This window comes from Brevundimonas basaltis (assembly GCF_014202075.1).
Classification (GTDB): Bacteria; Pseudomonadota; Alphaproteobacteria; order Caulobacterales; family Caulobacteraceae; genus Brevundimonas; species Brevundimonas basaltis.
Genome location: NZ_JACHFZ010000006.1, coordinates 1 through 55,580 on the forward strand (window position 1 = coordinate 1; position 55,580 = coordinate 55,580).

Genomic DNA, 55,580 nt, shown 5'->3' on the forward strand with positions numbered 1-55,580 from the left:
CCGCGTCGAAGTCAGCAATGGCGGCGGCGGTGATCCGGCAAGGCTCGAATGACAGGGCCGCCAGCCGGAGGGCGCGTGGATAACGACCGCGCGGGGCAGTCTGTCTCGTCGAAACGGTACTCAAACCTCAACCGGGCGAGGCCCGGCTGTCCCGCGCCCTCCCCAGCCATTCTGCGGCTCGACGCCTTCTTCCAATGCACTTTACAATGCAAAGTGCTTGATGCATATTGGGGACGAGTTTGAACCGCGGCCGTTCGTCGGCCGCCGAGGGAAGGGATACCGCCATGATGACCGAGAAGATCGAAGACCCCGCCGGCGACATCGCCTGGATGCGCCGCGTCGCCGAGGAAGGCCGCCAGGGCCCCATGCAGGGAGCCTCAATCCTGTTCGGCGCCGGCGTCATCTACGGACTGGCCAGCCTCGGCCACTGGGCCGTGGCCACCGGCGTCGCCGAGTTCGGCATGGAGACGGTCAACGTCATCTGGCTGGGCGCGACCGCCCTGTTCTTTCTCCTCCTGATCGCCACCCTGACCCGGCTGAAGCGCAATCGCGGCGTCGTCACCTCCGCCAACCTCGCTTCGGGCACGGCCTGGGCCTCGGTCGGCTGGGGCATCTTCGCCCTCGCCGCCTCGATGGCGGTCCTATCCTGGCGGCTGGGCGGGGAGGCGGCCATGGTCGTGCTCGCCCTGATGCCTTCGATGATCATGGTCTTCTACGGCAGCGGCTGGGCGGTCACCGCCGCCATGCAGCGCTCGAAGCCGCTGTGGATACTGGCCATCGCCTCCTTCGCCGCCGCACCCCTGCTCGCCCTGCTCGTCGGCCAGGCGGAACAGTATCTCGCCTACGCCGCCGCCTTGTTCCTGCTCATGGGTCTGCCCGGCTTCCTGCTGATGCGGGCGGCGAGGGGCTGAACGTGGCGGACGATTTCGACATCAACCGCCTCGATGAGGTCATCCACGGCCGGGTCCGGCTCGGCATCATGGCCGTGCTGTCCGGGGTCGAGAGCGCCGACTTCAACACGCTCAAGGCCCGGCTCCAGACCACCGACGGCAATCTGTCGGTGCATCTGAGAAAGCTCGAGGACGCCGGCTTCGTCGCGGTCGTCAAACGGTTCGAGGGGCGCAAGCCTCTGACCGAGGCCTCGATGACCCCGGCGGGCCGCAAGGCCTTCGTCGCCTACCTCGACGCCATGCAGGGCCTCGTCGGTCAGGGCGGCGCCGGGGCCTGACCGGGACGGTGGGAAGCGTCGCGGACGTGAGCTACAGAGGCGGCATGACCGGCCGCATCCATCGCTTCGACGCCCTCGACAATTTCCGCGACTATGGCGACTACGCCTCGGCCGCCGGCCGCCGCATCGCCGGCGGCCGGCTGTTCCGTTCGGCCCACCACGCCCGCGCCTCCGACGCCGATCTGGCCCGCCTCGGCGACCTCGGGCTTGCCGCCGTCGTCGACCTGCGCCGCCCCGGCGAACGCCGCGACCAGCCCTCGCGCCGCCCGCCCGGCTTCGCCGCCCGCGTCATCGAAAGTGATCACGACGACGGCCGCGAGGCCCCGCACATCACCTTCCTCAAGACCGCCGACCTGACCGTCGACGCCGGCCGGCGCTTCATGACCGGGACCTATCGCGCCCTGCCGTTCGAGCCCGCCCACCTCGACCTCTTCGCCCGCTATTTCGCCGCCCTGGCCGAGGCCGACGGCCCGGTGCTGATCCACTGCGCGGCGGGCAAGGACCGCACCGGCCTGCTCGCGGCCCTGACCCACCACCTTCTCGGCGTCCATCCGGACGACATGGTCGAGGACTACCTGCTGACCAACACCGCGGTCGACCTCGCCGGCCGCGCCCCGGGCATCGCCCGCCAGCTCGAGACGATGACCGGCCGCCCCGCCGCTCACGACGCCGTGGTCGCCTTCCTCGGCGTCGAGCCGGTCTATCTCGAGACGGCGCTGGCGGCGGCGGCCGCCCGCCACGGCACGATCGACGGCTACCTCGAACAGGCGCTGGGCGTCGACGCGGCCCTGCGCGACCGCATCGGCGAGCGGCTGGCGGCGTGATCCCGCCGCTCGAAAGCGTCGAGACCCGCGTCCATCCGTGGCGCGATCCTCTCGCCGTCGCAGCCGGACTGGACCGCCGCGACGGCGCCCTGGCCCTGCTGTCGGACGGCGGGCCCCTCGGTCGCCGCTCCTTCGTCGCCGCCGACCCCGACTGGATCGGCGGCGAGGGCGGCCTCGACCAGCTGCGCGACCCGGCCCTGTCCGCCGGCGTGATCGGGCTCTACGCCTACGACGCCGGGGCCCGCCCCGCGACCGGCCCCCGTCCCGCGATCTGGCCCGACCTGATGCTGGCCCGCTATCCCGCGATGCTGACCTTCGACCATCAGGCGCGAACCGTCTCGGTCACCGGTCGGGGCGTCGACGCCGCCGCCGCCGCCCAGGCCGCCGACCGGGCCGAGGCCTGGCTGACCCAGGCCGCCGATCTCGTCCCGCCGCCGCCGCCCGCCGCCGCGATGGCGCCCGAAGCCCCCCCGCAAGCCTACCTCGACGCCGTCGCCGACGTCGTCGCCCGCATCGCCGCCGGCGAGCTGTTCCAGGCCAATATCGCCCGCGCCTGGTCCGGCGGCCTCCACCCCGGCGCCGACCCCTTCGACGTCATGCTCCGTCTCGCCGGCCGGGCCGCCGCCTACGGCGCCTTCTGGCGGCTGGGCGACCGGGCGCTGGTCTCCAACTCGCCTGAGCTGTTCCTGACCTTCGATCCCGTCGATCGCCGCATCGAGACCCGCCCCATCAAGGGCACCCGCCCGCGCCATCCCGACCCCGCCCGCGACGCCGCCCTCGCCGCGGAACTCCGGGCCAGCGCCAAGGACCGGGCCGAGAACCTGATGATCGTCGACCTGATGCGCAACGACCTGTCCCGCGTAGCCGAACCCGGCACGGTCGCCGCCGAACGGCTGTTCGAGATCGAAAGCCACCCGACCGTCCACCATCTCGTCTCGACCGTGACCGCAGCCGCGCGGGCGCAGACCGGCGTCGCCGACCTGTTGGCCGCGACCTTCCCGCCCGGTTCGATCACCGGCGCGCCCAAGCACCAGGCCATGAAGGTCATCGCCGCCCATGAGCCGCCGCGCGGCCCGTGGTGCGGCAGCCTGTTCCACATCGCCGACAACGGCGGTCTGACCGCCTCGGTGCTGATCCGCACCGCCTCGTTCGAGCGCGTGGAGGGTCGGTGGCGCTTCCGCACCCTGGCGGGCGCCGGCATCGTCGCCGATAGCGATCCGGCCTCCGAACTGGCCGAAACGGAGGTCAAGATCCTCGCTCTTCGCGAGGCCCTGATCGGCGCCTAGCAGGCCGCGCAGGTCGTCTTGTCGACGGTCCGCGGCCGCAGATAATAGGTGTGCGAGAACCGCGTCAGCCCGGGCATCAGATAGTCCGCGGCCGAGTCGTAATCGTAGGTGACCTCGGCCACGATCACGCTCTGACCGTCCTCGATCAGATCGGCCGGCAGGGTGATCGTCGAGCCCTTGCCTCGCGCCGTCATCCCGTCGCCCCGGCTCCAGTCGATCCGGGCCGCGCCCGAGGTCCGGCTGACGCTCGACACCCGCTGGTTCAGGGTCGCGGTCGGGAAGGGCTTCATGATCAGCCCGCCGATGTCGAAGATGTCGTCGATCGCCGATGGCGTCACCATCTCTTCCTGGGCGACCAGATCGGCGACCATGGCCGAGACGTGGCCCATCCGCTTCTGCGCCATGAAGCCCTGACAGAACTCGGTCATGCCCATGTAGAAAAGGATCAGGACCGGCGCGAGCATGGCGAACTCGATCGCCGACACACCGCTTTCGTCGCAAGTCCAGCGTCTGATCAGGCCCCGGCGCATCATCCGGCCGGCTCGTTGCGGAAAGCGGTGGTGGCGGTCAGCATGGCGGTGCGATCACCCACCTGGGACAGAGCCTGTGACAGGAAGGTGGTCAGCAGCGGGTGCTGGTACCAGACGCGCACCAGGATCAGGTCACCGGGATTGCCGTTGGCGTAGGTCAGGCCGCTCGGATCGAAGCCGTCGCCCGCCAGCGGGTCGGGCGGCGTCGTGTCGAATTGCGGGATCACCCGCACGTCGATCGTCGCCCTGGTCTCGCAGTCGCCGGAAAAGACGCTCATCCGGTTACACAGCTGGGTCTTGAACTGGGCCGCCGTCATGCCCTGGGCGCTGGCCTGCCCGGTGCGCACCAGTCGGCCTGTCGAGATCGCGGCGTTCTCGAGCACGGAATCCAGCGTGAAAATCAGCGCCACTTCGAGGATGGCGAAGACCATGATGCAGAAAGGAAGGACCACGAGGCCGAACTCGACGGCCGCCGATCCGTCGCGGTTGCGCAGCAGGGCGCCGAGCCAGCGGCGGCCTCCGGACCCTCCACGGCGACGGCGGACGATCATGTCGGCTTACTGCTGGGCGGTGGCGGGGCCGCTGGTTCCCCGCACGGAGGGCGAGCACGAGCTGGCGCAGGCCATCTCGGTCGACTGGGCGCCGCGCCACATCCGCACGCGTCCGGCGCCGTCGCCGGCGGTGACGACCACCTGGCTCTGAAACACGGTGCGGCCGATCGGATCGACGGCGACGACCTCGGTCACGCCATAGCCCTTGCCGGTGATGTACAGAGTATTGGCGTCAACCACCGTGACGTCAGCGATTTCCGGATTGCCTACGATGACAGAGCCGGCCGGGCCGCGCAGCTGGACGCGCTGGGCCTGATCGATCTCGACGTTGATGCGGCCGGACTGGGCGAGGGCGACCCCGGGCCCGGCCAGCAGGGCGGTCGCGCCGAGGGCGAGAAGAAGGCGATGAGTGCGGGTCATGGCGACGGTGTCCATAGAGCGAGCGCGCGCGTAAGCGTGATGGCGAACCTGCCCCTCAAATTCTCAACAAAGGCTGAAGGTCCGACACTTGGAATACCCCCCGGGTACAGTCAGGGCCTGTACTGGAGGGTATTCCGCCGGTCGTTTCAAAAGATTCTACAGTAAATACTTCGGTAACCAAGCCCGGCGACCTGCCCTTAACCGATATGGGCGATAACGACGGTGCGTTTTGGGGGTCAAGCGGGCTACCGGCTCCCCCCGTCGTTCAGTAGCTCGCATCCTCGTCTCTAAGGGAACAAAGACCATGAAGAAGTTCATTTCGAAGTTCATGTCCGATGAGTCGGGCGCCACGGCCATCGAATATGGCCTGATCGCCGCCCTCATCGCCGTCGTGATCATCGCGGCCGTCACCGCCCTGGGCACCAACATCTCGACCCAGTTCGGCAAGGTCGCCACCGCCATCGGCGCCTCCTAAGCGTCGTAAGCGTCTTGAACCAAGGCGGGGGCCGGAGCGGAAACGCTCCGGCCCCTTGCTTTTGGGCGTCGGCGGAAACGCCGCCTTAAAAGATCGTCGGGCAGGCTGGCGCCATGGAAGTCCCTCAACTGATCCTTCTCGCCATCCTGCCCGCCCTGGTCATCGTCGCCGGGCTGAAGGATCTGACGTCGATGAAGATCCCGAACTGGATCTCCGGCCTCCTGATCCTCGGCTTCTTCCCCGCGGCCCTTCTGCTCGGCCTCCAGCCGGCGGCGATCGGAATCCATGTCGCCGTCGCGGTCGCGGCCCTAGTGATCGGCATGGGTCTGTTCGCGCTCAATCTGCTGGGCGGCGGCGACGTCAAGCTGATGGCGGCCGCCTGCCTCTGGCTGGGCCTGTCCGGTTCCGGGGTCTTCGTGCTCGCCACGGCCGTGATCGGCGGCATCTTCTCCCTGGCCCTGCTCGTCAGTCGGGCCTGGCTTCAGCCCTACGTCGGCGCCGGACCGGGCTGGCTGGTGCAGCTGATGGAGCCGAAGGGACACATCCCCTACGGCGTCGCCATCGCCTTCGGCGCGCTGGTCGCCTGGCCGGCCTCGCCACTGATGATCGCCTTTCTCGGCTGACAGCCAGCGATCGAGCCTGATCCGTACGTTAGCATTTAGGCCCGCGTTAACCCGCGCCCCTCATGGTCGTTAACGGTAGGGAGCCGAAGGACCGACTCACGGGTCCGGCCGGCCCTGCCGGAGACAGTCGATGAAGCCCGCCCGAATCATCGTGATCTGCGTCGCCGCCGTGGCAGCCATCGGGCTGGCCCTGGTCGTGCGCGCCATGGGATCGCCATCGAACGAACCGACCGCCGTCGCCGCCGCCGCGCCGGTCGACGCCCGTCCGATGGCCAAGGTATTGGTCGCCGCCAAGGATCTGCAGCCGGGCAAGCGGCTCGAAGGCTCCGATCTCGACTGGAAGGACTGGCCGGTCGACGAGGTCAATCCGGCCTTCATCACCGACGGCACGAGACCGGTCGCGGCCCCGGAGCAGTCGAAGCCCGAGGGTGCTGTCGCCGCCGTGACTAGGGCCGCAACCGACCTCGCTACCGGCGGGGCCAAGGAAGACTACGTCGGCTCGGTGGTGCGCGAGCCCATTCTCGCGGGCGAGCCTATCGTCCTGCGCAAGATCGTGCGCGCCGGGGACAGCGGCTACATGGCCGCCTACCTGGAGCCGGGCATGCGCGCCATGGCCATCCGCGTTACGGTCGAGACCGCCGCTGGCGGTTTCATCCTCCCGGGAGACCGGGTCGACGTCGTGCTGACCCGCGAGACGACGCTCGGCAATATCGGCGCGACCGAGGGTGATCGCTCCAAATTCACCTCGGCCACGGTGATGCAGAACATCAAGGTCCTTGCCATCGACCAGTCGACCCGGGCCGGCGACGACGAACAGACCGTGATCGGCGCCACGGCCACGCTCGAAGTCGGGCCGCGCGACGCCGAGGCCCTCGCCCTGGCCAAGTCGGAGGGCGAGCTCAGCTTGATCCTGCGCTCCTACGCGGACACCGGCGGTCCTTCCGGCCGGGTCTCCGCCGGCCCGCGTCAATCAGCGGCTGTCCGCGTCTATCGCGGCGGCGCTCCTGAAGTGGTGGTGGTCCAATGAAGCGCCCGCTGATGCGTCTGGCCTCCGTCGCTCTCGCCGGCCTGCTGGTCGTCGCCCTGCCGTCGCTCTCGGAGGTGCAGGCCCAGACCCGCGCCGCCGTCTCGATGGGTGCGCAGTCCCAGTTGATCAGCCTGCCGCGCGGCTCGTCGATGGCGGTCGATCTGCCGGCCGACGCCCGCGACGTGATCGTGCCGAATCCGCTGGTCGCCGAAGCCATGCTGCACTCGCCGCGCCGCATCACCATCATCGGCCTCGCGCCGGGTGAGACCGACGCGGTCGTGCTCGATAACGCGGGCCGAACCATCCTGTCGCTGCGCATCCGGGTCGACGCCGGCGTGTCCGCGCTGCAGGACACCCTCGGCCGGGTTATGCCCGGAGCGAACGTCCACGCCGAGGCCGTCAACGACAGCGTTATCCTGACGGGCACGGTCTTCAGCCCCGGCGAGGCCGACCGGGCCAGCCAGGTCGCCCGCGCCTTCGTCTCCGGGCCCGAGAAGGTCATCAACATGATGACCATTCAAGGCTCCGACCAGATCACCGTCCGGGCCCGGATCGTCGAGGTCCAACGCACTGCCGTGAAACAACTGGGTCTGGACGCCAGCGCCGTCCTCGCCAGCGTCGGTAACGGCCTGACCCTGACCCAGGCCGCGACCTTCGCCGTCTCCGGCAGCCAGCTGGGCGGGGGCATCCTGAACTACCAGGACTCGGCCGGCGACGGCAGCACTCTGAATACATCGCTGCGGGCCTTCGAGCGCGCCGGTCTGGTCCGCATTCTGGCCGAGCCGAACATCACCACGGCCAACGGCGAGGCCGCCGAATTCCTTGCCGGTGGCGAGTTCCCGGTTCCCGTCGGTCAGGAAGTCGACGGCAACGGCACCAAGGTGACCATCGAGTTCAAGCCGTATGGGGTGCGGCTGGCGGTCCGGCCGATTGTGCTTTCGCCCGGTCGGATATCCCTGCAGCTGTCGACCGAAGTGTCCGAGCTGACGTCGCTCGGCGCCTTTACCCTGGGCGGGACGACGGGGTCGTCCCTTGTTATCCCCGGCCTTGCCGTTCGCCGAGCGTCCAACACCGTCGAACTGCCGTCGGGCGGCTCGCTGATGATCGCGGGGCTGCTGCGGGAAGACACTCGCCAGAACATCGACCAGTTGCCCGGATTGGGTGATCTGCCGGTGCTCGGCGCCCTGTTCCGCTCGCGCGACTATCTGTCCGGCGAAACCGAACTGGTGATCATCGTCGAGGCCTACATCGTCTCGCCGACCTCGCCGGGCCGGATGCAAACGCCCGCCGACGGCCTGCGCATCGCCAATGACGCCCAGACCATCCTGTTCGGACAGCTGAACCAGCACTACGGCCGGGCCGGCGCCGCGGACGCCGCCGACGCAGGCTGGAGCGGCCCTGTGGGCTATGTGATCGAATGAGGACCCCGATGATGCGCGCCCTCTTCCTGACCGTCGCCGCGACCGCCGTCCTCGGGGCCTGCGCCACGACCGGCGGTTCGAGCATGGAGCCGATTACGCCCCTGTCCCGCTATTCGCTGCGGGTTGAGCCGGGTCTCGACCGGATCGCACTCGCCGTTCACGAGGACGGACTGTCGTACAGGCAACAGGCCGCGCTCAACGATCTGGCCGGGCGCTATTTCGCCTCAGGCGTCGGCGCCGTGCGGATCGAGGGGCCCTCGGGCGACGACCCGGCGGCGGCGCGGCAGACCTGGGCCGTTCGCTCGGCGCTGGAGTCCGCCGGATTGCCGGCCGACCGCATCGTCGTCGCCTCCTACGCCGCGCCCGATCCCAGGGCTCCGGTCCTCGCTGGCTTCGAGACGGTTCGCGCGGCGATTCCCAACTGCGCCGCGGAACCGCGAGCGATGGAAGGTCGGTTCTCGAACAACAGTTCCATGGGCCTGGGCTGCGCCATCAACGCCAACCTCGCCGCCCAGATCGCCGATCCGCGCGACATCGTGGGCCCTCGTCCGATCAGCCCGGCGGACTCCGGCCGCGCAGCGGTGGTGTTCGACAACTATCGCCGGGGCGAGGTCACCTCGGCACCGCAGGAAACCCTGGTCGAGGGCCGTATCGCCCGGGCCGTGGAATAGTCGCACCATGACCAACGCCTTCCCCCGACCGGTCGAGGATTTCGAGGACGAGTTCGACCTCGATATGGGCTATGTCGCCTCGGGCCCGGGCGGCGCGCCCCGGCTCGAGGACGATTTCGGCGGGATGACGCCGAGCCAGCGGGACGCTGCGGTTATGGAGGATGCGGCGCGCCCGCCGTTGCAGTTCACGCCGCCGGCTGTGCCGGCCGCTCAATCAGCGGCGGGACCCGAGAACCAGATGCCGGCCGTCGCCGGCTTCAATCCGGTCGGCGATCTGGTCGCCGGCGCCTCCGCGGCGTTCTCGCCGCCGGCGCTGGGCGGAGGCGGGCCTGAAGTTTCAGTGCCGCGCATCGCCATCCATGTCTTCGCCGAGCGTCAGGACACTCTCGCCGCCGCCGAGCGCGCCGGTCAGGATCGCCGCCTGTCGCGCGCCACCACCCAGATCCGGGTCGGCGGCGTCGCGGCCGCCGTGGAGGCCTATCAGCACGAGCCGACGCCCCCGCTGATCATCGTCGAGTGCCTCAAGGATCCGCAGACGCTGCTGTGGGAAGTCGATCAGCTGGCCGAGGTCTGCGACGCCGGCACCAAGGTGGTCGTCATCGGCGCCACCAACGACATCCTGCTGTTCCGCGAACTGATGCGGCGAGGCGTCAGCGAATATCTGGTCGCGCCGTTGCAGCCGCTGCAGCTTATCGCGGCCATCGGCGGACTGTTCTCCGATCCGGCCCAACCCTTCGTCGGACGCTCGATCGCCTTCGTCGGGGCTCGCGGCGGCGCCGGGGCCAGTTCGGTCGCCCACAACACCGCCTATGCGATGAGTGAGCGGATCGGGGCCAATACCGTCATCGTCGACTACGACCTGCCTTTCGGCACCGCCGGCCTCGACTTCAACCAGGACCCCCTCAACGGGGTTGCGGACGCCCTCACCCAGCCCGACCGCCTCGATCCCGTCCTGCTCGACCGGATGATGGTCCGCTGCACCGACAAGCTCAGCCTGTTCGCGGCCCCGGCCACCCTCGATACGGATTGGGACATCTCTCCCGAAGCGTTCGAGGAGGTCACCACCCAGATCCGTTCGACCGCGCCATTCGTGGTGCTCGACCTGCCGCACCTGTGGTCGGGTTGGATGCGCCGCACCCTGATCGCCGCCGATGAGGTGGTGGTGGTGGCTACGCCGGACCTCGCCAGCCTGCGCAACGCCAAGAACATGATCGACCTGATCCGTCAGGGTCGACCCAACGACGCGCCGCCGCGTCTGGTGCTGAACCAGGTCGGCGTTCCGGGTCGTCCGGAGATTCCTGCGAAGGAATTCGGGGCGGCCCTCGGGGTTCATCCCAGCCTGGTCATCCCGTTCGATCCCAAGGTGTTCGGTGCGGCCGCCAACAACGGGCAGATGATCCTCGACTCCGGCGCCAAGTCCAAGGCCGCCGACGCCTTCCAGATGCTGGCCCAGATCGTCTCCTGCCGCGAACTGCCGATGCTGCCCGGAGCCAGGAGCAAAGGCGAAGGGAAGTCGCTGTTCGCCGGCCTCTTCAGAAAGAAGACCTGACGGGTGTTCGGGAAGCGCACAGGTCAGCCTGGAGCACCAGCCGCGGCGCTTCGTCCGGCGCCGGCGGCTGCGCCGCCGCCCGTGCCCCAACCCGAGGCCGGCGTTCAGACCCAAGCCTTCGCGTTCGGCGGGGAGGTCGCCGAACTGGGGCGGGAAGAGCGCGCGGCCGAATCCTATACCGCCAAGCCCGCCTCCGAGGCCGCCGACCGTCTTGATGCCCTGGCCTCGCGCGCCAAACCCGCCGAGGCGCCGCCGTCGCCCAAGAATGCGCCGGGACCCAAGGCCACGCCGGGCTTCGAACAGCTGAAGAAGGCCCAGGCGGTCGCCGAGATCGTCCGCGAGCAGTCGGACTACTATCACGCCACCAAGACGACGATCTTCAACGCCCTGATGAACACCATCGACCTGGCCCAGTTGGCGGGTCTGGATCCAAAGGCGGCGGCCGAGGAAATCCGCGACATCGTCGCCGAGCTGGTGGCGATCAAGAACGTCTCCATGTCGGTGGCCGAGCAGGAGCACCTGGTCCAGGACATCGTCAATGACGTGCTGGGCTATGGCCCGCTGGAGCCGCTGCTGGCCCGTGACGACATCGCCGACATCATGGTCAACGGCGCCGGTCGGGTGTTCATCGAGGTCGGCGGCAAGGTCCAGCTGACCAACGTCCGCTTCCGCGACAATACCCAGCTGATGAACATCTGCCAGCGGATCGTGTCGCAGGTCGGCCGCCGCGTCGACGAGAGCTCCCCGATCTGCGACGCCCGCCTGCCCGACGGCAGCCGCGTCAACGTCATCGCCCCGCCGCTGGCCATCGACGGCGCCACCCTGACGATCCGGAAGTTCAAAAAAGACAAGTTGACGATGAAGAATCTGGTGGAGTTCGCCTCCATCAGTCCCGAGGGCGCCCGGGTCCTCGGCGTCATCGGCGCCTCGCGCTGCAACCTGGTGATTTCGGGAGGGACCGGCTCGGGCAAGACCACCTTGCTGAACACCCTGACCGCCTTCATCGATCCGACCGAGCGGGTCATCACCTGCGAGGACGCGGCGGAACTCCAGCTGCAGCAGCCGCATGTGGTGCGTCTGGAGACCCGGCCGCCCAACCTTGAGGGACAGGGCCAGATCACCATGCGGGATCTGGTCAAGAACTGCCTCCGGATGCGTCCCGAACGTATCATCGTCGGCGAGGTCCGCGGCCCCGAGGCCTTCGATCTATTGCAGGCCATGAACACCGGCCACGACGGCTCGATGGGCACGCTTCACGCCAATAGCCCGCGCGAGGCCATCAGCCGGATGGAGTCGATGATCACCATGGGCGGCTACGGCCTGCCGTCCAAGACCATCCGCGAGATGATCGTCGGATCGGTTGACGTCATCATCCAGGCGGCGCGGCTGCGGGATGGTTCGCGTCGTATCACCCACATCACCGAGGTGGTCGGGCTGGAAGGCGACGTCATCGTCACCCAGGACCTGTTCGTCTACGAGATCACCGGCGAGGACGAGAACGGCAAGATCATCGGCCGCCATCGTTCGACCGGCATCGCCCGCCCCCGCTTTTGGGACCGGGCCCGGTACTACGGACTCGAGCGCGAGCTGGCCGAAGCCCTCGACGCGGCGGAGTAGGGCGAATGCTTCCTGTTCTGGCAGCGGTTCTGGCCTTCATCACCATCGGCGGGCTCGGTTGGGCTTTCGTCGGCGGCGGCGACTCGTCGGAGGCGGCGATCAAGCGAGCCCAGCATTTCGGCGGACCGAAGCAGAACGCCGCGGCCCGGAAGGCCGCCGTCGCCAATACGCCGGAGGCCCGCCGCAAGCAGATCATGGATCAGCTGCAGGAATCAGAGCGCGCTGAGCGCAAGGCCCGGGTCAGCCTGAAAGCCAAACTGAAGCAGGCCGGTCTCACGACGACGGTGCGGACCTTCTGGATCATCAGCGCGGTGCTGGGCGTCCTGGCGCTGTTGCTGCCCCTGCTGTTCGGCCTGAACATCCTCATCGCCGCCGGCGCCGCCGTGGTCTTCGGCCTGGGCCTTCCGCGCTGGCTGGTCGGCTTTCTCGGCGCGCGTCGCCGCAAGAAATTCTCCAGCCACTTCGCCGACGCCGTCGATGTCATCGTGCGCGGCATCAAGTCCGGCCTGCCGGTCCACGACTGTTTCAAGATCATTGCTCGCGAAAGCCCCGCTCCGCTCGGCGGCGAGTTCCAGATGCTGGTGGAAGGTCTCGGCGTGGGCCTGACGCTGCAGCAGGCGCTCGAGAAGATGTACGAGCGCATGCCGACGCCGGAGCTGAAATTCTTCGCCATCGTCATCGGCATCCAGCAGAAGACCGGCGGCAACCTGGCCGAGGCGCTGGGCAACCTGTCGACCGTGCTGCGGGCCCGCAAGATGATGGGCGAGAAGATCAAGGCCCTGTCGTCCGAGGCCACCGCCTCGGCCGGCATCATCGGTTCGCTGCCGCCCGCCGTGATGATCCTCGTGAGCATCACCACCCCGGCCTACATGGGCAAGCTGTTCACCGAGCCGCGCGGCCAGTTCATGCTGCTGATCGCTGTCCTGATGATGTCGCTCGGCGTCTTCGTGATGAAGCGCATGATCTCGTTCAAGTTCTAGGAGGGGCCGGCGTGGGAGACATCATCGGCTTCGTCACCAATCTGCAGAACCTGCTCAGCATGGGCGTCGGCGTGCTGGTGTTCGCCACCCTTGTGACCCTCCTCGGCTCGTTGGGGGGCGAGGCCAAGCTGGAAGGGCGGATGAAGGCCGTGGCCGAGCGCCGGGAGGAGCTGAAGCGCCGATCCCGTCAGGCGATCGCGGCCCAGGGTAGCGGTCCGCACGGGCTCCGCCACAGTGACACCGGCTTCAAGAAGCGGGTCGTCGAACGGCTGAACCTGACCAAGTTGCTTGAGGACCCCAAGGTTGCGGACAAGATGGCCCAGGCCGGCTATCGCGGTCCGAAGCCCCTGACCACATTCTACTTCTTCCGCTTCTCGATGCCGTTCGTCATGCTGGCGCTGGCGGTCCTCTACGTCTTCGTGCTGAACGACTTCGGCCTGACGGTGATGGTGCGGCTGACGATCTGCATGTTCGCGGCGGTGATCGGCTTTTATGGGCCCAACATCTTCCTCGCCAATCGCATCGCCAAGCGCCGCGCCTCGATCATGCAGGCCTTTCCGGATGCGCTGGACCTGCTGCTGATCTGCGTCGAGGCCGGCATGTCGATCGAGGCCGCGATCCAGAAGGTCAGTCAGGAGATTGGCGGTTCGTCCATCGATCTGGCCGAAGAAATGACCCTGCTGTCCGCCGAGCTGAGCTACCTGCCCGACCGGCGCCTGGCCTATGAAGGCCTCGCCAAGCGGACCAACCATCCAGGCGTGAAGTCGGTGGCCACCGCCATGACCCAGGCCGAGACCTACGGCACGCCCCTGGGCTCGGCCTTGCGGACCATGGCCAAGGAGAACCGGGAGATGCGCCTGTCGGCGGCGGAGAAGAAGGCCGCGGCCCTGCCCGCCAAGCTGACCGTGCCGATGATCCTGTTCTTCCTGCCGGTGCTGTTCATCGTCATCCTGACGCCGGCCATCATCAGCATCCAGGACACGATGGCCAAGGGCGGCTAGGCTTCGGCCGCCGTCTTCATCCCTTCGGCGATGGAGTCGACCGCCGTGCGCAACACCTTGCGGTGGCGATCGAAATACATTTCGCCGCGCAGGCCGGTGAAGATAAATCCGTTGGCGACGATGCAACTGCCCGGCTCGAGTTCCTCAATCTCGAAATAGCGCAGCGAACTGAACCACAGGCCGCGCTTCTCGGCCCAGACCAGCTGGGCGAGCGGTTGCCACTCTCCGACCCGCGCCGTCGCCCGCCGCTCGGGAAGGCCGGGAACGGCCTCGCTCAGGGCGATGGAGCCGCCATAGGCGATCACGCCCTCGACAGAGGTCTCGATCGGGTTCCAGCGATCCCACCCGGGCAGGTCAGCGATCAGCTCCCAGATCCGGTCGGCGGGCGCGCGGACGCCGATGCGTTTTTCGATACGGGCTGTTTCCATGGTTCCGATCTGGCACGGCTTCTCGACGGTGAAAAGACGTCAGCGATTGCCTTCAGGACCGGGCTGCGAAGCGGGCGGGGTGTCGGGCGGCGGCGTCTCGTCGCGGTCGGGCAGGTCGGCGGGGCCAGTTCGCAGCGGGACGCTCAGCCAGCACAGGGCGAGCGCGGCCCCGAGCAGGACGATGTTGGCCACGAACGGCCCGGCTTCGGCCAGTTCGTACAGGGCCACGCCCATGACCGGCGGGCCGAGGAAGCTGAGGCCGGCGAGAGACATCATCAGTCCCGCCACGGCCCCTTGCTCATGCGGGCCGACCGACAGGGACGAGCCGGCGGTGAAGCCCGGTCGGGCGAAGCCGACCCCCATGGAGACTACGGCGTAGCCGACGACCACGCCGAAGAAGCCGGGCGCGGCGATGGTCAGGACGTTGCCGGCCAGGGCCAGAGCAGCGCCCCAGCGGATCAGGGCACGGGGCTCCATCTTGAGCAGGGGGATCAGGCCCCACTGCACCATCAGGGTTCCGGCGGCGCCGGCGAACATGGCCACGCTGATGAACGGCTGGGCCTGACGCAGGCCTAGCCCGGTCACCGCCAGTTCGTCGATCACGTGGAAGCCAAGCACGGCGATGTTGACGGCCTGCGCGCCCGTGACCAGCAGGCCGTAGAGCAGATAGTCGCGAACACGCGGATCCTTCCACAGTCCCTTGCCGGCGTGGTCCTGCCGACCACTCGGCGAGGGCTTGCGCACCACCTCGCCGCTGGGCAGGCGCCGCCAGACGATGAAGAGCACGACGGCGCCCAAGGCGGCGAAGGCGTACATCGGCCCGGCCAGTCCGACGAAGGGCAGGATGAACAGCGGGGCGAGGACCGGGCCGATGACCGTGCCGAGACCCTGGGCCGAGGCGAGCAGGGACATGGCCTGGGTCCGGTCGCGCGCCGTGGTGCGGTCGGCGACATAGGCTTGGGAGGCGATGGGAGCGGCCGAGCCGAACACGCCATAGATAGTCCGCGCCGCGGCCATCAGCCCGAAGGCGACGAGGACGGCCAGCCAGTCTTGCAGGCCTGAGGTGGTGGCCAGGCCGAAGCCGGCCATGGAAACCACGAAGCCGCCGAGGCCGATCATCATCACCCGCTTGCGACCCATCCGATCCGACAGCCGCGCCCAGAACGGCGAGGCCAGGGCCCACATCAAGGCCGAGATGGCGAAGGCGCCGGCGACGAGGGTGTCCTGGAGCTCGAACGCGCGGCCGATGGCGGGCAGCACGGACTGCAGGCCCATATTGCCCGCCGTGGCGATCAGGCTGACCGCGAACAGGATGGCGAAGGCAGGGGAGCGGAGGTTCACCCGCTGACCTTAGGCGGCGGCCAAGCCTTGCGGAAGCGCGCTTCGTCGGCGACGCTGCGGTCGATACGGGAGACGCCGCATGACCGTCCGAAGCCTGCTCGCCGTCGCGGCTGCCGCCGTAGCCCTCGCCCTGCCGGCGGGCGGCGCCCACGCCCAGTCCGCCGAAGCGGTCGGAGCGGCTGTTGAGGGCGTGACGCCGCGGGTCGTCGCATGGCGGCGCGACCTGCACGCCCATCCGGAACTGGGCTTCGCCGAGACGCGCACGGCCGCCGTGGTGGCCGACCATCTGCGGTCGCTCGGCCTCGAGGTGCGCACCGAAGTCGGCAAGACCGGCGTGGTCGGCATTCTGCGCGGGGCGCGGCCGGGCCGGACCGTCGCGCTGCGCGCCGACATGGACGCCCTGCCGGTGCTGGAAGCGACGGGGCTGCCCTTCGCCTCGACCGCCACCGGGACCTACATGGGCAATACGGTGCCGGTGGCCCACGCCTGCGGCCACGACGCCCACGTGGCCATGCTGATGGGCGCGGCCGAGGTGCTGGCCGGGATGAAGGACCAGATGGCGGGAACCGTGGTCTTCATTTTCCAGCCGGCCGAGGAGGGCGCGCCCTCGGGCGAGCCCAAGGGCGGGGCCGCCCTGATGATCGAGGAAGGCGCGTTGGCCGATCCCCGGCCGGACGCCATCTTCGGCCTGCACGTGGTGCCGGGAGCGCCGGGGACGCTGTGGTATCGCCCGCGCGGCTTCATGGCGGCGTCGGACCGGGTCGACATCACCCTCAACGGCCGCCAGACGCACGGGGCCTGGCCGTGGAAGGGCGTCGACGTCATCGCCGCCTCGGCCGACGTGGTCCAGACCATCAACAGTCTGACCGCCCGCACCATCGATCCGACCACCACGCCGACGGTGTTCACCATCGCGACGCTGGATGCGGGGGTGCGGTACAACATCATTCCGGATCGGGCCGTGTTGTCGGGGACGCTGAGGACATTCGACATCGCCCAGCGCGACGATCTGGTGCGGCGGGCCGGGATCGCGGTCGGCAATGTCGCCGAGAACTACGGGGCGACGGCCGAGTTCGGCGTGCGCCAGAACGCGGCGCTGGTGTTCAATGACGAGGCGCTGTCGGCCTGGCTGGCGCCGGTGCTGGAGGAGGCGGCGGGGGCGGGCAAGGTCAACGCCGGCGCGCCGGCGACGACGGTGGCGGAGGACTTCAGCTATCTGTCCCAGGAAGTGCCGGGCGTCTTCTACCACCTGGGGGCCAGCGCCGACGGGGTCGATCCGGCGACCTCGCCGCCGAACCATTCGCCGGCGTTCGACGTCAACGAGGCGGTGCTGCCGGTCGGGGTGCGGGCGCATGTGCTGACGGCGCTGCGGTTTCTCGAGCGGCCTTGACCACGTTTCTGAACGGTCCGGCAACCATCGAGGCGCAAGCTCCTCCGGTTTTGCGGGAGTGGGCCGATGAGCAGGCTGCCGGTTGAATTGCCGCCGATGACCCTGGAGCGACGGGGCAGCGCGCGGCGCGAGATTTTCTGGTTCCTCGTGGCCTTCGCCGCCATGTTCGGCGGGGCGATGCTGGGCCTCAATCTGCTGTTCTAGGCGCGGTCGAAGAAGGTGGCGATCACCCGTCGATAGACCTCGGTGAGGGCTTCGATCTCGGCGACCGGAACGCGCTCGTCGATCTGGTGCATGGTCTGGCCGACGAGGCCCAGTTCGAGCACCGGGGCCATGGCGCGGATGAAGCGGGCGTCGGAGGTGCCGCCGGTGGTCGAGGCCTCGGGCCGGCGGCCGGCGACGGCCTCGACCGCATCCTGCACGCCGGTGACGAAGGGGCCGGTCTCGGTCAGGAAGGCGTCGCCCGAGCAGAGGTGCTCCAGTTCGATGCGCAGGCCGCTTTCGGCCTGGGCCTCGCCGGCGACGGTGTTGAGCCAGGTGATCAGTTGGTCGCCGGTGTGGGTCGGATTGAAGCGGATGTTGAGCCGCGCCCTCGCCTCGGATGGTATGACGTTGGTGGCCGGATTGCCGATGTCGATGGTGGTGATCTCGAGATTGGACGGCTGGAAGGCCTCATAGCCATCGTCGAGCCGGTGATCGGCGAGCCGGGCCATCAGCCGGGCCATGACAGGGGCCGGATTGGCGGCGCGGTCGGGATAGGCGACGTGGCCCTGTTTGCCGTGGACGGTGATCCAGCTGTTGAGCGAACCGCGGCGGCCGATCTTGATGGTGTCGCCGAGAGCGTGCTGCGAGGAGGGTTCGCCGACGACGCAGGCGTCGATGACCTCGCCCTCGTCCATCAGGGTCTGGACGACGCGCTTGGTGCCGTGCAGGGCGGGGCCTTCCTCGTCGCCGGTGATCAGGAAGCTGAGCGAGCCGGGGACGTCGCCGTCGGCGAGGACGCGGGAGACGGCGGCGATCCAGGCGGCGATGCCGCCCTTCATGTCGACGGCGCCGCGGCCGTAGAGGACGCCGTCGCGGACCTCGGCTTCGAACGGGGCGGCGGACCAGGCCTCGGGCGCGCCGGTCGGGACCACGTCGGTGTGGCCGGCGAAGCAGAGGTTGGGCGAGGCGGTACCGCGCCGGGCGTAGAGGTTCTCGATGTTTTCGAAGGGCATCCGCCGGCAGTGGAAGCCGAGGCCGGTCAGGACGCGCTCCAGCATGTCCATCGCGCCCTCGTCGGCCGGGGTGACGGAAGGTTTGCGGATCAGGTCGCGGGTCAGTGCGACAGGATCGATAACCGGATGTGATGCGGCGCTCATGGACCTGTGCTTTAGGGGGTTCGGACGATTGCGAGAAGGCTTCTCTCCATGGCGAAGATCTACCGTGACGGTCGCGTCTATCCGAAAGTCGACCGGCGCACGTGACGGTCGAGAGCGTAGACGCCGGGTCGCCGACGCCGCCGCTTCCGCCGGGAGACGGGGAGCCGTCGAGCCCGTGGGGCATCCGCGATTTCCGGCTGCTGTGGCTGGGCCGGGTGGTCGCCGTGCTGGGCATCCAGATCCAGTCGTCGGCCCTGCTGTGGCAGGTCTATGAGATCGCGCGGCGGGACCATCCTATCGCGGAGGCCAGCCTGTATCTGGGCCTCGTGGGGCTGGTGCAGTTCCTGCCGCTGCTGGCGTTCACCCTGCCGGCCGGGGCGATGGCCGACCGGCGCGACCGCAAGACGACGGTGGCCATTTCGATTTTGGTCGAGGCGATGTGCGCCGGCGGCTTCCTGCTGATGGCGCTGCACGGCTCGCCGCCGCTGTGGGGGCTGTTGGCGGTGGCGGCCCTGTTCGGGGCGGCGCGGGCGTTTCTGGCACCGGCCAGTCAGGCCTTCCTGCCGATGGTGGTCGGGCGACGGGCCCTGCCGCCGGCCATCGCGGCCCAGTCGATCGCCTTCCAGACCGGCGCCATCGCCGGACCGGCGCTGGGCGGGGTGATCGTCGGCATCAATGTGCCGCTGGCCTATGCGGCGGCGATGGGCCTGTTCTTCGTCGGCATCGGTTGCTTCCTGCTGATCCGCACCAGCGGCCGGCCGCGTCAGGTCGAGGGCGGGCTGTCGCCGATGGAGTCGGTCAAGGAGGGGCTGGCCTATGTGTGGAAGACCAGGATCGTGCTGGGGGCCATATCGCTGGACCTGATCGTGGTGCTGCTGGCCGGGGTGGCGCTGCTGACACCGATCTTCGCGCGGGACATCCTGCACGTCGGGCCGGAAGGGTTCGGCCTGCTGAGGGCCTCGTTCGGGGTCGGGGCGCTGGGCATGGCCATCTATCTGAGCCGCTTCCCGATCGTCCGGCATGGCGGGCGCTGGATGTTCGCGGCGGTGGCGGTGTTCGGCCTGTGCACCCTGACCTTCGGCCTGTCGAAGGCGGCCTGGCTGTCGGGTCTGGTGCTGCTGATCGGCGGGGCGGCGGACATGGTCAGCGTCAACATCCGCCAGACCCTGATCCAGCTGGCGACGCCGGATCACATGCGCGGCCGGGTCAGTTCGGTGTCGATGCTGTTCATCGGGGCGTCCAACGAGCTGGGCGAGGCCTATTCCGGCGTGGCGGTGCGGCTGCTCGGGCCGGTCGGGGCGGCGGTGTTCGGCGGCTTCGGGGCGCTGGCGGCGACGGGGATCTGGGCGAAGCTGTTCCCCGGCCTGCGCAAGGCCGACCGGCTGGATTGATCAGTCGGACAGGCCGGGCTTGCCGCGGCCGCTCTTGATGGTGGCGCGCTTGGCCTTGCCCTCGAGACGGCGCTCCTTCGACGCGCGGGTCGGGCGGGTCGGGACGCGATAGACCGGGGCGACCGAGGCCTTGTCGACCATGGCCTGCAACCGTTCGATGGCGTCGGCCCGGTTGCGCTCCTGGGTGCGGAAGCGGACGGCGGTGATGACGATGACGCCATCGAGGGTCAGGCGGCTGCCGGCCAGCTTCATCAGCCGCGCCTTGGCCGCTTCGGTCAGGGACGGGGAGTTGCGCACGTCGAAGCGCATCTGCACCGCCGTGGCGACCTTGTTGACGTTCTGGCCGCCGGGGCCGCCGGCGCGGAAGAAGCGGAATTCCAGCTCGCTTTCGGGGATGACGGTCATCGGACCGCCCGCTTGGCGATGACCACGGCGCGGTCGAGCGCCTGGAGGAAGGCCGAGCGGTCCTTCGGGCCGAACGGCGGGGGACCCGAGGTGGCGACGCCCATCGAGCGCAGGTGTTCGCCGACCATCCGCCCGGCGAGGGCGGAGCCGATCGAGTCGGGGGTGAAGGGCTGGCCGTTCGACTTCAGCGCCTGGGCGCCGGCCTGCAGGCAGCGGTCGGCCAGCGGGATGTCCTGGGTGACGACGATGTCGCCCGGCCCGGCCCGTTCGGCGATCCAGTCGTCGGCGACGTCGGCACCTGAATCGACGACGATCTGCTCGATCCACGGATCCCGGCGGGTGTTGATCCAGCCGTTGGAGACCACGAAGACCTTGAGGCCGTAACCTTCGGCGACGCGATAGACCTCGTCCTTCACCGGGCAGGCGTCGGCGTCGATGAAGATGCGGGGCGCGGTCATGGCCGGGACTGACTGTCCGGTTCCGGGCTTGATGTCAAAGCGCGGGTCCGCCGCGAAAAATTCGGTATGGCGGAGTCGGCAGAGTCGGCGCCGAAATTCGTTGTGTCAGAGTCGGCAGAGTCTACATCGTCGGGCCTTGGGCGGTGCGGCGGAGATGCGATTGTCAAAGACCATGGCCTGCCGACATCGAGAACGTGGATCCGACGCCCTCCCCACCGACGGGATGCCCCTATCCTAAACCCCCTCCGCCATGGGGCGGGTTCAGGACGCTGTCATGGAGACGATATGCCGGGAAAACAGCGGCTTGGGCGATTTCAATATGCGGGTTGGCGGCGGATTTGCAGCGCAGCAATTGGTGGTGCGCTTCCTTCTCCCCTTGAGGGAGAAGGTGGGCCGGAGGCCCGGATGAGGGGGCTGCGTCCGCTTCTTCTATGCTGAACCGTCAGCGGCTTGCCGGACGAAGGTGTGTCTCACCCCTCATCCGCCCCCTCCGGGGGCACCCGTCGTCGGGTCGCAGGCGACCCTCCTCCACCCTCAAGGGGAGAAGGGCTCCGCCAGCTACCCTACTGGCAGGCGAGGCACTCGTCGTAGTCGGTGCGGGCGGCGCTGAAGAGATCGGGCTGGTTGGGGTCGATCTCGGCCTCGACCTTGTCCTCGGCGCCGGCGAAGGCGGCGCGCTGCACCGACTTGGAGCGCAGGTAGTAGAGCGACTTCACGCCGGTCTCCCACGCGCGCCAGTGCAGCATGTGCAGGTCCCATTTGTCGACGTCGCCCGGGATGAACAGGTTGATCGACTGGGCCTGGCAGATCTCGGGGGCGCGGTCGGCCGACAGTTCGACGACCCAGCGCTGGTCCAGCTCGAAGGCGGTCTTGAAGATGGCCTTCTCGTCGTCGCTGAGCTGGTCGAGGTGCTGGACCGAGCCTTCGTGTTCGAGGATCGAGTTCCAGACTTCCGTGGTGTCGATGCCCTTCTGGCCGAGCACCTTCTCCAGATAGGGGTTCTTGACCGCGAAGGAGCCGGACAGGGTCTTGTGGGTGTAGATGTTGGCCGGGATCGGCTCGATGCCGGCGGACGTACCGCCGCAGATGATCGAGATCGAGGCGGTCGGGGCGATGGCCAGCTTGTGGCTGAAGCGCTCCATGACGCCGCGCTCGGCGGCGTCTTCGCAGGCGCCCTTCTCCTCGGCGAGCAGGCGGCTGGCCTTGTCGGCCTCGCGGCGCAGGTGTTTGAACAGCCGCATGTTCCACGACTTGGCCATGGCGGATTCGAAAGCGACGCCCTGGGCCTGGAGGAAGGAGTGGAAGCCCATCAGGCCAAGGCCGACCGAGCGCTCGCGCCTGGCGGAGTAGACGGCCGCGGCCATGGCCGGCGGGGCGCGACGGATGAAGTCTTCCAGCACATTGTCGAGGAAGCGCATCACGTCCTCGATGAACTGGGGCTCCTCGCGCCATTCGAGGAAGGTCTCGGCGTTGACCGAGCTCAGGCAGCAAACCGCGGTGCGATCGACGCCGAGGTGGTCGCGACCGGTGTGGAGGGTGATTTCCGAGCACAGATTGGACTGTTTGACCGACAGGCCGAGGTCGCGCTGATGCTGCGGCATCTGGCGGTTCACGGTGTCGGAGAAGATCAGATAGGGCTCGCCGGTCTGCAGGCGGATCTCGAGGATCTTCTGCCACAGGGTGCGGGCGTCGACCGTCTTCATCACCTCTTTCGACTTGGGCGACAGCAGGTTGAAGGTCTTGCCGTCGCGAACCGCCTCCATGAATTCGTCGGTGATGTTGATGCCGTGGTGCAGGTTCAGGGACTTGCGGTTGAAGTCGCCCGAGGGTTTGCGGATCTCGAGGAATTCCTCGATCTCGGGGTGGTGGACGTCGAGGTAGACGGCCGCCGAGCCGCGGCGCAGCGAGCCCTGGCTGATGGCGAGGGTCAGGGAGTCCATGACGCGGATGAAGGGGATGATGCCCGAGGTCTGGCCCGCGCCCTTGACCTTCTCGCCGATGGAGCGGACGCCGCCCCAGTAGGTGCCGATGCCGCCGCCGTTCGAGGCGAGGGCGACGTTCTCGTTCCAGACGCTCTGGATGCCGTCGAGGCTGTCGCCGACCGAGTTGAGGAAGCAGGAGATGGGCAGGCCGCGATCGGCGCCGCCGTTGGACAGCACCGGGGTGGCCGGCATGAACCACAGCTTCGACATATAGTCGTAGACGCGCTGGGCGTGTTCGGCGTCGTCGGCATAGGCGTTGGCCACGCGGGCGAACATGTCCTGGTAGGACTCGCCGGCCAGCAGGTAGCGGTCTTCCAGCGTCTTCTTGCCGAAGTCGGTGAGCAGGTCGTCGCGCGAGCGGTCGATCTGGATCGAGGGCACCACCTTCAGATGGGGTCGGTCAGCGGCGTCCGCGGCCGCAACCGTCTGGAAATCCACTGTCTTCAACGCTTCGCCGCCGGCCATAATGGTCACTGCCCTGAACTGATCGATTTAAGTCGTTCGCGCCGGTGACCACATCATCTAGTGGCCGAAGCGCTCCCCAAGCCAACATATGGGGCGCAGATGGCTAACGACCCGTCAACGGGGTTGACGATCACTTTGTGAGCGAATCACGTTCAAGGCGGGGGATGAGCCTGTGGACAGGCCGCGACGGCGGGATGACGGGGGCGCGACGGACGGGCCAGATTTTCGATCACGAACGCGTGAGGGGAACGTCCCGCAAGCGGGACCGTTCCGGCCCCATGAACCCCGACCGGATCGTCGCCTTCGGCCGTCGCGCCCTGCGTATCGCACGCACGGAGATCGCCGCGGTCAGCGCCCTGTTCATCATCACGCTGGGGGTGATGATCTTCGTCGAACTGGCCGACGACATGACCGAGGCGGACGGCCGGCCCTTTGACCAGGCGGTGCTGGCGGCGATGCGGCCGGGCGCGATGATCGACCCCTGGGGGCCAGGCTGGCTGGAAGAGGCGGCCATGGACCTGACCGCCCTCGGCGGGATCGCGGTGCTGGGACTGTTCGCCGTGGCGACGATCGGTTTCCTGATCCTGCAGCGCAAGCGGCTGTCGGCCCTGCTGCTGGCGGTGGGCCTGGCCGGCGGGGTGGCGCTGAGCGAGGGGCTGAAGGCGGTGTTCGGACGCGAGCGGCCGCCGGAGGAACTGCAGGCGGTGGAGACGCTGAACGCCAGCTTTCCCTCGGGGCACAGCCTCCTGTCGGCGGTCTTCTATCTGAGCATCGGAGTGATGCTGACCCGGGCGTTCCGGCAGAAGCGGTTCAAGGCCTATGTGATCGGGGTGGCGGTGCTGCTGACCCTGATCGTCGGGCTGACCCGGGTCTATCTGGCGGCGCACTGGGCCACCGACGTGCTGGCCGGCTGGAGCGTCGGCGCGGCTTGGGCCATGGCCCTGTGGCTGGTCGCCTATGCGGTGCAGCGGCGCCAGCAGGGCCATCCGCAGGAGCCGCATGTGCTGCCGGTGGACGAGGGGTAGGTGCTGGGGCTTAGGGCTTAGGGAGTAGGGCTTAGGGAGTAGGGAGTAGGGAGTAGGGAGCAGGGAGCAGGGAGCAGGTGTCGGGTTCGAGGGATGCCCCCCAAGCCCTAAGCCCCAAGCCCCAAGCCCCAAGCCCCAAGCCCCAAGCCCCAAGCCCCAAGCCCCAAGCCCCAAGCCCTAAGCCCTAAGCCCTAGGCCCAACGACCTCGTCTTCAGCCGCCGAACTCGAGGTCCTTTCGGGCCGAGATGATGGTGACGATGAAGCCGGCGAGGACGTCGAGCATGACCATGGTCAGGATCAGGAAGAAGGTCGAGGTGGCGAAGCCCTTGATCAGCAGGAAGGCGACCAGGCAGGCCACGAACAGGATCATCGACAGGGCGTGATTGACGATGGCGACCTTCTGGCTGGAGGTCGATTTGAGCAGTTCGAAGAACAGCAGGATCAGGGCCAGGAAGAGGATAATGTCGCCGCTGCCGATGGTCCAGCCGCCACCCGAGACCATAGGAATGGTGACGATGGGTTCCCGCAGCGCCTGCTCGGCGGCCGGCACGCCGCCGGTCCCCACGACGCCGGTCAGGATGACGACGGCGTAGATGGCGACGGGGATGACGAGCAGCGGCAGGGCGATCAGCATGGCTGGGGCTCCATTGCGGGCGGGCGCGGCGAGGCGATACGGCCGCGCTTGTTAACGATGAATACCTGTGTTCGCTCCGGACCGCCACGGTTGCTCGCCTGAAGCGAAATCGGTCTTGATGGACGCCGTCCATCAAGGCTCAGATTGCGCTCCAGATTGAACGTGGACCATTTTCTGGATTCTGATCGAAAGATCAGAAGCAAAAATGGTCTGCAGGCGAGTCCGTCAGTATTCGGAAACGCCGCCGGGGCGGCGCGCGCGCGATTTCAACCACATCACGCCCAACAGGTCGGACAGGGAGGCCATCAGCCGTCCCCAGTTGGTGTATTTCGAGCGGCCGGTCTCGCGGTGGCGGTGGTCCACGTCGAGGTAGAGGTTGCGGTAGCCCTCGCGGATCATCAGCGCCGGCAGATAGCGGTGGAGGTGATCGAAATAGGGGAGCTGCAGAAACGCCTCTCGGCGGAAGGCCTTGAGGCCGCAGCCGGTGTCGTCGGCGTCGTCGGACAGCAGGCGGCGGCGGATGCGGTTGGCCCAGCGCGAGGCCCAGCGCTTGGCCCCGGTGTCCTGGCGTTTCGCCCGGACGCCGCCGACCAGGGCCACATCGGGCGGCGAGGCGGCGAGCAGGTCGGCCAATTTCGGGGCGTCGGCGGGCGGGTTCTGACCGTCGCCGTCGAGGGTCACGACGATGGGACCGCGAGCGGCCAGCACGCCGGTGCGCACGGCGCGGCTCTGGCCGGCGTTGGCGGCGTGGCCGAGCACGCGCAGGGCCGGCAGTTCGGCCATCAGGGCGCGCAGCTCGGCGAGGGTGCCGTCCTTCGAGGCGTCGTCGACGAAGACCATCTCGTAGGACCGGCCGGCGAAGGCGGCGGCGATCTCGCGCGCCAGCGGGCCGGCGGCGCCTTCCTCGTCATGAACGGGAACGACGACTGAGATGTCGGGGGTGGCTGCGATCATCCCGGCTGTCTAGCCGAGTTCGCAGGACAGCGGGAGGGCGCGGGGGCGCGGTGGAGCGGGGACGATGACGCAAGGCGGAACCGCGTGATAGGAAGGGAGCCATGATGCGCCCCGACCTCGACCGATTCATCGCCGGCTGGCGGGGCCCCACGCTGGCGGCCCTGATCGCCCTGCTCGCCGGCCTGCCGGTGCTGATGCTGCTGCCGCCACTGGACCGCGACGAGAGCCGCTACGCCCAGGCCACCTCGCAGATGCTCGAGGACAGGGATTTCGTCGACATCCGCTTCCAGGACGATCCGCGCTGGAAGAAGCCGGTCGGCATCTACTGGATGCAGGCGGCGGCGGTGGCGGTGACCTCCAGCGTCGAGAATCGCGACATCCAGCCGTACCGCATCCCGTCGATTCTCGGGGCCATGCTGGCGGCGGCGGCCTGCGCCTGGGCCGGGGCGGCGATGTTCGGCCAGAGGGCGGGGTTCCTGGCGGGGGCCATGCTGGGAGCGACCTTCCTGCTGTCGACCGAGGCGGGGATCGCCAAGACCGACGCGGTGCTGTGCGGGGCGGTGACCCTGGCCATGGCCGGGTTGGCGCGAATCTATCTGGCGACGCGGGCCGGAGAGGCGCCGCGACGGCCGCACAAGCTGGCCTTCTGGCTCGGCGTCGGCCTGTCGATCCTGATCAAGGGACCGATCGGCCTGATCGTGGTGGTCCCGGCCATACTGGCGCTGTCGGTATGGGACCGGGATGTGAAATGGCTGGCCCGGCTGGGCTGGGGCTGGGGCCTGCCGCTGGTCGCCCTGATCGTCGGGCCGTGGGCCATCGCCATCACCATCGCCACCGACGGCGGTTTCTGGCGCGAGGCCGTGGCCGGGGACCTGGCGCCGAAGATCGCCGGGGGGCACGAGAGCCACGGGGCGCCGCCGGGATACTATCTGCTCGGCGCGCTGGTGATGTTCTTCCCGGCGACGCTGCTGCTGCCGGCGGCGCTGTCGACGGCGTGGAGCCGGCGGGCCGAGCCCGCGGTGCGCTTTCTGGTCTGCTGGCTGGTTCCGGCCTGGCTGATGTTCGAGCTGACCCCGACCAAGCTGGCCCACTACACCCTGCCGACCTATGGGGCGCTGGCGTTGCTGGCGGCGGCGGCCCTGACCCGGCCGATCGGGCCCGTGTCGCGCTATGCGGGGGCGGCGCTGTCGCTGGTCGGCGGTCTGGCGGTGGTGCTGATCACCGTCTACGGCCTGACCGAGTTCGGCCGGTCGACGGCGCAGGGCTGGGCCACCCTGACCATCGTCTTCGCGGCGCTGGCGGCCCTGATCGGAGCCTTCCTGCTGCTGCACCGGGCGGCGGCGACGGCGGTGGCCGTCGCGATCGCTCTCGGACTCGTGGCCCACGCCGGACTGGCGGGCACGATCCGGCAGCTCAAGCCGCTGGCTATCGCGCCCCGGCTGCAGACCGTTCTGGAGCGGGCCGACCTGCATCCGCGGCAGGGGCGGCCGGGGCCGGTGGCGATCACCGGCTTCCACGAACCGAGCTTCGTCTTCCTGACCGGGCGGGCCACCGAACTGGCCGACCCGGAACAGGCGGCGCGGGCGCTGGCGGAAGGGCGGCCGGTGATCGTCGAGGCGCGCGACGCCGACGCCTTCAGCGCCGCCTCGGCCGAGCTGGGCGTGACCGGCCGGGCCGTGGGCGTGGTCGAGGGCCACAACTATTCGCGCGGCGACGACGTCAGCCTGACCGTCTACGCGCCGGCGGGAGCCGCGCCATGAGTGGGGCCGTGAAGCGGGCGATCACCCTCGTCGAGGTCGGGCCGCGCGACGGACTGCAAAACGAGAAAGCGATCCTCGAACCCGCCGTCCGCGCTGAACTGGTGCGGCGACTGGAGGCGGCGGGCGCGCGGCGCATCGAGGCGGTCAGCTTCGTGCATCCCAAATACGTGCCGCAGATGGCCGGGGCGGAGGAGGTCATGGCGGCCCTGCCGCACGAGGCCGGGCGCAGCCGCATCGGCCTGGTGCTGAACGGCAAGGGCTACGACCGGGCGCTGGGAACCCCCGTCGACGAGGTCAATGTGGCCATGTCGGCGACCGACGGCTTCGGGCTGAAGAACCAGGGCATGGGCGTCGATCAGCAGGTGTCGATGCTGTCGGACATCCTGACCGGCCGCGCCAATTCGGAGGGCGGCGCCGGGGCCGGGCCGTCGCTGTCGGCGACCCTGAGCTGCGTCTGGGGCTGCCCGTTCGACGGCGAGGTGTCGGCGGATCAGGTGGCGGATCTCGTCGGCCGCATCGGCGAGCTGGGGGTGAGGGAGATCGCCCTGGCCGACACCATCGGGGTCGGCGATCCGTGGGCGGTGACCCGGGTGGTCGAGGCGGCGCGCAAGGCGGCGCCGGACGCCGTGCTGCGGCTGCATTTTCACGACACCCGCAACACCGGACTGGCCAACGCCTATGCGGGCGTGGAGGCGGGGGTGGACGTGCTGGACGCCTCGGTCGGCGGCATCGGCGGCTGTCCGTTCGCGCCGGGGGCGACGGGCAACATCGCGACCGAGGACCTCGTCTATATGCTGGAGCGGGCGGGTTTCGAGACCGGCTACGACCTCGACGCCCTGATCGAAACGGCGCGCTGGATCGGCGATAAGATCGGCCGACCGGCGCCGAGCGCGCTCAGCCGGGCGGGGGGATGGCCGAAGGGGTAGGGTGCGCCAACCGGCCGCCCTCAGGCCCGGGATCGGGTCGGCGGCGGTCGCTCCTATGGATAGGTCGGCCCCGCCGCGGGGACGGGGCCGGCTTCGGCGTCAGTGAACCCGTTGTTTCAGGGCGCTGATGGTGTCGTGGTCGGCCTTGACCTCGGCGTAGGCGGTGGTGACCAGCTGGCGGGCGGGCTCGGGCAGGCGGGTGTCGCGCGAGGCCTCCTCGAACTTGGCCTTGATGTGGTCCTCGCCGCGCTCGACCTCGTCGATGACGCCCTTGTCGTCGCGGCCCATCAGGTCGCCGCGCATCTCGGCGAACTTGTTGTGGATGCGGCCCATCAGGGACTGATCGTCCTCGGGCTCGCCGCCAAAGGTGCGGACCTCCTGCTGCAGGCGCCGGCACAGTTCCTCGCGCTTGCCCGCGCGCTCGGTGAACATGGTCTTGAACTCGGGATTGTCGGCCCCCTCGGCGGCGCTGCGGTAGCCGTGGGCGCTGTCCATCGTGGTCTCGATCAGGCTGTTCAGGACCTTCACGGCGCGATCATCGTGGGTGTGCATTCAAAGCTCTCCTTTGAGGTTGAGCCGCCTTAACGGGGCGGATGCCAGGCCGTTCCGACGACCCGTCTCACGATTGCGGGAGTCCTCGCCGGCGCTCGGGGTGGCGTTTGCCGGCCGGCGCCCGCAGGGTGGCGCCGCGACAGGAGGCGGCATGGGACGGCTGATCGAGGAACTGGACTATCGGCCCACGGAGATGGGGCCGTTGGTGCTGAGGCGGCGCTGGGTGGCGGCCATCGACGCCGACGTGGTCGAGGTCATTCTCGGCGACGAACATCTGATGTCGAGCCTGTTCACGGTCGGAGAGATCGAGCTGACGGTGCGCGGCCTGGCGGCGGTGAAGGGCGAGGACCTGCGCGTCCTCGTCGGCGGACTGGGGCTCGGCTATACGGCGCGCGCGGCGCTGGCCAGCCCGCGGGTCGCTTCGGTCGATGTGGTCGACGCGCTGGGGCCGGTGATCGAATGGCACCGCGCGGGGCTGGTGCCGATCGGCGACAGCCTCGGGCAGGAGCCGCGCTGCACCCTGTCGCACGGCGACTTCTTCGGCTGGTTCGACGCGCCGCGCGAGGCGGGCGACCGCTTTGACGCGGTGCTGCTCGACATCGATCATTCGCCGCGTCAGCTGCTGCATCCGGACCATGGGCGCTTCTATACGGTCGAGGGGCTGGAGCGGGTCCGGGCGGCCCTCAGCGCCCGGGGGGTGTTCGCCATGTGGTCCGACGAGGGGCCGGACGACGCGTTCATGGCCGTGCTGACGAAGGTGTTCCCGGCGGCGCGGGCGGAGGTGGTGGCGTTCGACAACCCGCTGACCGGGGGCCAGTCGACCTGCACCATCTATGTGGCGGGGCGGGAGGCGGCCTGATCCCGGGTCCGGCGCTTTTCAGCGTCTGCTCACGTTTCGCTCATGCCGCTCACGGTCGGGTCCGGCAGGGTCGGGGCGTCGATGCCACGGGAGAGACGGGATGACGATGACCAATGCGGAGCGCGACGCGCGGCTGGGCCGGTGGCTGAGGCTGCTGGTGTGGGGCGGGGCGGCGGTGGCCTGGCTCTTTCCGCTGGCGGCCAAGCTGCTGATGGCGGAGGGCATGCTGTGGACGACGTTCGACTTCATCGTCTGGGGCGTCATGCTGCTGGTCGCGGCCGCGGTGTGCGAGATCGGACTGCGGCTGTCGGGCAGCCTCGCCTGGCGCGCCGGGGTGGTGGTGGCGGCGGGGACCGCCTTTCTGATCACCTGGTCGAACCTCGCCGTGGGCATCATCGGCGACGAGAACAATCCGCTGAACCAGATCTTCTTCGGCGTCGTCGCCATCGCGCTGGCGGGGTCGTTCGTGGCGCGGTTCCGGCCGAAAGGGATGGCGCTGGCCATGCTGGTCACGGCCGTCGCCCAGTTCGCCACGGCCTTTGTGGCGCTGGCTTATGAGCCCATCGTCTTCGCCATCGTCGGGGTGTTCGCGCTGGGTTGGCTGCTGGCGGCGTGGCTGTTCCGGGAGGCGGGAAGGGCGGTGGCTTGAGCGAGGCCCGGCAGCCCCTCCACCGCTTCGCGGTCCCCCTCCCCATCGGGGATGGGGAGGAGACACGACGGCGCTACAGGTTCAGCAGCGCCGGGTCGCCGCCCTGGGCGGCGATGTTGTTGCTGATGGCCTTTTCGGCGGCGTAGCGGATCAGGCTGTAGGGGCCGCCGGCCTTGGGGCCGGTGCCGCTGAGGCCCTCGCCGCCGAACGGCTGGACGCCGACGACCGCGCCGGTGATCGAGCGGTTGATGTAGACATTGCCGGCCGGGACGAGGCGGATGACCTCGCTGGCGAAGGCCTCGATGCGGCTGTGCACGCCGAGGGTCAGGCCGAAGCCGCGCGCGGCCAGCTTGCCGGCGACCTCTTTCAGCTTCGCCGGGTCGTAGCGGTAGATGTGCAGGATCGGGCCGAAGACCTCCTTTTCGAGGAAGTCGGGGGTCTTCACCTCGGCGATGGTCGGGGCGAACAGCTCGCCGCGCTCGGAGCCGGCGGGCAGGGAGGCGCGGGCGAGGATCTTGCCCTCGCGGGACAGGCGTTTGATGTGGCTCTCCAGCATCTGGCGCGCGTCGATGTCGATGACGGGGCCGATGTCGGTGCCGGGATCGGCCGGGTCGCCCACGACCTGGGCGGCGAGGGCGCCCTTGAGCCCCTCGATGATCTGGTCGGCCGAGTCCTTGGGGATGTAGAGCATGCGCAGCGCCGAGCAGCGCTGGCCGGCGGAGCCGAAGGCCGAGAGGATGACGTCGTCGATGACCTGTTCGCGCAGGGCGGTAGTGTCGACGAACATGCCGTTCAGCCCGCCGGTCTCGGCGATGAAGGGGATGATCGGGCCGGGCCGGGCGGCCAGCGAGCGGTTGATCATGGCGGCGGTGTCGGTGCCGCCGGTAAAGGCTACGCCGTCGATGCCCGGATGGTTGACCAGGGCCGCGCCGACGGTGTCGCCCCGACCCGGCACGAGGGCCAGCAGGTCGGGGTTGAGGCCCGACTTGTGGAACAGGCGCACGGCCTCGGCGGCGACCAGCGGGGTCTGTTCGGCGGGCTTGGCCAGAACGGCGTTGCCGGCGGCGAGGGCGGCGGCGACCTGGCCGGTGAAGATGGCCAGCGGGAAATTCCACGGGCTGATGCAGGCGAAGACGCCGCGGCCGTGCAGGATCAGCTGATTGGTCTCGCCGACCGGGCCTTGCAGGGTCTCGGGACCGCCGAAGTCGCGTTCGGCCAGCACGGCGTAGTAACGGCAGAAGTCAGCGGCCTCGCGCACCTCGGCGACGCCGTCGTTCAGGGTCTTGCCGGCTTCGCGCGAGAGCAGGGCGACCAGCCGGTCGAGGTCGGCCTCGAGGGCGTCGGCCATGGCGTTGAGGACGAGCGCGCGGCGGGCCCCGCCCTGACGGTCCCAGGCGATCTGGGCCTTGCCGGCGGCGGCGATGGCCGCGTCGATCTCGGCCTCGGTGGCTTCCGAGACGTGGCCAAGCACCTGGTTGATGTCGAACGGGTTGGTGACGTCCTGCGGATTGGTCCCGGCGCGCAGCATGCCGCCGATGATCGGTCCGGAGGTCAGTTTCTCGCGGTCGACCAGTTCCAGCGCCTGGGCGTGGCGTTCGCGGTCCTCCAGCCGGCTGTAGTCGCGGCCAAGGGAGTTCTGCCTGTCCGTGTACATGTTCTGGGGCGCCGGGATTCTGGAGTGACGGTCGGGGTGAGCCTCGACCTGGAGGATGGGATCAGCCGCGACGGTCGCGGCGGGCACGCGTTCGTCCAGCAGGGCATGGACGAAGGAGGAGTTGGCGCCGTTCTCGAGCAGCCGGCGCACCAGATAGGGCAGCAGCTCCTCATGACCGCCGACGGGGGCGTAGCCGCGCACCACGAAACGGTCCTCGGCCCACATTTGCTCCGCCGCCTCGTACAGGGCCTCGCCCATGCCGTGCAGACGCTGGAACTCGACCCGGACCTTCGAGGCGCGGGCCATGTGCTGGACCGCCGCCAGCGAGACGGCGTTGTGGGTGGCGAACTGGCCGTACAGGTGCGGATCGGCGTCGAGAATGTCGCGGGCGCAGACCAGATAGTTGAGATCGGTGGCGGCCTTGGTGGTGAACACCGGATAGTCGGGACGGCCCATGACCTGGGCGCGTTTGATCTCGGTGTCCCAATAGGCGCCCTTGACCAGCCGGACCATCAGTCGGCGGCCGGAGACCCTGGCCAGTTCGGCGACGCGGGCGATGACCTCGGGAGCGCGCTTCTGATAGGCCTGAACAGCGAGGCCGAGGCCCTTCCAATCACCGAGGTCGGGGTCGTGGGCGAGGGCGTCGAGCAGCTTCAGCGATAGGGCCAGCCGGTCGGACTCCTCGGCGTCCATGCAGAAGTTGATGTCATAGCTCGCGGCGATCAGCGCCAGCCGCTTGACCCTCGGATAGAGCTCGGCCCAGACGCGGGCCTCCTGGGTCGCCTCGTAGCGGGGCGACAGGGCCGACAGTTTGACCGAGACGCCGTGACCGGTCATCGGCCCCTGCATCTCCTTGCGTTCGGGGATGGCCTTGCCGACGCCGTGAATGGCCTGGGCGTAGACGGTCTCGTAGCGTTCGGCGTCGGCGACGGTGCGGGCGCCCTCGCCGAGCATGTCGAAACTGCACAGCCATTCTTCGCGATTGGCGCGTCTCAGGGCCCCCTTGATGGTGCGGCCGACCACGAACTGCTCGCCCATCATGCGGACGGCGGCGGCGACCGCCTGCCGGATCACCGGCTCGCCGATGCGGCCGGCTACGCGGCGCACGAAGCCGGGCAGGTCGCGGCGGGCGTCCTCGTCGACGTCGACCAGCTTGCCGGTCAGCATCAGGCCCCAGGTCGAGGCGTTGACGAACAGGTTGTCGGACTGGCCGAGGTGGGAGGCCCAGTCGGACGAACCGATCTTCTCGGCGATCAGCTTGTCGCGCGTGTCCTCGTCGGGGATGCGCAGCAGGGCCTCGGCGAGGCACATCAGGGCGAGCCCCTCGCGGGTGCCGAGCGAGAATTCCTGCAGGAAGCTCTCGACCACGCCTTCGCGCTTCTGCGTTTCCCGCGCCAATTCGACCAGGTCGATGGCCTGGGCGACGACCGCCTCGCGCTCGGCGGCGCTCAACGGCACGCGGGCCAGCAGTCCGCGCACGACCTCGCCCTCGTCGGCGTATTTGCCGTGGTCGAGGGCGTCCCAGTCCTGGGTCAGGGGGGGCGGCGGGAAGACGTGTGCGTTCATGGGGCGCGTCTAGCTCGTTTTTCCGCCGAACGGGAGAGGGTGCGGCGTCTCGCCAAGCCAGTTCCAAACCGCTAGATCAGTTCCCCGATCAACGGCGGAGCCTTTCGGCTACATGCGCATCGTTCTGGCCACAGACGCCTGGGAGCCCCAGGTCAACGGCGTCGTCCGCACCCTGACCCGGACCATCGCGGAATGCCGCGGCATGGGTCATGAGGTCGAGGTCATCGAACCCAGCCAGTTCAAGACCATCCCCTGCCCGACCTATCCGGAGATCCGGCTGGCGCTGGGGGCGGAGGAGGAGATCCGCGAGCGGCTGCGGGCGTTCGAGCCGGAGGCGGTGCATATCGCCACCGAGGGCCCGATCGGCATCGCCACACGGCGCATCTGCGTGGAATGGAAGCTGCCGTTCACGACCAGCTACCACACCAAATTCCCCGAGTACGTCTCGGCCCGGTTCCCGATCCCGGTGCAGGTCGGCTACGCCTATATGAAGTGGTTCCACAAGCCGTCGGGACGGCTGATGGTGGCCACGCCGACCTTGCGCGACGAGCTGTTGACGCACGGGTTCCGGAACGTCTCGCCGTGGTCGCGGGGCGTCGACACGGAACAGTTCAACCCGGACCTGCCGCGCATCTATGACGAGATGGGCGGCAAGGACTGGCCGCGGCCGTTCTGGCTGAACGTCGGCCGGGTGGCGGTCGAGAAGAATATCGAGGCCTTCCTCAGCACCGATCTGCCGGGGACCAAGATCGTCGTCGGCGACGGCCCGGCGCGGGCCGAGCTGGAGGAGAAATACCCGGAGGCCAAATTCCTCGGGGCGAAATTCGGCGAGGACCTGGCCCGCTGCTTCCGGGACGCCGACGTCTTCGTCTTCCCCAGCTGGACCGACACCTTCGGCCTGGTGATTCTGGAGGCCATGGCCACGGGCACGCCGGTCGCGGCCTATCCGGCGCACGGGCCGATCGACATCATTCCGGGCTCGGACGCCGGGGCCATCGACAAGGACCTGCGCGTGGCCTGTCTGGAGGCGTTGAAGTGCGACCGGCGCGCGGTGCGGGCCTATGCGGAAAAATTCAGCTGGCGCGCCTCGGCCGAGCAGTTCGTCGAGAACCTGCAGCCCTATCCCGAGCCGGAGCGCGGGCGGTTCTGGCGGCGGCTCCGCCGGATCGCGCGGCTGCGGAAGAAGGCGGCGGCTTGATGGGGGCTAGGGTCTAGGGTCTAGGTTCTAGCGAGCTTTGGAGCAGGTTCGGATGGCCTTCGACCGCTCCCAAATCCCTAGCCCCAAATCCCTAGCCCCAAATCCCTAGCCCCCAGCCCCTAGCCCCCAGCCCCTAGAAGTCGAACTGCGCCCGGAACTGCAGGGTCTGGACGTCGACGTCCGAGGCGGCGACCTGGGCCTTGTTTTTGGCGTCGGTGTAGTTGGCCATGAAGCGCACGCGCGAGACCGGGTACCAGGTGGCCCCGACGGTGACGGCGGAGTATTCGCCGGCCGTGGCCACGCCGGCGAAATCGGTCAGGTCGGCCGCGTCGTAGCGGAGCCCCAGCTCGACGGCCCCCAGGCCGCCCTTGCCCAGCGGTTCGCGGATGCTGACCCGGTCGAACTTGCCGTCGGCGGCCTTGTACTTGCGCTGTTCGCCGGTCGGGAAGAAGGAGGCGAAGACGTAGTATGCGTCCGCCCGGGCCGAGCCGCCGCCGGTCAGGTCGGCGTCGATGCTCGCCCATTCGCCCTGCAGCGAGAAGGAGCGCCAGACCCCGGCGGCTTCGAGCCCGATGGCGGTGTCGCCGTCACCGGCGCCAAGCGGCGAGGAGCCGGCGTCGGTGTAGCGGTCGCCGAAATTGGTGTTGTTGCGGACGCGGTAGCGGAAGGGGGTGTCGTCACGCCGGTCGCGGTCGCGGGCCCAGACGCCGAGGTGAATATTGGTGTCGTCGCTGACGACCGGAGCGAAGTGGGCGCGGGCGAAGACGCCGCGCTGCTCGTCGCCATCGCCCGGCGCGCCCGCGTTGACCGAGTCGCCGTGGACGCCGCCCGTGACGGACCAGTTGTCCCCGCCGGTGCGCGCGGCGAAGGTCATGACCCGACCGCCGTCGATCAGGTCATTGAGCGGCCCTCTCTCCATGAAGGTCGTGTACCGCGCCGACGTCACGTTCTCGAGCGACAGACTCTTGAAATTGCCGACGGTGAAGGCGGTGTGATCGCCGGGTGCGTACTGGACGTAGAGGTCCTCCCAATTCGATTCACCGTTGGTGAAATTGGCTTCGGCGACGTAGCTCCACTGATCGCCAAACGTCCCCTGCACGCCGATGCGGGCGGTGCGGAAACGGTCCTCGGAGGCGCGGAAGTCGGCGCCGACGGCGCGGTCCACATCCTGGTCGACGTAGTCGGCGAAGACCCGGCCCCGGAGCTTCATCGTGAAGTCGCCCCATTTGAATTCGGGGGCGCCCTTCCATGTGACGGTGGCGGGCTGGGAGTCCTGGGCGAGGGTCGAGCCGGCCGTAAGCGAGAGGGCGGCGGCGAGCGCGGCGCCCGCCAGCAGGGAGTGTTGTCGCACGGAGAGAATCCTTCGGTTGCCTGGCCGACCGGATGCGGTCTGTCAGGCGCCGGAGTATCTGCGCCGCGCGACAATTCCGCTGTGATCCGGCGACGATACGGTGAGATTGCGGTGACGCTTATCCGACCGGGACGCCTCGGTCTCGTGACACTTCCCCGGAGGAATTATGACAGCGGCGGCGAGGCGGGGACAGCGAAACGCCGCGGGCCTTGCGACCCGCGGCGTCCGATCGGCTTCGAATGGACCCGGCCCGACTATTCGGGGCTGGCCATCGGCGTCAGGGCCGCGGCCGTGGCGCGCTGGGCGGCCAGCTCGGCGGCGGGCAGCGGCACCAGGCCGCGGTCCTGCAGATAGCCGCCGCGACCGGCCGAGGCCTCCGACATATATTCCATGAGGAATTCCTTGAGGCCCGGCGTGACGCCGATGTGGGCCTTCTTGACGTAGATGAACATCGAGCGGGACACCGGATAGGCCCCGGAGGCGATGGTCTCCGGCGTCGGCATGACGCCGTTGACGGCGTGCGCCTTCACCGTGTCGGCGTTCTGTTCGAGGAAGGAATAGCCGAACACGCCGGTAGAGCCGGGGGTGCGGGTCAGGGTCTGCACGATGGCGTTGTCGTTCTCGCCCGAGTCGATCCAGGCGCCGTCCTCGCGGAGGGTATGGGCGAGGGTCTCGAAACGGTCCTTGTCGCTGTCGGCCAGAGCGGCCAGCTGCGGGATGGCCTTGGCCGAGGGGGCCATGGCCAGCTCGAGCCAGGAGTCCCGCGTGCCCGAGGTCGGCGGTGGGCCGTAGACCATGATGCGGGTCGAGGGCAGGCCCGGATTGACCTGGTTCCAGCTGGTGTGCGGGTTGGCGATAAAGCCGCCGTCCGGGCCCGGCACTTCCTTGGCCAGGGCGAGGTAAAGGTCGTCGCCCGCGAAGCCGTAGTCAGGGGCGTTGAGCGCCGTGGCGATGACCAGACCGTCATAGCCGATCTTCAGCTCGATGATGTCGGTGACGCCGTTGGCCTGGCACATCTCGAACTCGGACTTCTTCATCCGGCGCGAGGCGTTGGCGATATCCGGAGTGGTGGGGCCCGTGCCCTGGCAGAACGCCTGGATGCCGCCGCCGGTGCCCAGCGATTCCACGCGCGGCGCGGCGCCGCCCGAAGTGCGGGCGAAATTCTCGGCCACGCGGGTGGTGAACGGGAAGACGGTCGAGGAGCCGGCGGCCCAGATGCCGGAGCGGGCGCCCTGGGCGCCTCCGGTCTGGTTGTCGCCACAGGCCCCGAGGGCGAGCAGGGCGATCGCCGAGGCGGCGGCGAACAGGGTGCGGGTCATGGATCAGGCTCCGACGACGGTTGAGGTCGAGGCTGCTTGGACCACAGGTTTGTGACGGGCGGTGCGACGGAAAGGTGACGGTTCGGCGACGCTGGGAGGGCTTAGGTCGTAGGGCTTAGGGCTTAGGGCTTAGGGCTTAGGGCTTGGGGCTTAGGTTCTAGGCGGTGCGGCGAGCGGCGGGCAGGTCCGGCAGCGGGCGGCGACCTGCCAAGCCCTGACCTCCAAGCCCTACGACCTAAGCCCTAAGCCCTAAGCCCTAAGCCCTAAGCCCTAAGCCCTAGATGTGGATGGCATGCCCCAGCGCCCGCAACGACGCCTCGTGGAAGGCTTCGCCGAGAGTGGGGTGGACGTGGATGATCCCCGCGACGTCTTCGAGCACCGCCCCCATCTCGAGCATCTGGGCGAAACTGTTGGAGAGTTCGGCGACGTGCTGGCCGACGGCCTGGACGCCGAGCAGGCGGTGGTCGGCCTTTGACGCCAGCACGCGGACGAAACCGCCGTCCTCACCGGCCTCGATGGCCAGGGCGCGACCGATGGCGGCCAGCGGGAAGACCGCCTGGATGACGTCGTCGCGGCCCTCGATATCCAGCGGGCCGAGGCCGGCGGAGACGATCTCGGGCTCGGTGAAACAGACGGCGGCGATGGTCACCGGGTTGAAGATCTTGTCATGGCCGGCGATGCGTTCGGCCACGACCTCGCCCTGGGCCGAGCCCTTGTGCGCCAGCATGGGTTCGCCGGTCAGGTCGCCGACGGCCCAGACGTTCTTCATGCTGGTGGCGCAGCGCTCGTCGATCTTCACGAACGGCCCGGCCATGGCCACGCCCATGTTTTCGAGGCCCCAGCCCTGGGTGCGCGGCTTGCGGCCGACGGTGACCAGCACCTTGTCGGCCTTGAGCTTGAGGGCCTTGCCGTCCTTATCGGTGACGTTCAGGGCGCCCTTCTCGAACGACCCGGCTTTCGCGCCGAGATGCAGGTCGACGCCGTGCTTCTCGAGCCATTTCTGCACCGGATCGGTCAGGGCCTTGTCGTAGAGCGGCAGCAGCCGGTCGGCCATTTCGACGATGGTGACCTCGGCCCCCAGCTTGCGGTAGGCGATGCCGAGCTCCAGCCCGATATAGCCGCCGCCGACGACGACCAGCTTGCCCGGGACCTTGTCGAGCGACAGGGCCTCGGTGGAGGAGATGACGTCGCCGCCGAACGGCAGGAAGGGCAGTTCGACCGGGTCGGAACCGGTGGCGAGGATGACGTGCTCGGCGCTGATGGTGAGGTCGCCGTCGGCGGTTTTGACCGTGCAGGTCTTGGCGTCGGAGAAGGTCGCCCAGCCCTTGATGACCTTGACCTTCGACTTCTTCAGCAGGCCCGCGACGCCAGTGTTCAGCTTGCGGACGATGCCGTCCTTCCAGGCCACGGTGGCCGTCAGGTCGATGGCGGGTTTGCTGGCGGTGATGCCGAGCGTGCCGCCGTCGGCCGCCTTGGACACCGTCTCGAATTTCGAGGCGGCGTGGATGATGGCCTTGGACGGGATGCAGCCGACATTGAGACAGGTCCCGCCCAGCCCGTCGCCGCCGTCGACCAGCACAGTGTCGAGGCCGAGCTGGCCGCAGCGGATGCCCGCGACATAGCCGCCGGTGCCGGCGCCGATGATGAGGACTTTGGTGGTGAGGGTTTGGGTCATTCGCCGGTGTCCGGTTCGATAAGGGCAAGCAGGTCGTTGGCCTCAAGCATCAGCAATCCGCCTTCGTCGATCAGAATCGAGAAACCGTCCGGGCCATCCTTCTCGAGGATCAGGATCGACATACCTTCGACCAGGGAGCCCAATCGTCGGCTCGCGAGCGGTGAGCATGTGCTCGGCAGGCTCTGGTCTTCAAAGGCAATCGAACGCCCGGTGCCGCGCACGATCCGCTCCGGTTCGATGTCCGCCCGTACACGAAGACCGTCACGTCTCGGAGAGGTCAACCGGCCAATAACGATGCGATCGGCTGTGGCGATCAGCCGTGAGTTCTCGGCGGCGATTTCCGACGGATAGGCGCGAGCGCCTTCGCGGCAAGCCCAAGCGTCAGTGGACGCCATGGTTCCAATCACGATTGCTGCCGCAGCGACGAAAAGCCGGTTCACGCCTCACCCCATCCACAACGTCGCCGGGTGCTCCAGCAGCCCCTTGATCCGCTGCACGAACACCGCCGCGTCGTGGCCGTCGACGATGCGGTGATCGAAGCTGGAGGACAGGTTCATCATCTTGCGCACCACCATCTGGCCGTTCCTGACCACCACGCGTTCGGCGATCTTGTTGGGGCCGATGATGGCCACCTCGGGGTGGTTGATGATCGGGGTGTGGACGACGCCGCCGAGCGTGCCCAGCGAGGTGATGGTGATGGTCGAGCCCGACAGCTCGTCGCGCTTGGCCGAGCCGTCCTTGGCCGCGCCCGAGACGCGGGCGATTTCGAGGGCGGTGTCGTACGGATCGCGGGCCTCGGCGTGGCGGACCACGGGGACCATCAGGCCGTTCGGGGTCTGGGCGGCGATGCCCAGGTGGACGGCGTTGTGGGTCGTCAAGACCCCGGCCTCGTCGTCGTAGTGCGAGTTGATGGTCGGCTGGTCGCGCAGGGCCACGACGATGGCGCGGGCGATGAAGGGCAGGACGTTGAGCTTGGGCTGGTCCTTGGCCTTCGTCGCATTGAGGTGGGCGCGCAGCTCCTCGAGCGCGGTGACGTCGATCTCCTCGACATAGGTGATGTGGGGAATGCGGCGCACGCTCTCGGCCATCTTCTCCGCGATCTTGCGGCGCAGGCCGATGATGCGGGTTTCGGTGACGCCTTCGGCCTTCGCATAGGTCGAGGCCGCCGACGATCCGGAGGCGGACGATCCGCGGCCGCCCGAGGCGACATAGGCGTCGAGGTCGCCGTGCTCGATCCGGCCGGCCGGACCCGAACCGGGCACGAATTGCAGCTCGATACCGAGGTCGCGGGCGCGATTGCGCACGGCCGGTGACGCCAGCGGACGCTCACCCGCGGTGCGGGTGGTGAAGGCTTCGGCGACAGCCTTGGCGGGCGCAGTCGTCGTTTTCTTCGTCGGCTTATCCGAAGTCTCCGAATTCACCGCGGAAACCGTATTCGAATTCCCTGCCGGTTTCGGGGCCTCGGCGGGGGCCGCGGAAGCCGCCACATTGCCCTTGCCCTCGACCTTGAAGCTGACCAGCGGACCGCCGACGGCGAGCTGCTGTCCGGCCTCGCCGTGCAGGGCCACGACCACGCCCGAGACCGGACTGGTCAGTTCGACGGTGGCCTTGTCGGTCATCACGTCGGCGACGATCTGGTCCTCGGCGACCGTGTCGCCGACCTTGACGTGCCAGCCGACCAGCTCGGCCTCGGCCGTGCCTTCGCCGACGTCGGGCAGTTTGAAGACGTGGTTGGCGCCGGAGCTCGCGGGGCTGGCCCCCTCCGTCGCCTTCGGCGACACCTCCCCCGATGGGGGAGGACTTGCAGCGGCGCGGTCTCCCCCCTGCGGGGGGAGTACCGGCGAAGCCGGGGAGGGCGGCGCTTCGCCGGACGCATTCCCCGCCCCCTCGACCTCGAACTCGACCAGCGGCGAACCGACAGCCAACTGCTCGCCCACCTGACCGTGCGCGGCCGTGACCTTGCCGGCGACCGGGCTGGTCAGTTCGACCGTGGCCTTGTCGGTCATGATGTCGGCGAGGATCTGGTCCTCGGCCACCATGTCGCCGACCTTGACGTGCCAGCCGACCAGTTCGGCCTCGGCGGTGCCTTCACCCACGTCGGGCAGTTTGAAGACGTAGCGACCCATCTCAGCGGCCTCCCGACATGACGGACTTCAGGGCCGCAGCGACCCGTTCCGGACCGGGGAAATATTCCCACTCGAAGGCGTGCGGATAGGGGGTGTCCCAGCCGGTCACCCGCGCGATCGGCGCCTCGAGATGATAGAAGCAGCGCTCCTGCACCAGCGCCGACAGTTCGCCGCCGAAGCCCGAGGTTTTCGGCGCCTCGTGGACGATGACGCAGCGGCCGGTCTTCTTCACCGAGGCCTCGATGGTCTCGATGTCGAGCGGCACCAGGGTGCGCAGGTCGATGACCTCGGCGTCGACCCCGGCGTGCTCGGCTCCGGCCAGCGAGACCCAGACCATGGTGCCGTAGGCCAGGATGGTGACGTCGGCGCCTTCCTTCATCACGCGGGCCTTGCCGATCGGCACGGTGTATTTGCCGGTCGGGACCTGGGCCAGGTCCTGGGCCTTCCACGGGCTGACCGGCTTCTGGTGCCAGCCGTCGAAGGGGCCGTTGTAGAGGCGTTTGGGCTCGAAGAAGATGACCGGGTCGTCGTCCTCGATGGCCGCGGTCAGCAGGCCCTTGGCGTCATAGGGGTTGGACGGGATGACCACCTTGAGGCCCGCGATATGGGTGAACAGGCTCTCGGGCGACTGGCTGTGCGTCTGGCCGCCGAAGATGCCGCCGCCGTAGGGCGAGCGCACCGTGATCGGGCTGGTGAACTGGCCGCCCGAGCGATAGCGCAGCTTGGCCGCCTCGGAGACGATCTGGTCGTAGGCCGGATAGATGTAGTCGGCGAACTGGATCTCGACCACCGGGCGCAGGCCATAGGCGCCCATGCCGATGGCGGCGGCGACGATGCCGCATTCGCTGATCGGGGCGTCGAAGCTGCGGGTCAGGCCGTGCTTTTCCTGCAGCTTGTCGGTGACCCGGAAGACGCCGCCGAAATAGCCCGCATCCTCGCCGAAGCTGAGCACGTTCGGGTCTTCCGACATCTTGGTGTCGATGGCCGAGTTGAGGGCCTGGATCATGTTCATCGGCTGGACGCCCGTGGCCGGCGCCTCCGACTTCGGCGCGTCGTTCTGGTCGACCATGTCGGGTTCGATCCCGTCGGTGCGGTCGGATTCGGTGAAGGTGGTTTGCTCAGCCATGGTCAGACCCCCACCTCGCGGCGCTGTTCGGTGATGCGCCAGTCCTCGGTCGCATAGACCTCCTCGAACATGGTCTTCACCGAGGGACGCGACTGGCCGAGCGTGCCGATGGCCTCGGACTCCTTGCCGGCGGCGCGGACCTGTTCGACGGCGTCCTTCTCGGCCGCTTCCTGCTGTTCGTCGGACCATTCGCCAAGCGCGATCAGATGCTGCTTCAGGCGCATGATCGGGTCGCCCAGCGGCCATTTCTCGTGCTCGTCGCCGGGGCGGTAGCGGCTGGGATCATCGGAGGTCGAGTGCGGGGCGCCGCGGTAGGTGAACAGCTCGATGACCGTCGCGCCCTGGTTGGTGCGGGCCCGTTCCTCGGCCCACTGGGTCGCGGCCCAGACGGCGAGGAAGTCGTTGCCGTCGACGCGCAGGGCCGGCAGGCCGTAGCCGATGGCCTTGGAGGCGAAGGTGGTCTCAAGACCGCCGGCGATGCCCTGGAAGGACGAGATGGCCCACTGGTTGTTGACGATGTTGAGGATCACCGGCGCGCGATAGACGGCGGCGAAGGTCAGGGCGTTGTGGAAGTCGCCTTCCGCCGTGGCCCCGTCGCCGATCCAGGTGATGGCGATCTTGTCGTCGCCCTTGTAGGCGCTGGCCATGGCCCAGCCGACGGCCTGCGGCACCTGGGTGCCCAGATTGCCGCTGATGGTGAAGAAGCCGTAGTCCTTGGCCGAATACATGATCGGCAGCTGGCGGCCTTTGATCGGGTCTTCGGCGTTGGAATAGATCTGGTTCATCATGGTCGCGAGCGGATAGCCGCGCGCGATCAGCAGGCCCTGCTGGCGATAGGTCGGGAAGCCCATGTCCTCGCGGTTGAGGATCATGCCCTGGGCGACCGCGATGGCCTCCTCGCCGGTGCATTTCATGTAGAAGCTGGTCTTGCCCTGACGGTGGGCGCGATGCATCCGGTCGTCGAAGGCGCGGGTCAGGATCATCGCCTTGAGGCCCTTGCGCAGGGTCTCGGCGTCCAGCTTCGGATTCCACGGGCCGACGGCCTTGCCGTCGTCGTCCAGCACGCGGACGAGGCGGAAGGCGTGGTCGCGCATGTCGAACGGCGCGGTCGACACCTCGGGGCGCTCCACGGCGCCGGGCGCGTCAAGTTTCAGATGGCTGAAGTCCGGCGTGTCGCCCGGACGGCCCGAAGGCTCGGGCACGCGCAGCGACAGGGGCTGGGTGTTAGGCTTTTTCATTCCGTCCTGCTGTCCGGTTGATCCGACCGCGTTTCCTCCGGCGCCCTGTAGCACGGTCCGCAAGCCAAGGCTCGCTTGATTTTGACCTTGCATATGCCGGTTCACGGGTATTTTATTGCGTCATACCTCGATCAGGAGAAACGCCTTGGCTGACGATCTGGATCCCGTCGACGCCCGTATTCTGGACATCCTGCAGCAGGACGCCGGATTGTCGGTGGCCGAGGTGGCGGAACGGGTCGGTCTGTCAGCCTCGCCGTGCTGGCGCCGGATCAAGAGACTGGAGGATACGGGCTTCATCCGCAAGCGGGTGACCCTGCTCGACGCCACCCGGCTGGGGCTCGACTTCGAGGTCTACGCGATCGTCAAGTTGAGCTTGCCCTCGACCGAGAACCTCGACCGCTTCGAGGCGGCCGTGGCCGACTGGCCGGAAGTGGTGCAGTGCGCCACCATCACCGGGCGCGAGGACTATGTGCTGCGCATCATCACCTCGGACATGCATGCCTTCGACCGTTTCCTGCGCCTCAAGCTGCTCAGCCTCGGCATCGTTTCGGACTGCGAGAGCCATATCGTCACGCGCGGGGTGAAGAACGTGACCACCCTGCCGCTGGGCATCGTTACGCCGCACGTCACCTGAGCCTGATTGCCGATGCTTGAGTTGGCGCCGGCGATGGCCCGACCGATAGTGGCGGCGAAGCCTGGGGGGATCGCGATGCGTCTGGCCGCCACCATCGTCATCGCCGGCCTTCTGGCCGGCGCCGCGCCCGGTCTGGCACAGGAGGCCGGGGAGACGGATGTCGCCGGCTTCCAGAGATTGAGGGCGGAGGGCGTTGCGGCGGCCAATGCCGACGATCTGGCCACCGCGGCGGCGCGGCTGGCCGAGGCGGACGGGCGTCTGCCCAACCATCCCGGCATGATGTTGATGCGGGCGCGGCTGGCGGCTGGGGCCGGCCAGCCGGAGGAGGCGCTGGCCCATGTGCGGCGCTACGCCGACGCCGGACTGGTGGTGAACCTGGCGGGTGACCAAACGCTGTCGACCTTGGCCGATCAGCCGGGGTTCGAGGCCGTCGCCGCCGCCGTGGAGGCCAACCGGGCCCCGGTCGGGGCCGACCGGCTGAGGCCGCTGGCGGCGATCCCGGGCACCGGGCTGGTCGAGAGCGTGGCGCGGGACGAGGCGCGCGGGCGCTGGCTGGTCGCCATGATCCGGGACCGGACGATCGTGGCGCTGGACGACGCCGGCGGGGTCAGTCCCTTTCTCGTGGCGGGGGCGGAGATCGGCGGGGTGCTCGGTCTGGCCATCGACGGGAGTGCCGGGGTGTTATGGGCCGCGACCGCACCTCTGCCTCCCGCCGTGCATGGGCGGGCCGCCGATTCGCCGCCCCCTGTGAGCGCCCTGTTGAAGATCGACGTCTCCAGCGGGCGGGAGCTGGCGCGCTACCCGGCGCCGGGCGCGGATCAGATGCTGGGCGATGTGACCTTGGCGCCGGACGGGACGGTCTATGTGGCCGGCGGCGTTCTGTTCGAACTGCGACCGGGGGGCGAGGCTCTGAAGGTGCTGCTGCCGATGGACCAGATCCGGTCGCCGCAGGGCATGGCCGTGACGCCGGACGCAGCCGCCGTGATCGCGGCCGACTATTCGTCCGGCGTCTGGCGGGTCGAGCGGGCGACCGGCGCGGCGACGCGGCTCCAGGCCCCGGCGAACGCCAGCCTGATCGGCATCGACGGCCTGATCTCCGACGGTCGGTTCGTCTATGCCCTGCAGAACGGCGTGGCTCCGCAGCGCGTGCTCAGGCTGACGCTGGACGCGGGCTGGCGCCGGATCGAGGCGGTCGAGGTGCTGGCCGCCAGCCTGCCGCAGCTCGACGAGCCGACGACGGGACTGGTCCACGACGGCGAACTGGTGTTCGTATCGCGATCGCAGTGGAGCGATTTCGACGGGGAGGGGGCGTTGCGCACGCCCGGGCCGGCCCCGGCGCTGATCTCGCGTCTGCGGCTGGACTGACGGGGACTAGACTATGATCGAGATGGTGATCGACGCCCGGCGCAAGGATCTCGGCGGGTTCGAGGTCGGGCGGGTGCTGCCGTTCCACGCCCGGCGCATGGTCGGGCCGTTCATCTTCCTCGACCAGATGGGGCCGGCCGAGTTCGCCCCCGGGGCGGAGGCGATCAATGTGCGGCCCCATCCGCACATCGGCCTGTCAACCCTGAGCTATCTGTTCGAGGGCGAGATCATGCACCGGGACAACACCGGCGCGACCCAGGCCATCCGCCCCGGCGAGGTCAATTGGATGACCGCGGGCAAAGGCGTGGTCCATTCGGAGCGCACCGATCCGCTGAAGAAATCCACCGGGGGACCCATGCACGGCATGCAGGCCTGGATCGCCCTGCCGGAGGAGGCCGAGGAGGTCGATCCGTCCTTCCATCACCACGGCGAGGCCGATCAGCCAGCCTATGAGAACGGCGGCCTGTTCGCCCGGCTGGTGGCCGGCGAGGCCTATGGCGCCCGGGCCGCTGTGCCGGTCTCTTCACCGCTGTTCTATGTGCATTGGGAGCTGGGCGAGGGAGTTCGCACCACCCCGCCGCCGGGCAAGGGCGCGGGCGGCTATAGCGAGCGTGCGCTCTATGTAGCGAAGGGCGAAATCGAGGTCGGCGACCGCACCTTCCACGACGGCCAGATGATCGTGCTGGAACAGACCGCCGAGCCGACGGTGAGGGCGGTGCGGCCGTCGACGGTGATGGTGCTGGGGGGCGAGCCGGTCGGCCCGCGGCTGATCTGGTGGAATTTCGTCCATTCGAAACAGGAACGGATCGACCAGGCCAAGGCCGACTGGAAGGCGGGGCGGATGACCCTGCCGAGCGAGGACGACGCGGAGTTTATTCCGCTCCCCGACACGCCCTCGGCGCCGGGGGCGGTCAAGCCGGGGCCGACCGATCCGGTCTGAGGATCAGCCCGCGTTCCGGTCCCGGGGGCACATCTGGCGGGCGCGGAGGGCCATCTGGCGGTCGCCGGCCTCGCGCGCCTCGTTGCGGGCGTCGGTGCAGCGGCCGAGCTCGATCAGGGTGCTGACCCGGTTGGCGAGGTCGATCCGGGCGAGGGGCTGCGCGGGGAGATTGTTACCGGCGGCGGCGTCGAGGAAATTTTCATAATCGGCGCGGATGCCTGGCATCATCCCCTCATAGGACCGGTTGGCCCATATTCTCGCCTGGCCCGACGGCGGCGGCCCGTTGGGATTGGGCGGCGGCTGCTGGGCGAGGGCGGGAAGGGCGACGGCGGCGACGGCGGCGACGATCAGGCAGGATGACAGGCGTTGCATGGCGGTTCCTCCGAGCGATCCCTGATATTTCTCCCATACCGGAGATTGTGCAACAAAATTCCTCTCGCCGACATGAGGTGGCGCGTGGGGGACGGTCAGGCCGTCAGGTCGCCGAGGAACTCCAGCAGCAGGCGGTTCACTTCGTCCGGCCGTTCCTGCTGGATCCAGTGGCCGGCGTCGGGGATGACCCTCTGGATGCGCAGGTCCGGGGCCCAGTCCTTGAGCGTCTCTTCGGCCGCCCCGGCGTAGTGGCGGACCGGGTCACGCTCGCCGACCGCAAAACCGGAGGGGACGCGGATGCGGGCGTCCTGCAGGAAGGCCGTGGCGGCCCAGTTCGCGTCGAGGTTCCGGTACCAGTCGACCGGCCCCTTGAAACCGCCGACGGAGAAGGCGGCGACATACTCCTGGAAATGCGCCTCGTTCATCCAGGGTGGCAGGGTCGCGTCGTCGGGAACGGCGGAGATGAAGTCCTTACCTTCGGCGATGAAGCCGGTCGACTGGCGGTCGTCCGCCGTGGCCCCGTCATAGGCGTAGAAGCCCTTGCGCAGGGCGGTGGCCACATCGGCCTCGAACACCCGATGGGCGTCGGTATGCTGGAATTGGCTGATGTAGAGCTCGCCCAGACCCAGCCGTTTCGAGATGGTGGCCATGGCGGCGGTGGGCGGGCCCTTGGGCCGGCGCGGCTGGAACGGCACCGACAGGCCGAACACGGCGCGGAACAGATCGGGGCGGGTGAGGGCGCAATGCCAGGCCACCGGCGCGCCCCAGTCGTGGCCGACGACGACGCAGGACTCCTCGCCCAGCGCCCGGACCAGATCGACCATGTCGCCGACGAGGTCGAGGATGCCGTAGGCGGCGGTTTCCACCGGCTTGTCGGTCCCGCCATAGCCGCGCATGTCGGGGGCGACGGCGTGGTATCCGGCGGCGGCGAGGGCCTCGACCTGGGCGCGCCAACTGATCCCCAACTCCGGGAAGCCATGGACGAGCAGGACGAGAGGGCCGGAACCGGCCTCGAGGACCTTCTGGTTCAGCCGGTCGGTCGGGATGTGGCGGGTGTGCATCGGGGCACCCGACCACCTGCGGGGCCGGCCTGCAAGCGGCCTAGAGCTCCACGCCCGTCGTGCGCATGATCTCGGCCCGCAGCTCGGGCAGGCCGTCGCCCTTCTCGGCGGAGGTGACGATGACGGCGGGGTAGGCGGCGGGGCGTTTGGCGATGGCCTTGAGGGTGGCGGCCTGGACCTTCTCCGCCTCGCCCTTCTTCAGCTTGTCGGCCTTGGTCAGCACGATCTGATAGCTGACGGCGGCGAGGTCGAGGGCGTCGAGCGCCTCGTCGTCGACCTTCTTGAGGCCGTGGCGGGCGTCGATCAGCAGATAGACCCGCTTGAGCGTCACCCGGCCGCGCAGATAGTCGCGGCCGAGGTCCTGGAACTTCTTCACCGTCGACTTCGAGGCCTTGGCCCAGCCGTAGCCGGGCAGATCGACCAGCCGCATCTTGCCGTCGAGATCGAAGAAATTGACTTCGCGCGTGCGGCCCGGCTCGTTCGAGGCTCGGGCCAGCTTGTGCATGCCGACCAGGCCGTTGATCAGGCTGGACTTGCCGACGTTGGAGCGGCCGGCGAAGGCCACCTCGGGCAGGTCAGGATCGGGCAGCTGCTCGATCTTGGCGCAGCCCATGATGAAGGTCGCCGGGCGTGCGAACAGGATGCGCGCCTGCTCCAGCTCCTCGGGGGTGAAATCGTCCAAGTCAGGCCTTCGCCTTCTTCATCCGGGCGATGAAGGTGTCGATCGGGTTCTCGGCCTTCAGCCGGTGCATGATGATGTACTGCTGGAAGATGGTCAGGATGTTCGACCAGGCCCAGTAGATCAGCAGGCCGGCCGGGAAGGTGGCCATGATGAAGGTGAACACGATCGGCATCAGCTGGAAGATGCGGCGCTGCATCGGGTCCGGCGCCTGCGGGCTCATGGCCATCTGCAGCCACATGGTCAGGCCGTAGAAGATGGCCAGGATGCTGAGCGCGAAGGTGCCGCCCAGCAGGCCGCCGATCAGCGGAACCGACGCCGGGTCCCAGGGCAGCAGGCCGAACAGGTTCCAGATCGTGGTCGGGTCCGGCGCCGAGAGGTCGCGAATCCAGGCGAAGAAGGGCTGGTGCCGCATCTCGATGGTCACGAACAGCATCTTGTAGACGGCGTAGAAGACCGGGATCTGGAGCAGCAGCGGCAGGCAGCCGGCCAGAGGATTGATCTTCTCCTTCTGGTACAGGGCCATCAGCTCCTGCTGCTGCTTCTGCGGCTCGTCGGGGTGCTTCTTCTTGATCTCCTCCATCTTGGGCTGGAGGTTGCGCATCTTCGACATGCTCTCGTAGCTCTTGTTGGCGAGCGGGAACATGATCAGGCGGACGGTCAGGGTCAGGCCGAGGATGGCGAGGCCGAAATTGCCCAGGATGCCGTAGAAGAATTCGACCAGCCAGAAGATCGGCCGGGTCAGAAACCACAGGAAGCCCCAGTCGATGGCGTAGACGAAGCGCGGCAGGCCCAGGCTGTCCTGATATCCGGCGAGGATTTCATTTCGCTTGGCGCCGGCGAACAGGCGGCGGGTCTCGGTGATCTGGGTGTTGGGCTGGATGGTGTGGGCGGCGCCGTCCATGGTGGCGATATGGGCGGCGCTGGAGCCGTCGCCTTCCACGAGGAACCGGGCCGCGATCTTTTCGTCCTGCTCGGGGACGAGCGCGGCCAGCCAGTATTTGTCGGTGATGCCGAGCCAGCCGCCGGTCGATTCATGCTCGACCGAGGGCTTCTTGGTCCAGCCCTTGTATTTCAGCTGTTCGGTCGCATAGGCCTCGCCGTCGCCGAAGGTGCCGATGGCGCCCTCGTGCAGGACCTGGTTGCGGCCGAGACTGTCGGGAACGCCCAGGCGCAGGACGCCGGAGCGCGGGGCCACCGTCACGGCCTGGGCGCTGAAGTTGGCGACGGTGTCGGTCACCGTGAACATGTACTGTTCGTCGACGCTGATCCGGCGCGTGAAGCGCAGGCCGGCGCCGTTGTCCCATGTCAGGACCACCGGGGTCGCCGGAGTGAGGGTCGACCCTTCGGTCAATTGCCAGGGGGTGGTCGGTCCGGGCACGCCGCCCGTGATGTTCGGGCCGCTCCAGCCGAACTGGGCGAAGAAGGCGTGCTTCATGCCCTCGGGGCGAAACAGTTCGACCGCCGGGGCGTCCGCCTTGATGGTCTCGCGGTAGTTGGTCAGGAACAGGTCGTCGATGCGGCCGCCCGTGAGCGACAGGGATCCCTTCAGCGTGCCGGTTTCGATCGGAACCCGCTGCGCGCCGTTGGCGCCGAGCGCCGTGCGACGATCCTCGGTGAACACCGCGGCGCTGGGCTGGGGCGCGGTGACCGGCCCGGTTGTCTGCTCGGCGGCGGCTTCCTGGGCGGCGCGACGCTTTTGCGTCTGCGGCTCCATCACAAAGAAGCTGTAGGCCAGCAGCATGATCGACGCCATCACGATGAAGATGATCGTGTTGCGGCTGTTATTCTGGGGGGGCATGGAGATCAGGAATCCTGGCCAGCGGTCGAACATGGGGCATGGGGCGCGACTAGAGGCGCCGGCCGCGGGGTCGCGAGCCTTGTAAGCGCCGATTTCACATCGTCAAGCAAACGGTCCCACGGGCGCTCCGCGGTGCCCATCCGGGCGATGAAGACATAGTCGCTGCCGGGTTGCGCCAGCTGCGGCGCCAGGGCCCGGGCGGCCTCGCGCAGGCGGCGCTTGGCGCGGTTGCGGACCACGGCCCCGCCGACCTTGCGCGTGGCGGTGAAGCCGAGCCGCACCGTCGGATCGTCGTCCTTTCGGTCGAGCCGCTGCACGACCACGGCGCCGCGGGCCTCGGAAACGCCTTTCGCGGCCGCCAGGAACTGGGGCCGCGATGTCAGGCGTTCGATCTTGAAGTTCTGCTGCATTGTCCTCCCCCACCGGGGGAGGGGAACCGCGAAGCGGTGGAGGGAGCAAACCACATCCACCGCATTCGGGTCAGACCCCTCCACCATGCTTCGCATGGTCCCCCTCCCCCGATGGGGAGGAACGGAAAGGGTCAGGCCGTCAGGCGCTTGCGGCCCTTGGCGCGGCGACGCTGGACGATCTTCTGTCCGTTCTTGGTGGCCATCCGCGAACGGAAGCCGTGACGGCGCTTGCGCACGAGTCGCGACGGCTGATAGGTCCGCTTCACGGTCGGCTCCTGGGACTGAAAACAAGGTGGGCGGCGGAAAGTGGTCCGTCGCGGGAAGGGCGGGCGTATAAGCGGGGAAGCCCGTGGTGTCAACGCCGCGGGACGCCAGCGGAGAGACGATGGACCGGGTCAAACGCTTCCTGCCCCTGATCGCGCTGGGATGCGTGATCGTCCTGATCTTCGCCATGGGCTGGAACCGCTACCTGTCGCTCGACACCCTGCGCGACCACGGCCAGGCCTTCCGGGACTTCACGGCCGCCAACTATCTGCTCAGCCTGCTGATCCTGATGCTGGTGTTCGCGACGCTGACAGCCAGCGTCGTGCCGGGCGTTTTCTTCCTCACCATCACCGCCGGCTATCTGTTCGGGCCGTGGGTGGGCGGGGTCTCGACCTCGATCGCGGCCACGGCGGGGGCGCTGGTGGTCTACGCCGTGACCCGGTCCGCCCTGGGGGAGGCGCTGCGGCGCAAGGCCGAGCGCGACGCCGGCCTGATGCAGAAAGTCTGCGACGCCATCGACCGCGACACCTTCTGGTATGTGCTGGGCGCCCGCCTTGCGGTGGTGGTGCCGTTCCACATGATCAATGTCGCGGCCGGGATAATGGCCGTGCGCCTCGGCCCCTATACGGCCGCCACCGTGATCGGCCTGTTGCCCGCCCACATCATCTACTGCTGGATCGGCGCGCGGCTGAACACCCTGCTCGTCAACGATCCGAATCCTGACTTCCAGGCTCTGTTCGCCCAGTTCTGGGCGCCGATGGCCGGCGTTTTCGTGCTGGCCGTCCTCCTGCCCTTCGCGATGAAGGGGCTGCAGGCGGCCATGCAGCGGCGGCGGGCGACATGACCGAGGCAGCGGTTGGCCCAAGCTTTGCGTTAGGGGAGGCATGAGCGAGGCGCGGCAGTCCCCGGCGAACGACGGCGAACGGCGCCTGCGCCTGCCCGACGACTGGCGCGACCGCCTGCGCTTCCATGCACCCGACGCCTTGGCGTGGCGGCTGCTGCTGCTGACCTTCGTGTTCACGGCGGTGGTCGAGGTGCTGATCGTCGCCCCCAGCGCCGCCAGCTTCCACGAGCGCTGGCTGCTGGACCGGCTGCAGTCGGCCGAACTGGCCTCGGTCGGGGTGGAGGCCCTGCCATATTCGGCGGTCGAGGACGACGTCGCCGAACAGCTGCTGGCCATTGGCGGCGTGCAGGCGGTGGTAGTCGGCGACCAGGGCGTGCGGCGGCTGCTGCTGCAGGCCCCCAACCTGCCGCGCACGCCCGATCTGATCGATCTGCGCGAGGCGCGCCCGGTCACCCGGCTGCTGGATCCGTGGCGCACCCTGGCAGGGCACCCCGATCGATCGATCCGGGTACAGGCGCGGCCCCGCTACCGGTCGGGCGACTTCATCGAGATTCTGGCCCCGGCGGAGCCCCTGAAGCAGGAACTTCGGGCCTTCCTGCTCAACAGCCTGCTGATGTCGCTGCTGCTCTCGCTGGTGGCGGGCGGCCTGCTCTACGGCGGCCTGGCCCTCCTGGTGCTGCAGCCGCTGCGGCGGGTGACGCGCTCGATCGAGCGATTCGCCATCGATCCCGAGGCCGAGGGCGACCCGCCCAGCGACCGGCACGACGAGATCGGCCGGGTCGAGCGCGAACTGGCGCGGATGCAGGGCGAGGTGCGCCAGTCGCTGCGCTCGCGGGCCCGGCTGGTGGCGCTGGGCGAGGCGGTGGCCAAGATCAACCACGACCTTCGCAACATGCTGACCTCGGCGCAGATCGCGTCCGAACGGCTCGCCGACTCACCCGACCCCCAGGTCGCCAAGGCGCTGCCGCGGCTGGAGCGGGCGCTCGGCCGGGCCGCAGCCCTGTCACGCAACGTTCTGGAGTACGGCCGCAGCGAGGAGCCCGAGCCGCAGCGCGTCGTCGCGGCCCTCGGCGCGGCCGTCACCGTGGCGGCCGAGGACGCGGGCCTGTCGAGCGAAGGGGTGCGGCTCGCGAAGACCATCCCGGCGCGGTTCACCGTCCACGCCGACCCCGACCAGTTGCACCGCATCCTGGTCAATCTGATGCGCAACGCCCGTCAGGCTATCGAGGGCGACTCCGCCCGCGCGGGCCGCAAGGGCGTGGTGAAGGTCAGCGCCGTGCACGAGGGCGGGGAGACGGTCATCCGCATCGCCGACAACGGGCCCGGCATACCGCCCCGGCTGGCCGACCAGCTGTTCGAGCCCTTCGTCAGCGGGCGCAGTTCGGACGGCACAGGCCTGGGCCTGACCATTTCGCGCGAGCTGGCGGTCAGCCACGGCGGCGACCTGCGTCTCGTTGGCGCCGGACCCGAGGGCACGACCTTCGAACTGCGGCTCCCGGACTGAGCGAATGGGGCGGCGCCAAATCGCCGGATCGGCGTTATCCCTCGCGGACAGCCTCGAAACGGCCCAGCCTGTTGGCCAGGCCTTCGCAAGACAGGAGCCTGTGATGATCCGATTGACCCTGACCGCAGCCGTCGCTCTGACGCTCGCCGCCGCGCCCGTCTTCGCCCAGACCGCGCCTTCCCCGACCAGCGCCCAGCCGGGATCGGAGGAATGGCTGCGCCTGCGCGGCGAGATGTACAAGCGCGCGCCGGACTCCGAGCAAGACCCCGCCGAGGTCGCCGCGACGGCCCGGCTGAACGCCGAGATCGCCGCCCGCAACGCCGCCGCCGCCGAGACGGAGGCCGAGGCCATGGCCGCCTTCGAGGATCGCAACGCCGCCTGGCGCGCCGAGGCAGCCCGGCTTGAGACCGAGCGGGTCCAGTGGGAGGCCAACGCCGCCGCCGCCAGCGCCGCCCGGGCGCAGTGGGAACGGGAGCGGGCCGCCTGGGAAGCGCAAATGGAAGCCTGCCGGCGGTCGGGCCGGGTCTGCGTGAGCCCGCCTCCGGGCTACTGAATCGGCTCTGAGGGCCGCGCCGGCGTTGCGGCGGGCCGGCCCGCGTGACACCGTGGCGGCGCTCCGGGGACCCGCCGATGACCGACGCCGCCGCCGATCCGCCGCCCGAGGCCGTGAGACCGGCATCCGCGTCTGGCGCTGGACGCCGGGCGGACCGGCCGCTGCCGGGCGGGCGAACCGACACCTGGCGGCATCCGCTGACGGTGCGGATCACCCACTGGATCAACGTCGTCGCCGTCGTCGTCCTGCTGATGAGCGGGCTGAACATCCTCGCGGCCCATCCGCATCTCTACTGGGGCCTGAGTTCGACCTTCGCCGATCCCTGGCTGAGCACGCCCACGGTCCCGAACTGGCTGCTGATCCCCCAGGGGCGCAACCTGGCCGAGGCGCGCAAATGGCATTTCCTGTTCGCCTGGATCTTCGTCGCCAACGGGCTGGTCTATCTGATCTGGGCGCTCGTCTCCGGCCGCTTGCGGCGCCGGCTGGCGCCCAGCGGACGGGACCTGCGCGGCTTCTGGCCGGCGGTGAGGGAACATGCCCGCTTCCACTTCCCGACCGACGACCGCGCGCGGACCTACAACGTCATCCAGAAGCTGACCTATCTGGCCATGGTGCTGGCGGTGCTGCCGATGATGTTGATCACCGGCCTGTCGATGTCGCCGGGCTTCAACGCGATCGGCGGGGTGCTGCTCGAGATCATGGGCGGGCGCCAGTCGGCGCGGACCCTGCACTTCATCTCGGCGGGCCTGATCGTCGGGTTCATCGTCGTCCATGTCGGGCTGGTGATCTGGACCGGCTTCTTCAACAACATGCGCGCGATGATCACCGGCTGGTTCACGATCCAGCCGCCGGGATCGACGGCTGGGCCGAAGCTCCGGCGGCGGCCGCCTGCAGACGGAGCCGGGTCATGAACCGTCGCCGCTGGCTGACCGGGGCGCTGGCCACCGCAATGGCGTCCGTGGTCTCCGCCTGCGGCGAGGCCAGCTGGCGGCTGTCGGAACAGGCCCGGCGCATGGGCGAGGGGCTGACCCGGCGGGCGCAGCGCCTCCTGATCCCGCGCGACGCCCTCGCGCCGACCTACAGCCGGGCCGAAATCTCGCCCGACTTCAGGGCCAA

Annotated in this window: 55 protein-coding genes and 1 pseudogene (1 of these 56 running past the window's edge); 30 read left to right on the top strand and 26 right to left on the bottom strand. The window is 68.9% G+C overall.

What is annotated here, in order from left to right; translation table 11 throughout:
- Nucleotides 1-287: 287 nt before the first annotated feature.
- From HNQ67_RS12465 to HNQ67_RS12480, 4 genes are read left to right on the top strand one after another with little or no spacing between them, the layout of a single operon-like run.
- The gene (locus HNQ67_RS12465) at nt 288-911 is read left to right on the top strand and encodes a hypothetical protein (RefSeq protein WP_183255938.1); all 624 of its coding nucleotides are present in this window, start codon (nt 288-290) and stop codon (nt 909-911) included.
- Between the two features lie 2 nt (nt 912-913).
- The gene (locus tag HNQ67_RS12470) at nt 914-1,228 is read left to right on the top strand and encodes a transcriptional regulator (RefSeq protein ID WP_183255940.1); all 315 of its coding nucleotides are present in this window, start codon (nt 914-916) and stop codon (nt 1,226-1,228) included.
- Nucleotides 1,229-1,272: 44 nt separating this feature from the next.
- The gene (locus HNQ67_RS12475) at nt 1,273-2,052 is read left to right on the top strand and encodes a tyrosine-protein phosphatase (RefSeq protein ID WP_183255942.1); all 780 of its coding nucleotides are present in this window, start codon (nt 1,273-1,275) and stop codon (nt 2,050-2,052) included.
- Nucleotides 2,049-3,338: a chorismate-binding protein gene (locus tag HNQ67_RS12480; RefSeq protein ID WP_183255944.1), complete on the top strand. Its 1,290-nt coding sequence runs from the start codon at nt 2,049-2,051 to the stop codon at nt 3,336-3,338. Before HNQ67_RS12475 ends, HNQ67_RS12480 begins: the two co-directional genes overlap by 4 nt.
- Here the strand turns inward: HNQ67_RS12480 and HNQ67_RS12485 are convergent.
- Genes HNQ67_RS12485 through HNQ67_RS12495 form a run of 3 tightly spaced genes read right to left on the bottom strand, consistent with a single transcriptional unit; the run spans nt 3,335 to nt 4,839 of the window.
- Nucleotides 3,335-3,871, bottom strand: a complete 537-nt coding sequence (locus tag HNQ67_RS12485) for a TadE/TadG family type IV pilus assembly protein (protein ID WP_183255946.1) — start codon at nt 3,869-3,871, stop codon at nt 3,335-3,337. The two genes, HNQ67_RS12480 and HNQ67_RS12485, sit on opposite strands and share 4 nt — an antisense overlap.
- On the bottom strand, nt 3,868-4,419 hold the full coding sequence (locus tag HNQ67_RS12490) for a TadE/TadG family type IV pilus assembly protein (protein ID WP_183255948.1): 552 nt from the start codon (nt 4,417-4,419) through the stop codon (nt 3,868-3,870). The genes HNQ67_RS12485 and HNQ67_RS12490 overlap by 4 nt, the downstream gene beginning before the upstream one ends.
- Before the next feature lie 6 nt (nt 4,420-4,425).
- Complete coding sequence (locus HNQ67_RS12495) at nt 4,426-4,839, bottom strand: pilus assembly protein N-terminal domain-containing protein (RefSeq protein WP_183255950.1); 414 nt, start codon at nt 4,837-4,839, stop codon at nt 4,426-4,428.
- Between the two features lie 304 nt (nt 4,840-5,143).
- Here HNQ67_RS12495 and HNQ67_RS12500 point away from each other — a divergent pair, with 304 nt between their 5' ends.
- The 9 genes and pseudogenes from HNQ67_RS12500 (at nt 5,144) to HNQ67_RS12540 (ending at nt 14,203) form a co-directional block, all read left to right on the top strand.
- Entirely contained in the window at nt 5,144-5,314 is a 171-nt protein-coding gene (locus HNQ67_RS12500) for a Flp family type IVb pilin (RefSeq protein WP_183255952.1), read from the top strand.
- Nucleotides 5,315-5,427: 113 nt separating this feature from the next.
- Entirely contained in the window at nt 5,428-5,937 is a 510-nt protein-coding gene (locus HNQ67_RS12505) for an A24 family peptidase (RefSeq protein ID WP_183255954.1), read from the top strand.
- A gap of 130 nt (nt 5,938-6,067) precedes the next feature.
- Entirely contained in the window at nt 6,068-6,964 is an 897-nt protein-coding gene (gene cpaB / locus HNQ67_RS12510; RefSeq protein WP_183255956.1) for a Flp pilus assembly protein CpaB, read from the top strand.
- Nucleotides 6,965-6,975: 11 nt separating this feature from the next.
- Nucleotides 6,976-8,385: a type II and III secretion system protein family protein gene (locus tag HNQ67_RS12515; protein ID WP_246347603.1), complete on the top strand. Its 1,410-nt coding sequence runs from the start codon at nt 6,976-6,978 to the stop codon at nt 8,383-8,385.
- A gap of 8 nt (nt 8,386-8,393) precedes the next feature.
- The gene (locus HNQ67_RS12520; RefSeq protein WP_183255959.1) at nt 8,394-9,056 is read left to right on the top strand and encodes a CpaD family pilus assembly protein; all 663 of its coding nucleotides are present in this window, start codon (nt 8,394-8,396) and stop codon (nt 9,054-9,056) included.
- Nucleotides 9,057-9,063: 7 nt separating this feature from the next.
- Entirely contained in the window at nt 9,064-10,605 is a 1,542-nt protein-coding gene (locus HNQ67_RS12525) for a CpaE/TadZ family protein (protein WP_183255961.1), read from the top strand.
- Nucleotides 10,606-10,780: 175 nt separating this feature from the next.
- Nucleotides 10,781-12,222, top strand: a pseudogene (locus tag HNQ67_RS12530) (TadA family conjugal transfer-associated ATPase).
- Between the two features lie 5 nt (nt 12,223-12,227).
- Nucleotides 12,228-13,202, top strand: a complete 975-nt coding sequence (locus tag HNQ67_RS12535; protein WP_183255965.1) for a type II secretion system F family protein — start codon at nt 12,228-12,230, stop codon at nt 13,200-13,202.
- Nucleotides 13,203-13,213: 11 nt separating this feature from the next.
- Nucleotides 13,214-14,203, top strand: coding sequence for a type II secretion system F family protein (locus HNQ67_RS12540; protein WP_343054921.1), 990 nt, complete (start codon nt 13,214-13,216; stop codon nt 14,201-14,203).
- Here HNQ67_RS12540 and HNQ67_RS12545 read toward each other — a convergent pair.
- Complete coding sequence (locus tag HNQ67_RS12545) at nt 14,200-14,631, bottom strand: SRPBCC domain-containing protein (protein ID WP_183255968.1); 432 nt, start codon at nt 14,629-14,631, stop codon at nt 14,200-14,202. The two genes, HNQ67_RS12540 and HNQ67_RS12545, sit on opposite strands and share 4 nt — an antisense overlap.
- A gap of 39 nt (nt 14,632-14,670) precedes the next feature.
- Entirely contained in the window at nt 14,671-15,972 is a 1,302-nt protein-coding gene (locus HNQ67_RS12550; protein WP_183255970.1) for an MFS transporter, read from the bottom strand.
- A 79-nt stretch (nt 15,973-16,051) separates the two neighbouring features.
- Here HNQ67_RS12550 and HNQ67_RS12555 point away from each other — a divergent pair, with 79 nt between their 5' ends.
- Together HNQ67_RS12555 and HNQ67_RS12560 are read left to right on the top strand one after the other, a co-directional pair.
- Entirely contained in the window at nt 16,052-17,362 is a 1,311-nt protein-coding gene (locus HNQ67_RS12555) for an amidohydrolase (RefSeq protein ID WP_183255972.1), read from the top strand.
- A 66-nt stretch (nt 17,363-17,428) separates the two neighbouring features.
- Nucleotides 17,429-17,566 (top strand): hypothetical protein, encoded by a 138-nt coding sequence (locus HNQ67_RS12560; protein WP_183255974.1) that lies wholly within the window; start codon nt 17,429-17,431, stop codon nt 17,564-17,566.
- Here the strand turns inward: HNQ67_RS12560 and dapE are convergent.
- Nucleotides 17,563-18,723, bottom strand: a complete 1,161-nt coding sequence (dapE, locus tag HNQ67_RS12565; RefSeq protein ID WP_183255976.1) for a succinyl-diaminopimelate desuccinylase — start codon at nt 18,721-18,723, stop codon at nt 17,563-17,565. The two genes, HNQ67_RS12560 and dapE, sit on opposite strands and share 4 nt — an antisense overlap.
- A gap of 101 nt (nt 18,724-18,824) precedes the next feature.
- Here dapE and HNQ67_RS12570 point away from each other — a divergent pair, with 101 nt between their 5' ends.
- A complete protein-coding gene (locus HNQ67_RS12570) occupies nt 18,825-20,114 on the top strand; it encodes an MFS transporter (protein WP_425486349.1) in 1,290 nt (429 codons plus the stop codon).
- Here the strand turns inward: HNQ67_RS12570 and arfB are convergent, their stop codons facing one another.
- From arfB to HNQ67_RS12585, 3 genes are all read right to left on the bottom strand, one after another.
- Nucleotides 20,115-20,519, bottom strand: a complete 405-nt coding sequence (gene arfB, locus HNQ67_RS12575; RefSeq protein ID WP_183255979.1) for an alternative ribosome rescue aminoacyl-tRNA hydrolase ArfB — start codon at nt 20,517-20,519, stop codon at nt 20,115-20,117.
- The gene (locus HNQ67_RS12580) at nt 20,516-20,977 is read right to left on the bottom strand and encodes a YaiI/YqxD family protein (RefSeq protein WP_183255981.1); all 462 of its coding nucleotides are present in this window, start codon (nt 20,975-20,977) and stop codon (nt 20,516-20,518) included. The genes arfB and HNQ67_RS12580 overlap by 4 nt, the downstream gene beginning before the upstream one ends.
- 563 nt (nt 20,978-21,540) lie before the next feature.
- Nucleotides 21,541-23,424 carry a ribonucleoside-diphosphate reductase subunit alpha gene (locus HNQ67_RS12585; RefSeq protein ID WP_183256138.1) on the bottom strand — a complete coding sequence of 628 codons (1,884 nt, stop codon included), beginning with the start codon at nt 23,422-23,424 and terminating at the stop codon, nt 21,541-21,543.
- Between the two features lie 164 nt (nt 23,425-23,588).
- Here HNQ67_RS12585 and HNQ67_RS12590 point away from each other — a divergent pair, with 164 nt between their 5' ends.
- Complete coding sequence (locus tag HNQ67_RS12590; RefSeq protein WP_343054922.1) at nt 23,589-24,449, top strand: phosphatase PAP2 family protein; 861 nt, start codon at nt 23,589-23,591, stop codon at nt 24,447-24,449.
- A gap of 212 nt (nt 24,450-24,661) precedes the next feature.
- Here HNQ67_RS12590 and HNQ67_RS12595 read toward each other — a convergent pair whose 3' ends face one another.
- Both HNQ67_RS12595 and HNQ67_RS12600 read right to left on the bottom strand, forming a co-directional pair.
- Complete coding sequence (locus tag HNQ67_RS12595; RefSeq protein ID WP_183255983.1) at nt 24,662-25,084, bottom strand: hypothetical protein; 423 nt, start codon at nt 25,082-25,084, stop codon at nt 24,662-24,664.
- 225 nt (nt 25,085-25,309) lie between these two features.
- Nucleotides 25,310-26,038, bottom strand: coding sequence for a glycosyltransferase family 2 protein (locus HNQ67_RS12600; protein ID WP_183255985.1), 729 nt, complete (start codon nt 26,036-26,038; stop codon nt 25,310-25,312).
- Between the two features lie 101 nt (nt 26,039-26,139).
- Here HNQ67_RS12600 and HNQ67_RS12605 point away from each other — a divergent pair, with 101 nt between their 5' ends.
- Both HNQ67_RS12605 and HNQ67_RS12610 read left to right on the top strand, forming a co-directional pair.
- Entirely contained in the window at nt 26,140-27,798 is a 1,659-nt protein-coding gene (locus HNQ67_RS12605) for an ArnT family glycosyltransferase (protein WP_183255987.1), read from the top strand.
- On the top strand, nt 27,795-28,724 hold the full coding sequence (locus HNQ67_RS12610; protein ID WP_221247896.1) for a hydroxymethylglutaryl-CoA lyase: 930 nt from the start codon (nt 27,795-27,797) through the stop codon (nt 28,722-28,724). The genes HNQ67_RS12605 and HNQ67_RS12610 overlap by 4 nt, the downstream gene beginning before the upstream one ends.
- Before the next feature lie 99 nt (nt 28,725-28,823).
- Here HNQ67_RS12610 and HNQ67_RS12615 read toward each other — a convergent pair whose 3' ends face one another.
- Nucleotides 28,824-29,276, bottom strand: coding sequence for a PA2169 family four-helix-bundle protein (locus HNQ67_RS12615; RefSeq protein WP_183255990.1), 453 nt, complete (start codon nt 29,274-29,276; stop codon nt 28,824-28,826).
- A gap of 151 nt (nt 29,277-29,427) precedes the next feature.
- Between HNQ67_RS12615 and HNQ67_RS12620 the strand changes: the two genes are divergently transcribed.
- Nucleotides 29,428-30,135 carry a spermidine synthase family protein gene (locus HNQ67_RS12620; protein ID WP_183255992.1) on the top strand — a complete coding sequence of 236 codons (708 nt, stop codon included), beginning with the start codon at nt 29,428-29,430 and terminating at the stop codon, nt 30,133-30,135.
- Between the two features lie 100 nt (nt 30,136-30,235).
- Nucleotides 30,236-30,784 carry a hypothetical protein gene (locus HNQ67_RS12625; protein ID WP_183255994.1) on the top strand — a complete coding sequence of 183 codons (549 nt, stop codon included), beginning with the start codon at nt 30,236-30,238 and terminating at the stop codon, nt 30,782-30,784.
- A 73-nt stretch (nt 30,785-30,857) separates the two neighbouring features.
- Here the strand turns inward: HNQ67_RS12625 and putA are convergent, their stop codons facing one another.
- Nucleotides 30,858-34,004: a bifunctional proline dehydrogenase/L-glutamate gamma-semialdehyde dehydrogenase PutA gene (gene putA, locus HNQ67_RS12630; protein ID WP_183255996.1), complete on the bottom strand. Its 3,147-nt coding sequence runs from the start codon at nt 34,002-34,004 to the stop codon at nt 30,858-30,860.
- A gap of 112 nt (nt 34,005-34,116) precedes the next feature.
- On the opposite strand from putA, the gene HNQ67_RS12635 reads away from it, so the two are divergent.
- Nucleotides 34,117-35,202, top strand: coding sequence for a glycosyltransferase family 4 protein (locus HNQ67_RS12635; protein ID WP_183255998.1), 1,086 nt, complete (start codon nt 34,117-34,119; stop codon nt 35,200-35,202).
- Nucleotides 35,203-35,335: 133 nt separating this feature from the next.
- Here the strand turns inward: HNQ67_RS12635 and HNQ67_RS12640 are convergent, their stop codons facing one another.
- From HNQ67_RS12640 to HNQ67_RS12670, 7 genes are all read right to left on the bottom strand, one after another.
- On the bottom strand, nt 35,336-36,553 hold the full coding sequence (locus tag HNQ67_RS12640; protein WP_183256000.1) for a porin: 1,218 nt from the start codon (nt 36,551-36,553) through the stop codon (nt 35,336-35,338).
- 254 nt (nt 36,554-36,807) lie between these two features.
- Complete coding sequence (locus tag HNQ67_RS12645; protein WP_183256002.1) at nt 36,808-37,872, bottom strand: substrate-binding domain-containing protein; 1,065 nt, start codon at nt 37,870-37,872, stop codon at nt 36,808-36,810.
- 277 nt (nt 37,873-38,149) lie between these two features.
- Nucleotides 38,150-39,547, bottom strand: coding sequence for a dihydrolipoyl dehydrogenase (gene lpdA / locus HNQ67_RS12650; RefSeq protein WP_183256004.1), 1,398 nt, complete (start codon nt 39,545-39,547; stop codon nt 38,150-38,152).
- Entirely contained in the window at nt 39,544-39,987 is a 444-nt protein-coding gene (locus tag HNQ67_RS12655) for a hypothetical protein (RefSeq protein ID WP_183256006.1), read from the bottom strand. The genes lpdA and HNQ67_RS12655 overlap by 4 nt, the downstream gene beginning before the upstream one ends.
- 3 nt (nt 39,988-39,990) lie before the next feature.
- Nucleotides 39,991-41,673 (bottom strand): 2-oxo acid dehydrogenase subunit E2, encoded by a 1,683-nt coding sequence (locus HNQ67_RS12660; protein ID WP_183256007.1) that lies wholly within the window; start codon nt 41,671-41,673, stop codon nt 39,991-39,993.
- Between the two features lies 1 nt (nt 41,674).
- A complete protein-coding gene (locus HNQ67_RS12665; RefSeq protein WP_183256009.1) occupies nt 41,675-42,799 on the bottom strand; it encodes an alpha-ketoacid dehydrogenase subunit beta in 1,125 nt (374 codons plus the stop codon).
- A gap of 2 nt (nt 42,800-42,801) precedes the next feature.
- Entirely contained in the window at nt 42,802-44,037 is a 1,236-nt protein-coding gene (locus HNQ67_RS12670) for a 3-methyl-2-oxobutanoate dehydrogenase (2-methylpropanoyl-transferring) subunit alpha (protein ID WP_183256011.1), read from the bottom strand.
- 145 nt (nt 44,038-44,182) lie between these two features.
- Between HNQ67_RS12670 and HNQ67_RS12675 the strand changes: the two genes are divergently transcribed.
- The 3 genes from HNQ67_RS12675 to HNQ67_RS12685 all read left to right on the top strand — a co-directional run bounded on the left by HNQ67_RS12675 (nt 44,183) and on the right by HNQ67_RS12685 (nt 46,976).
- Complete coding sequence (locus HNQ67_RS12675; protein WP_183256013.1) at nt 44,183-44,671, top strand: Lrp/AsnC family transcriptional regulator; 489 nt, start codon at nt 44,183-44,185, stop codon at nt 44,669-44,671.
- A 75-nt stretch (nt 44,672-44,746) separates the two neighbouring features.
- On the top strand, nt 44,747-46,036 hold the full coding sequence (locus tag HNQ67_RS12680) for an NHL repeat-containing protein (RefSeq protein ID WP_183256015.1): 1,290 nt from the start codon (nt 44,747-44,749) through the stop codon (nt 46,034-46,036).
- 13 nt (nt 46,037-46,049) lie between these two features.
- Nucleotides 46,050-46,976, top strand: a complete 927-nt coding sequence (locus HNQ67_RS12685; protein WP_183256017.1) for a pirin family protein — start codon at nt 46,050-46,052, stop codon at nt 46,974-46,976.
- Between the two features lie 3 nt (nt 46,977-46,979).
- Here the strand turns inward: HNQ67_RS12685 and HNQ67_RS12690 are convergent, their stop codons facing one another.
- From HNQ67_RS12690 to rpmH, 6 genes are all read right to left on the bottom strand, one after another.
- A complete protein-coding gene (locus HNQ67_RS12690) occupies nt 46,980-47,348 on the bottom strand; it encodes a hypothetical protein (RefSeq protein ID WP_183256019.1) in 369 nt (122 codons plus the stop codon).
- Between the two features lie 95 nt (nt 47,349-47,443).
- Complete coding sequence (locus tag HNQ67_RS12695) at nt 47,444-48,409, bottom strand: alpha/beta fold hydrolase (protein ID WP_183256020.1); 966 nt, start codon at nt 48,407-48,409, stop codon at nt 47,444-47,446.
- Between the two features lie 40 nt (nt 48,410-48,449).
- Complete coding sequence (gene yihA / locus HNQ67_RS12700) at nt 48,450-49,091, bottom strand: ribosome biogenesis GTP-binding protein YihA/YsxC (protein ID WP_183256022.1); 642 nt, start codon at nt 49,089-49,091, stop codon at nt 48,450-48,452.
- A gap of 1 nt (nt 49,092) precedes the next feature.
- Complete coding sequence (gene yidC / locus HNQ67_RS12705) at nt 49,093-50,889, bottom strand: membrane protein insertase YidC (RefSeq protein WP_183256024.1); 1,797 nt, start codon at nt 50,887-50,889, stop codon at nt 49,093-49,095.
- 5 nt (nt 50,890-50,894) lie between these two features.
- Nucleotides 50,895-51,299: a ribonuclease P protein component gene (rnpA, locus tag HNQ67_RS12710; RefSeq protein WP_183256026.1), complete on the bottom strand. Its 405-nt coding sequence runs from the start codon at nt 51,297-51,299 to the stop codon at nt 50,895-50,897.
- A 131-nt stretch (nt 51,300-51,430) separates the two neighbouring features.
- Complete coding sequence (gene rpmH / locus HNQ67_RS12715) at nt 51,431-51,565, bottom strand: 50S ribosomal protein L34 (protein ID WP_123288089.1); 135 nt, start codon at nt 51,563-51,565, stop codon at nt 51,431-51,433.
- A 119-nt stretch (nt 51,566-51,684) separates the two neighbouring features.
- Here rpmH and HNQ67_RS12720 point away from each other — a divergent pair, with 119 nt between their 5' ends.
- The 5 genes from HNQ67_RS12720 to HNQ67_RS12740 form a co-directional block, all read left to right on the top strand.
- The gene (locus tag HNQ67_RS12720; RefSeq protein ID WP_183256028.1) at nt 51,685-52,407 is read left to right on the top strand and encodes a TVP38/TMEM64 family protein; all 723 of its coding nucleotides are present in this window, start codon (nt 51,685-51,687) and stop codon (nt 52,405-52,407) included.
- 40 nt (nt 52,408-52,447) lie between these two features.
- Nucleotides 52,448-53,911, top strand: a complete 1,464-nt coding sequence (locus HNQ67_RS12725; protein WP_183256030.1) for a sensor histidine kinase — start codon at nt 52,448-52,450, stop codon at nt 53,909-53,911.
- Nucleotides 53,912-54,014: 103 nt separating this feature from the next.
- Complete coding sequence (locus HNQ67_RS12730) at nt 54,015-54,464, top strand: cell wall hydrolase (protein WP_183256032.1); 450 nt, start codon at nt 54,015-54,017, stop codon at nt 54,462-54,464.
- Nucleotides 54,465-54,541: 77 nt separating this feature from the next.
- Nucleotides 54,542-55,375, top strand: coding sequence for a cytochrome b/b6 domain-containing protein (locus tag HNQ67_RS12735; protein WP_183256033.1), 834 nt, complete (start codon nt 54,542-54,544; stop codon nt 55,373-55,375).
- A protein-coding gene (locus HNQ67_RS12740; protein WP_183256035.1) for a molybdopterin-dependent oxidoreductase crosses the window boundary here: on the top strand, nt 55,372-55,580 show its start. 550 nt of this gene lie beyond the right edge of the window; only the first 209 of its 759 coding nucleotides appear in the window; the start codon lies at nt 55,372-55,374; its stop codon lies off the right edge, out of view. The genes HNQ67_RS12735 and HNQ67_RS12740 overlap by 4 nt, the downstream gene beginning before the upstream one ends.

Bases quoted from the DNA above. Each gene is read 5' to 3' on its own strand.
- HNQ67_RS12685 (WP_183256017.1), top strand. From the start codon at position 46,050: ATGATCGAGATGGTGATCGACGCCCGGCGCAAGGATCTCGGCGGGTTC.
- HNQ67_RS12555 (WP_183255972.1), top strand. From the start codon at position 16,052: ATGACCGTCCGAAGCCTGCTCGCCGTCGCGGCTGCCGCCGTAGCCCTC.
- putA (WP_183255996.1), bottom strand. From the start codon at position 34,004: ATGAACGCACACGTCTTCCCGCCGCCCCCCCTGACCCAGGACTGGGAC.
- HNQ67_RS12595 (WP_183255983.1), bottom strand. From the start codon at position 25,084: ATGCTGATCGCCCTGCCGCTGCTCGTCATCCCCGTCGCCATCTACGCC.
- HNQ67_RS12625 (WP_183255994.1), top strand. From the start codon at position 30,236: ATGACGATGACCAATGCGGAGCGCGACGCGCGGCTGGGCCGGTGGCTG.
- HNQ67_RS12535 (WP_183255965.1), top strand. From the start codon at position 12,228: ATGCTTCCTGTTCTGGCAGCGGTTCTGGCCTTCATCACCATCGGCGGG.
- HNQ67_RS12515 (WP_246347603.1), top strand. From the start codon at position 6,976: ATGCGTCTGGCCTCCGTCGCTCTCGCCGGCCTGCTGGTCGTCGCCCTG.
- HNQ67_RS12465 (WP_183255938.1), top strand. From the start codon at position 288: ATGACCGAGAAGATCGAAGACCCCGCCGGCGACATCGCCTGGATGCGC.
- HNQ67_RS12590 (WP_343054922.1), top strand. From the start codon at position 23,589: ATGAGCCTGTGGACAGGCCGCGACGGCGGGATGACGGGGGCGCGACGG.
- HNQ67_RS12600 (WP_183255985.1), bottom strand. From the start codon at position 26,038: ATGATCGCAGCCACCCCCGACATCTCAGTCGTCGTTCCCGTTCATGAC.
- HNQ67_RS12505 (WP_183255954.1), top strand. From the start codon at position 5,428: ATGGAAGTCCCTCAACTGATCCTTCTCGCCATCCTGCCCGCCCTGGTC.
- HNQ67_RS12485 (WP_183255946.1), bottom strand. From the start codon at position 3,871: ATGATGCGCCGGGGCCTGATCAGACGCTGGACTTGCGACGAAAGCGGT.
- cpaB (WP_183255956.1), top strand. From the start codon at position 6,068: ATGAAGCCCGCCCGAATCATCGTGATCTGCGTCGCCGCCGTGGCAGCC.
- HNQ67_RS12620 (WP_183255992.1), top strand. From the start codon at position 29,428: ATGGGACGGCTGATCGAGGAACTGGACTATCGGCCCACGGAGATGGGG.
- HNQ67_RS12635 (WP_183255998.1), top strand. From the start codon at position 34,117: ATGCGCATCGTTCTGGCCACAGACGCCTGGGAGCCCCAGGTCAACGGC.
- HNQ67_RS12490 (WP_183255948.1), bottom strand. From the start codon at position 4,419: ATGATCGTCCGCCGTCGCCGTGGAGGGTCCGGAGGCCGCCGCTGGCTC.
- HNQ67_RS12690 (WP_183256019.1), bottom strand. From the start codon at position 47,348: ATGCAACGCCTGTCATCCTGCCTGATCGTCGCCGCCGTCGCCGCCGTC.
- HNQ67_RS12520 (WP_183255959.1), top strand. From the start codon at position 8,394: ATGATGCGCGCCCTCTTCCTGACCGTCGCCGCGACCGCCGTCCTCGGG.
- HNQ67_RS12560 (WP_183255974.1), top strand. From the start codon at position 17,429: ATGAGCAGGCTGCCGGTTGAATTGCCGCCGATGACCCTGGAGCGACGG.
- HNQ67_RS12665 (WP_183256009.1), bottom strand. From the start codon at position 42,799: ATGGCTGAGCAAACCACCTTCACCGAATCCGACCGCACCGACGGGATC.
- HNQ67_RS12500 (WP_183255952.1), top strand. From the start codon at position 5,144: ATGAAGAAGTTCATTTCGAAGTTCATGTCCGATGAGTCGGGCGCCACG.
- rnpA (WP_183256026.1), bottom strand. From the start codon at position 51,299: ATGCAGCAGAACTTCAAGATCGAACGCCTGACATCGCGGCCCCAGTTC.
- HNQ67_RS12695 (WP_183256020.1), bottom strand. From the start codon at position 48,409: ATGCACACCCGCCACATCCCGACCGACCGGCTGAACCAGAAGGTCCTC.
- HNQ67_RS12645 (WP_183256002.1), bottom strand. From the start codon at position 37,872: ATGACCCGCACCCTGTTCGCCGCCGCCTCGGCGATCGCCCTGCTCGCC.
- arfB (WP_183255979.1), bottom strand. From the start codon at position 20,519: ATGACCGTCATCCCCGAAAGCGAGCTGGAATTCCGCTTCTTCCGCGCC.
- HNQ67_RS12735 (WP_183256033.1), top strand. From the start codon at position 54,542: ATGACCGACGCCGCCGCCGATCCGCCGCCCGAGGCCGTGAGACCGGCA.
- HNQ67_RS12545 (WP_183255968.1), bottom strand. From the start codon at position 14,631: ATGGAAACAGCCCGTATCGAAAAACGCATCGGCGTCCGCGCGCCCGCC.
- yidC (WP_183256024.1), bottom strand. From the start codon at position 50,889: ATGCCCCCCCAGAATAACAGCCGCAACACGATCATCTTCATCGTGATG.
- HNQ67_RS12525 (WP_183255961.1), top strand. From the start codon at position 9,064: ATGACCAACGCCTTCCCCCGACCGGTCGAGGATTTCGAGGACGAGTTC.
- HNQ67_RS12495 (WP_183255950.1), bottom strand. From the start codon at position 4,839: ATGACCCGCACTCATCGCCTTCTTCTCGCCCTCGGCGCGACCGCCCTG.
- HNQ67_RS12580 (WP_183255981.1), bottom strand. From the start codon at position 20,977: ATGACCGCGCCCCGCATCTTCATCGACGCCGACGCCTGCCCGGTGAAG.
- HNQ67_RS12605 (WP_183255987.1), top strand. From the start codon at position 26,140: ATGATGCGCCCCGACCTCGACCGATTCATCGCCGGCTGGCGGGGCCCC.
- HNQ67_RS12730 (WP_183256032.1), top strand. From the start codon at position 54,015: ATGATCCGATTGACCCTGACCGCAGCCGTCGCTCTGACGCTCGCCGCC.
- HNQ67_RS12725 (WP_183256030.1), top strand. From the start codon at position 52,448: ATGAGCGAGGCGCGGCAGTCCCCGGCGAACGACGGCGAACGGCGCCTG.
- HNQ67_RS12720 (WP_183256028.1), top strand. From the start codon at position 51,685: ATGGACCGGGTCAAACGCTTCCTGCCCCTGATCGCGCTGGGATGCGTG.
- dapE (WP_183255976.1), bottom strand. From the start codon at position 18,723: ATGAGCGCCGCATCACATCCGGTTATCGATCCTGTCGCACTGACCCGC.
- HNQ67_RS12660 (WP_183256007.1), bottom strand. From the start codon at position 41,673: ATGGGTCGCTACGTCTTCAAACTGCCCGACGTGGGTGAAGGCACCGCC.
- HNQ67_RS12585 (WP_183256138.1), bottom strand. From the start codon at position 23,424: ATGGCCGGCGGCGAAGCGTTGAAGACAGTGGATTTCCAGACGGTTGCG.
- HNQ67_RS12680 (WP_183256015.1), top strand. From the start codon at position 44,747: ATGCGTCTGGCCGCCACCATCGTCATCGCCGGCCTTCTGGCCGGCGCC.
- HNQ67_RS12610 (WP_221247896.1), top strand. From the start codon at position 27,795: ATGAGTGGGGCCGTGAAGCGGGCGATCACCCTCGTCGAGGTCGGGCCG.
- HNQ67_RS12615 (WP_183255990.1), bottom strand. From the start codon at position 29,276: ATGCACACCCACGATGATCGCGCCGTGAAGGTCCTGAACAGCCTGATC.
- lpdA (WP_183256004.1), bottom strand. From the start codon at position 39,547: ATGACCCAAACCCTCACCACCAAAGTCCTCATCATCGGCGCCGGCACC.
- HNQ67_RS12670 (WP_183256011.1), bottom strand. From the start codon at position 44,037: ATGAAAAAGCCTAACACCCAGCCCCTGTCGCTGCGCGTGCCCGAGCCT.
- HNQ67_RS12475 (WP_183255942.1), top strand. From the start codon at position 1,273: ATGACCGGCCGCATCCATCGCTTCGACGCCCTCGACAATTTCCGCGAC.